This window comes from Pseudoalteromonas sp. APC 3694 (genome assembly GCF_030407565.1).
Taxonomy (GTDB): Bacteria; Pseudomonadota; Gammaproteobacteria; order Enterobacterales; family Alteromonadaceae; genus Pseudoalteromonas; species Pseudoalteromonas tetraodonis.
This window is the reverse complement of sequence record NZ_JASDDE010000032.1, coordinates 1-48,102: the sequence shown is the minus strand read 5'-3', so window position 1 is coordinate 48,102 and position 48,102 is coordinate 1. Positions and strand designations below refer to the sequence as shown.

47 protein-coding genes are annotated in these 48,102 nt (G+C 40.0%); 29 read left to right on the top strand and 18 right to left on the bottom strand.

The window, feature by feature from the left end:
* The first annotated feature begins 231 nt into the window (after positions 1-231).
* From QMA00_RS12060 to QMA00_RS12040, 5 genes are all read left to right on the top strand, one after another.
* Complete coding sequence (locus QMA00_RS12060) at positions 232-1,611, top strand: MATE family efflux transporter (protein WP_262977157.1); 1,380 nt, start codon at positions 232-234, stop codon at positions 1,609-1,611.
* Positions 1,608-3,602 carry an excinuclease ABC subunit UvrB gene (gene uvrB, locus QMA00_RS12055; RefSeq protein ID WP_290157412.1) on the top strand — a complete coding sequence of 665 codons (1,995 nt, stop codon included), beginning with the start codon at positions 1,608-1,610 and terminating at the stop codon, positions 3,600-3,602. The genes QMA00_RS12060 and uvrB overlap by 4 nt, the downstream gene beginning before the upstream one ends.
* Positions 3,603-4,532 (top strand): class I SAM-dependent methyltransferase, encoded by a 930-nt coding sequence (locus tag QMA00_RS12050; RefSeq protein ID WP_262977155.1) that lies wholly within the window; start codon positions 3,603-3,605, stop codon positions 4,530-4,532.
* A gap of 8 nt (positions 4,533-4,540) precedes the next feature.
* Positions 4,541-5,206 carry a tRNA (adenine(22)-N(1))-methyltransferase TrmK gene (locus QMA00_RS12045; RefSeq protein WP_138561868.1) on the top strand — a complete coding sequence of 222 codons (666 nt, stop codon included), beginning with the start codon at positions 4,541-4,543 and terminating at the stop codon, positions 5,204-5,206.
* A gap of 94 nt (positions 5,207-5,300) precedes the next feature.
* Positions 5,301-6,314: a hypothetical protein gene (locus QMA00_RS12040; RefSeq protein WP_076923047.1), complete on the top strand. Its 1,014-nt coding sequence runs from the start codon at positions 5,301-5,303 to the stop codon at positions 6,312-6,314.
* Positions 6,315-6,325: 11 nt separating this feature from the next.
* On the opposite strand, the gene QMA00_RS12035 is transcribed toward QMA00_RS12040, so the two are convergent.
* On the bottom strand, positions 6,326-6,568 hold the full coding sequence (locus tag QMA00_RS12035) for a hypothetical protein (RefSeq protein ID WP_013465274.1): 243 nt from the start codon (positions 6,566-6,568) through the stop codon (positions 6,326-6,328).
* Between the two features lie 164 nt (positions 6,569-6,732).
* Between QMA00_RS12035 and QMA00_RS12030 the strand changes: the two genes are divergently transcribed.
* Entirely contained in the window at positions 6,733-7,182 is a 450-nt protein-coding gene (locus tag QMA00_RS12030) for an isoprenylcysteine carboxylmethyltransferase family protein (protein ID WP_013465273.1), read from the top strand.
* Between the two features lie 60 nt (positions 7,183-7,242).
* Here the strand turns inward: QMA00_RS12030 and queC are convergent, their stop codons facing one another.
* The gene (gene queC, locus QMA00_RS12025) at positions 7,243-7,899 is read right to left on the bottom strand and encodes a 7-cyano-7-deazaguanine synthase QueC (RefSeq protein WP_076923048.1); all 657 of its coding nucleotides are present in this window, start codon (positions 7,897-7,899) and stop codon (positions 7,243-7,245) included.
* Positions 7,900-8,044: 145 nt separating this feature from the next.
* Here queC and queE point away from each other — a divergent pair, with 145 nt between their 5' ends.
* A complete protein-coding gene (gene queE, locus QMA00_RS12020; protein ID WP_076923049.1) occupies positions 8,045-8,710 on the top strand; it encodes a 7-carboxy-7-deazaguanine synthase QueE in 666 nt (221 codons plus the stop codon).
* A 129-nt stretch (positions 8,711-8,839) separates the two neighbouring features.
* On the opposite strand, the gene QMA00_RS12015 is transcribed toward queE, so the two are convergent.
* Complete coding sequence (locus QMA00_RS12015; RefSeq protein WP_076923050.1) at positions 8,840-9,112, bottom strand: hypothetical protein; 273 nt, start codon at positions 9,110-9,112, stop codon at positions 8,840-8,842.
* A gap of 162 nt (positions 9,113-9,274) precedes the next feature.
* Here QMA00_RS12015 and QMA00_RS12010 point away from each other — a divergent pair, with 162 nt between their 5' ends.
* A complete protein-coding gene (locus QMA00_RS12010; RefSeq protein ID WP_254843692.1) occupies positions 9,275-10,222 on the top strand; it encodes a transporter substrate-binding domain-containing protein in 948 nt (315 codons plus the stop codon).
* A gap of 29 nt (positions 10,223-10,251) precedes the next feature.
* Positions 10,252-10,671: a hypothetical protein gene (locus QMA00_RS12005; protein WP_290157405.1), complete on the top strand. Its 420-nt coding sequence runs from the start codon at positions 10,252-10,254 to the stop codon at positions 10,669-10,671.
* Between the two features lie 133 nt (positions 10,672-10,804).
* Here QMA00_RS12005 and QMA00_RS12000 read toward each other — a convergent pair whose 3' ends face one another.
* The 3 genes from QMA00_RS12000 to QMA00_RS11990 form a co-directional block, all read right to left on the bottom strand.
* Complete coding sequence (locus QMA00_RS12000; RefSeq protein WP_076923051.1) at positions 10,805-11,251, bottom strand: hypothetical protein; 447 nt, start codon at positions 11,249-11,251, stop codon at positions 10,805-10,807.
* 115 nt (positions 11,252-11,366) lie between these two features.
* On the bottom strand, positions 11,367-11,825 hold the full coding sequence (locus QMA00_RS11995; RefSeq protein WP_054201162.1) for a DMT family transporter: 459 nt from the start codon (positions 11,823-11,825) through the stop codon (positions 11,367-11,369).
* A gap of 7 nt (positions 11,826-11,832) precedes the next feature.
* Positions 11,833-12,267, bottom strand: a complete 435-nt coding sequence (locus QMA00_RS11990; RefSeq protein ID WP_076923052.1) for a DMT family transporter — start codon at positions 12,265-12,267, stop codon at positions 11,833-11,835.
* 96 nt (positions 12,268-12,363) lie between these two features.
* On the opposite strand from QMA00_RS11990, the gene QMA00_RS11985 reads away from it, so the two are divergent.
* Entirely contained in the window at positions 12,364-13,296 is a 933-nt protein-coding gene (locus QMA00_RS11985; RefSeq protein WP_076923053.1) for a LysR family transcriptional regulator, read from the top strand.
* 177 nt (positions 13,297-13,473) lie between these two features.
* Positions 13,474-13,908: an IS200/IS605 family transposase gene (tnpA, locus tag QMA00_RS11980; protein ID WP_024601958.1), complete on the top strand. Its 435-nt coding sequence runs from the start codon at positions 13,474-13,476 to the stop codon at positions 13,906-13,908.
* A gap of 107 nt (positions 13,909-14,015) precedes the next feature.
* On the opposite strand, the gene bcp is transcribed toward tnpA, so the two are convergent.
* Both bcp and QMA00_RS11970 read right to left on the bottom strand, forming a co-directional pair.
* Positions 14,016-14,495, bottom strand: a complete 480-nt coding sequence (gene bcp / locus QMA00_RS11975; protein WP_024601114.1) for a thioredoxin-dependent thiol peroxidase — start codon at positions 14,493-14,495, stop codon at positions 14,016-14,018.
* 10 nt (positions 14,496-14,505) lie between these two features.
* A complete protein-coding gene (locus QMA00_RS11970; RefSeq protein ID WP_013465263.1) occupies positions 14,506-15,039 on the bottom strand; it encodes an ACT domain-containing protein in 534 nt (177 codons plus the stop codon).
* Between the two features lie 355 nt (positions 15,040-15,394).
* Here QMA00_RS11970 and bamC point away from each other — a divergent pair, with 355 nt between their 5' ends.
* Complete coding sequence (bamC, locus tag QMA00_RS11965; RefSeq protein WP_076922499.1) at positions 15,395-16,453, top strand: outer membrane protein assembly factor BamC; 1,059 nt, start codon at positions 15,395-15,397, stop codon at positions 16,451-16,453.
* A 65-nt stretch (positions 16,454-16,518) separates the two neighbouring features.
* Complete coding sequence (locus QMA00_RS11960) at positions 16,519-17,907, top strand: YjiH family protein (RefSeq protein WP_076922500.1); 1,389 nt, start codon at positions 16,519-16,521, stop codon at positions 17,905-17,907.
* A 32-nt stretch (positions 17,908-17,939) separates the two neighbouring features.
* Here QMA00_RS11960 and QMA00_RS11955 read toward each other — a convergent pair whose 3' ends face one another.
* Positions 17,940-18,089 (bottom strand): DUF2897 family protein, encoded by a 150-nt coding sequence (locus tag QMA00_RS11955; protein WP_076916055.1) that lies wholly within the window; start codon positions 18,087-18,089, stop codon positions 17,940-17,942.
* Positions 18,090-18,174: 85 nt separating this feature from the next.
* Complete coding sequence (locus QMA00_RS11950; RefSeq protein ID WP_076922501.1) at positions 18,175-18,711, bottom strand: acyloxyacyl hydrolase; 537 nt, start codon at positions 18,709-18,711, stop codon at positions 18,175-18,177.
* A 246-nt stretch (positions 18,712-18,957) separates the two neighbouring features.
* Here QMA00_RS11950 and QMA00_RS11945 point away from each other — a divergent pair, with 246 nt between their 5' ends.
* Together QMA00_RS11945 and QMA00_RS11940 are read left to right on the top strand one after the other, a co-directional pair.
* Positions 18,958-19,551 (top strand): ABC transporter substrate-binding protein, encoded by a 594-nt coding sequence (locus QMA00_RS11945; RefSeq protein ID WP_076922502.1) that lies wholly within the window; start codon positions 18,958-18,960, stop codon positions 19,549-19,551.
* 210 nt (positions 19,552-19,761) lie between these two features.
* Positions 19,762-21,099: an ankyrin repeat domain-containing protein gene (locus QMA00_RS11940; RefSeq protein ID WP_036954283.1), complete on the top strand. Its 1,338-nt coding sequence runs from the start codon at positions 19,762-19,764 to the stop codon at positions 21,097-21,099.
* Positions 21,100-21,162: 63 nt separating this feature from the next.
* Here the strand turns inward: QMA00_RS11940 and QMA00_RS11935 are convergent, their stop codons facing one another.
* Genes QMA00_RS11935 through QMA00_RS11915 form a run of 5 tightly spaced genes read right to left on the bottom strand, consistent with a single transcriptional unit; the run spans position 21,163 to position 24,682 of the window.
* A complete protein-coding gene (locus tag QMA00_RS11935) occupies positions 21,163-21,615 on the bottom strand; it encodes a DUF2069 domain-containing protein (RefSeq protein WP_013465256.1) in 453 nt (150 codons plus the stop codon).
* Complete coding sequence (gene wrbA / locus QMA00_RS11930; protein ID WP_076922503.1) at positions 21,612-22,166, bottom strand: NAD(P)H:quinone oxidoreductase; 555 nt, start codon at positions 22,164-22,166, stop codon at positions 21,612-21,614. The genes QMA00_RS11935 and wrbA overlap by 4 nt, the downstream gene beginning before the upstream one ends.
* Positions 22,166-22,513, bottom strand: a complete 348-nt coding sequence (gene arsC, locus QMA00_RS11925) for an arsenate reductase (glutaredoxin) (RefSeq protein WP_058154879.1) — start codon at positions 22,511-22,513, stop codon at positions 22,166-22,168. The genes wrbA and arsC overlap by 1 nt, the downstream gene beginning before the upstream one ends.
* 54 nt (positions 22,514-22,567) lie before the next feature.
* Positions 22,568-24,025 (bottom strand): M48 family metalloprotease, encoded by a 1,458-nt coding sequence (locus QMA00_RS11920; RefSeq protein WP_076922504.1) that lies wholly within the window; start codon positions 24,023-24,025, stop codon positions 22,568-22,570.
* Between the two features lie 12 nt (positions 24,026-24,037).
* Entirely contained in the window at positions 24,038-24,682 is a 645-nt protein-coding gene (locus QMA00_RS11915) for a hypothetical protein (RefSeq protein WP_076922505.1), read from the bottom strand.
* A gap of 143 nt (positions 24,683-24,825) precedes the next feature.
* Here QMA00_RS11915 and QMA00_RS11910 point away from each other — a divergent pair, with 143 nt between their 5' ends.
* From QMA00_RS11910 to QMA00_RS11860, 11 genes are all read left to right on the top strand, one after another.
* Positions 24,826-25,044, top strand: a complete 219-nt coding sequence (locus tag QMA00_RS11910; RefSeq protein ID WP_033104406.1) for a hypothetical protein — start codon at positions 24,826-24,828, stop codon at positions 25,042-25,044.
* Entirely contained in the window at positions 25,037-26,113 is a 1,077-nt protein-coding gene (locus QMA00_RS11905) for an AI-2E family transporter (protein ID WP_016900418.1), read from the top strand. The genes QMA00_RS11910 and QMA00_RS11905 overlap by 8 nt, the downstream gene beginning before the upstream one ends.
* A 107-nt stretch (positions 26,114-26,220) precedes the next feature.
* The gene (locus QMA00_RS11900; RefSeq protein WP_076922506.1) at positions 26,221-28,476 is read left to right on the top strand and encodes an aminotransferase class V-fold PLP-dependent enzyme; all 2,256 of its coding nucleotides are present in this window, start codon (positions 26,221-26,223) and stop codon (positions 28,474-28,476) included.
* Between the two features lie 319 nt (positions 28,477-28,795).
* Positions 28,796-30,442, top strand: coding sequence for a glucose-6-phosphate isomerase (gene pgi, locus QMA00_RS11895; protein ID WP_076922507.1), 1,647 nt, complete (start codon positions 28,796-28,798; stop codon positions 30,440-30,442).
* A 235-nt stretch (positions 30,443-30,677) separates the two neighbouring features.
* A complete protein-coding gene (zwf, locus tag QMA00_RS11890) occupies positions 30,678-32,150 on the top strand; it encodes a glucose-6-phosphate dehydrogenase (protein ID WP_013465247.1) in 1,473 nt (490 codons plus the stop codon).
* Between the two features lie 3 nt (positions 32,151-32,153).
* Complete coding sequence (gene pgl, locus QMA00_RS11885; protein WP_076922508.1) at positions 32,154-32,864, top strand: 6-phosphogluconolactonase; 711 nt, start codon at positions 32,154-32,156, stop codon at positions 32,862-32,864.
* Between the two features lie 673 nt (positions 32,865-33,537).
* Entirely contained in the window at positions 33,538-34,242 is a 705-nt protein-coding gene (locus tag QMA00_RS11880) for a SapC family protein (RefSeq protein WP_013465241.1), read from the top strand.
* A 124-nt stretch (positions 34,243-34,366) separates the two neighbouring features.
* Complete coding sequence (locus QMA00_RS11875; protein WP_290157387.1) at positions 34,367-35,401, top strand: isoaspartyl peptidase/L-asparaginase; 1,035 nt, start codon at positions 34,367-34,369, stop codon at positions 35,399-35,401.
* A gap of 128 nt (positions 35,402-35,529) precedes the next feature.
* A complete protein-coding gene (gene hrpA / locus QMA00_RS11870) occupies positions 35,530-39,417 on the top strand; it encodes an ATP-dependent RNA helicase HrpA (RefSeq protein WP_290157385.1) in 3,888 nt (1,295 codons plus the stop codon).
* A gap of 226 nt (positions 39,418-39,643) precedes the next feature.
* Complete coding sequence (locus tag QMA00_RS11865; protein WP_013465238.1) at positions 39,644-40,024, top strand: response regulator; 381 nt, start codon at positions 39,644-39,646, stop codon at positions 40,022-40,024.
* A gap of 8 nt (positions 40,025-40,032) precedes the next feature.
* A complete protein-coding gene (locus QMA00_RS11860; protein WP_013465237.1) occupies positions 40,033-40,329 on the top strand; it encodes a PilZ domain-containing protein in 297 nt (98 codons plus the stop codon).
* 9 nt (positions 40,330-40,338) lie between these two features.
* Here QMA00_RS11860 and QMA00_RS11855 read toward each other — a convergent pair whose 3' ends face one another.
* Positions 40,339-41,529: a class I SAM-dependent methyltransferase gene (locus tag QMA00_RS11855; RefSeq protein ID WP_013465236.1), complete on the bottom strand. Its 1,191-nt coding sequence runs from the start codon at positions 41,527-41,529 to the stop codon at positions 40,339-40,341.
* Positions 41,530-41,668: 139 nt separating this feature from the next.
* On the opposite strand from QMA00_RS11855, the gene QMA00_RS11850 reads away from it, so the two are divergent.
* Positions 41,669-42,325 (top strand): HD domain-containing protein, encoded by a 657-nt coding sequence (locus QMA00_RS11850; RefSeq protein WP_138563088.1) that lies wholly within the window; start codon positions 41,669-41,671, stop codon positions 42,323-42,325.
* 4 nt (positions 42,326-42,329) lie between these two features.
* The gene (locus QMA00_RS11845) at positions 42,330-42,758 is read left to right on the top strand and encodes a VOC family protein (protein WP_290157381.1); all 429 of its coding nucleotides are present in this window, start codon (positions 42,330-42,332) and stop codon (positions 42,756-42,758) included.
* A 1-nt stretch (position 42,759) separates the two neighbouring features.
* On the opposite strand, the gene QMA00_RS11840 is transcribed toward QMA00_RS11845, so the two are convergent.
* The gene (locus QMA00_RS11840) at positions 42,760-43,755 is read right to left on the bottom strand and encodes a two-component system response regulator (RefSeq protein ID WP_076922514.1); all 996 of its coding nucleotides are present in this window, start codon (positions 43,753-43,755) and stop codon (positions 42,760-42,762) included.
* 17 nt (positions 43,756-43,772) lie between these two features.
* On the bottom strand, positions 43,773-47,084 hold the full coding sequence (locus QMA00_RS11835) for a PAS domain S-box protein (protein WP_290157377.1): 3,312 nt from the start codon (positions 47,082-47,084) through the stop codon (positions 43,773-43,775).
* A gap of 245 nt (positions 47,085-47,329) precedes the next feature.
* Between QMA00_RS11835 and QMA00_RS11830 the strand changes: the two genes are divergently transcribed.
* Positions 47,330-48,022: a SprT family zinc-dependent metalloprotease gene (locus tag QMA00_RS11830; protein WP_013465231.1), complete on the top strand. Its 693-nt coding sequence runs from the start codon at positions 47,330-47,332 to the stop codon at positions 48,020-48,022.
* Positions 48,023-48,102: the final 80 nt, after the last annotated feature.

Sequence of the window (48,102 nt, the reverse complement as noted above, 5' to 3'; positions counted from 1 at the left end):
TATACCTTATCTTCATGCTGTTTGTTTTTCATACCACAAAGATCAACACGCCCTACATAAATGTATTTAATTTGATTTTTAATGTGTTTGTGCAAAATTTATTTACAACAGCGTAAAAGTAATAGTTTGTAGATTAAAGGCTGATTTAGTTGTTTAGATTTAATAAAGCATGGCTTGAACAGCTCGGATGCTTTAAAATATGCCGTTCAGTAAAAGAGGCTTATTTATTTTATGCGCGCACATTCTCAATCACATACTCGCCCTGATTTACTCACCGCCCCAATCTTGCCTACACTAAAGAAAATGACCATTCCGATGATCTTTGGGATGATTACCCTAATGATGTTCAACATAGTTGATACTTTTTTCATTAGCTTATTGGGTACTGAGCCGCTTGCTGCAGTGAGCTTTACATTTCCCGTTACTTTCACCGTTATTAGTTTAGCGATTGGTTTAGGCATAGGTACCTCAGCGGTAATAGCAAAAGCATTAGGCAGTAACAATATTGAAGAAGCGCGTTTTGATGCCAGTATATCGTTGTTGATTGCGGTGGTATTAGTGTTGGTTTTATCTACGTGTGGCTATTTATTAATTGATCCTATTTTTACTTTACTCGGAGCTGGGGAGCAAGTATTACCGCTCATTCATGAATATATCAGTATTTGGTTTTTAGGCAGTGTATTTTTAATTACCCCGATGATTGGTAATTCTGTACTGCGTGCCAGTGGCGATACTAAAACACCGAGTATTATTATGGGTGGAGCGGGGCTTATCAATGCGGTACTCGATCCTGTACTTATTTTTGGTTTTGGCCCCATTCCTGCGTTTGGCATTAAAGGAGCCGCCATCGCCAGTGTTATAGCATGGGCAGTTGCTGTGGCAATTATTTTATACTTATTAATTGCTAAAAAGCGCTTATTGAGTTTAAAAGCAGGGTCGCAAACGGTTATTGGAGCTATTCGTAAAATATTAAAAATAGGCTTACCCGCAGCAGGTGCTAACATGCTAACACCGGTTGCTATGGCAGTAATGACGGCATTGGTTGCACATCATGGTCCAGAGGCTGTGGCTGCTTTTGGAGTAGGGAGTCGAATAGAATCAATAGCGAGTTTGGTGGTATTAGCATTATCGATGACTTTGCCACCTTTTATTAGTCAAAATTTTGGAGCCAGTCATTTTTCTCGCGTAAAGGATGCCTACCTAGGAACCTTAAAATTTGTGATGTTATGGCAGTTTGTTATTTATATTTTATTAATTATGTTCTCAGGCGTCATAAGTGAAATATTTGGTAAGGAGCAAGCCGTTGTTGATGTCATAAAACTGTTTATTTATACCATCCCATTAAGTTATGGCTTGCAAGGAGTGATCATTTTATCCAACTCCTCGTTTAACGCTTTACACAAACCCATGAACGCCTTAGTTTTGAGCGTTATTCGGTTATTTATTTTTTATGTTCCCTTTGCGTATATCGGGAATGAACTGGCAGGTTTAATCGGCTTGTTTATTGGCGCGGCCATTGGTAATTTATTCACAGCCCTTGTAGCCTATAAGTGGTTTATGAGAGAAATTGAAGCGTTAAGCAGTCAAGCATTACAGGAGTGTAGTCATTGAGCGATCATTTTCAGTTAGAATCAAAATTTAAACCCGCTGGGGATCAGCCTACCGCTATCGCTCAGTTGTGCGAAGGTTTAGAAGCAGGGCTTGCTCATCAAACCTTATTGGGCGCAACAGGGACGGGAAAAACCTTCACGATGGCTAACATCATTAGTGATTTAAATCGCCCCACTATTATTATGGCGCACAATAAAACCTTAGCGGCGCAATTATACGGCGAGATGAAAGAATTTTTCCCGCATAATGCGGTTGAGTACTTTGTATCTTACTACGATTACTACCAACCAGAAGCCTACGTGGTAGCCAGTGACACCTTTATTGAAAAAGATGCATCCATCAATGAACACATTGAGCAAATGCGGCTCAGCGCCACTAAAGCGCTATTAGAGCGTCGGGATACCATAATCGTTGCGTCGGTATCGGCGATTTATGGTCTGGGCGATCCTGATTCATACATGAAAATGATGCTGCTTTTAAAAGTGGGCGAAAAAGTCGACCAGCGCGATATGCTGCGCCGCCTTGCAGAGCTGCAATACACCCGTAACGATATTGATTTTAGTCGAGGTACATATCGTGTTCGCGGCGAAGTGGTGGATATATTTCCAGCTGAATCAGATACCTATGCAGTACGTGTAGAAATGTTTGATGATGAAGTTGAACGCTTGAGTATTTTTGATCCCCTCACTGGTGCTGTTGAAAAACACATAGTGCGCGCTACTATTTACCCTAAAACTCACTATGTAACGCCACGAGAAAAAATACTCGAAGCCATCGAAAAAATAAAAGTTGAGCTTAAAGAGCGCAGGGCACAATTACTCAGCGCTAATAAATTAGTTGAAGAGCAACGTATTGCGCAGCGTACCCAATACGACATAGAAATGATGACCGAACTTGGTTATTGCTCAGGCATTGAAAACTACAGCCGTTACTTATCGGGGCGCACACCTGGCGATCCACCGCCAACATTACTCGATTATTTACCCGACGATGCATTAATGATTATTGATGAATCGCACGTAACTGTCTCACAAATTGGCGCTATGTATAAAGGCGACAGAAGCCGTAAAGAAAACCTCGTTGAATATGGCTTTAGAATGCCCTCAGCCATGGATAACCGCCCACTGCGTTTTGAAGAATTTGAAGCCATTGCACCGCAAACCATTTATGTATCGGCCACCCCGGGCGACTTTGAATTAGAGCGCAGCAACGGCGAAGTTGCAGAGCAGGTTATTCGTCCAACCGGCTTACTTGACCCTGTTATTGAAGTGCGTCCGGTTGGCGACCAGGTTGATGACTTACTCTCAGAAATTTATAAAAGTGTTGAAAAAGGCGAGCGCGTGTTAGTAACAACACTGACCAAACGCATGGCTGAGGATTTAACTGATTATTTAAGCGAACATAATGTAAAAGTACGCTATTTACACTCTGACATAGACACCGTAGAGCGGGTCGAAATTATTCGTGATTTACGTGCCGGTGTGTTTGACGTGTTAGTAGGCATTAACTTACTACGTGAAGGTTTAGATATGCCAGAAGTGGCATTAGTAGCTATTTTAGATGCCGATAAAGAAGGCTTTTTACGCTCAGCTCGCTCACTTATTCAAACAATAGGCCGTGCTGCGCGACACCTTAATGGTCGCGCTATTTTATACGGTGACAGAGTGACTAAATCGATGGCCAAAGCCATTGATGAAACCCAGCGACGCCGCGATATACAGCATGCTTATAATGTTAAGCACGGTATTGAGCCCAGTGCCTTGGTTAAAAAGATACTTGATGTAATGGATGTAGGTGAAGATGCCTCACCGCAAGACAATCTACAGCTTATTCGTAAAGACTCTAAAAAAATCCTCAGTGCTAAAGAGATTGCAACGCAAATTAAGCAGTTAGAAACCAAAATGCATGCGTATGCCAGTGATTTAGAATTTGAAAAAGCCGCCTCAGTGCGCGACGAAATACATGAACTACAACAACAGTTGATTAATTAAATGACAATCGATTTTACTCCTCTTATTAATGCATTAGCAGACACGCCTTTTGCAGATAACGAATTATGCCGCGTATTTCATGGTCGCGGTCACAGCGTAGAAGCGCTAAGCCATATTAACTTAGACTTTTATCCACCGAGTTTGTTTTTGGTGTCATACAGTGAAATTGATGAGGTAACACTCGCTGCACTCACCGATACGTTATGGCAATGGGCACAACAACATCATCCAGAGTTAATTACTGCATTGGTGTATCAGCAGCGAGCTGGGCTGCAAAGCCATAACACCCTTGTTCACGGGCAATTGCCCGCGCGTCATAGCGTAGCCGAAAACGGGGTGCGTTTTTTGGTTGATTTAATGAGTAAGCAAAACACCGGTATTTTTCCTGATATGCGAAAAGGCCGTGAGTTTGTCATGCAAAATAGTAAACATGCCAAAGTACTTAATTTGTTTTCTTATACCTGTGGTTTTTCGGTTGCGGCTATGCACGGCGGCGCAGATCATGTGATGAACATGGATATGAGCAAAGGTGTGTTAAAAGTGGGTAAGCAAAACCACCAACTCAATAATGTCGATCGTGGGGTCAGTTTTTTACCGCACGATATTTTAAAGTCGTTTGGTAAGCTAAAAAAAGCCGCACCGTTTGATTTGATTATTGTTGATCCGCCCAGTTTTCAAAAAGGCAGTTTTATTTTAACCAAAGACTATCAAAAAGTGCTGCGCAGACTTCCTGAGCTTTTAAACGATACTACACAGTTATTGCTATGCGCTAATAGCCCAGAGCTTACAGAAAACGATTTTAAAGCACTTATTGAAGAGCATACTCAAGGTGCTATTGAGTTTGTTAAACGCCTAGAACCGACTGATCGCTTTATTGAAATTGATAGCGATAAAAGCTTAAAAGCATTGGTGTACAAAACAAAAACATAGTGAGTTAAATGAAACTGAGTAAACGTTTAAACGCCATCAATTCGTTAATTACACAGTCTTACGATATTGTTTGGGATTGTTGTTGCGATCATGGCTTTTTAGGTATGGCATTACTTGAGCGCGGCATAGCCAAACAAATAAACTTTGTTGATATTATTCCAGAGTTAATGGAAGCGCTTGAGCAGTCGCTACAACAATTTGAGCAAGGAAAGTCTTTGCCTTCATGGCAAGTGCGCTGCGAAGATGTTGCGCAAATTAAATTGCCAACAGCTGCAAAGCAAGTGGTGGTTATTGCTGGTGTGGGGGGCGATTTATGTTTAAAGCTTATTGAACAAATTATTGCCAACAACCCGCAAAGCTTGCACCAACTCAGTTTTATTATTTGCCCCATTCAGCATCTTTACAAAGTGCGCGAAGGTTTAAAAGCCTGTAATTTAAAGCTCGAAAACGAGCAAATTATTGTTGAAAACAAACGTTTTTACGAAGTATTACACGTTAGTGTAAATGCCAGCCAAACACTCACTCAAACCGGTGGTCAAATGTGGGATAAACACAATCCACAACATCATCTATATCAGCAACAATTGCTTGACCATTATACTCGAATGCTCAATAAAGATAGACTTTACTATCAAAAAGTTATAACAGAGTATCAACGCGTATTTGAATGCTAAATACTCCTGTCAGTGTGATCGATTTTTGTGATTAACCACGTAAAGTGCTTCATAGTTAATATCCTGCCATCAGGCAGATTTATTTGGTTTATATATGTCAGATAAAAATATAAAAATTGAGCCATTATTAGGCGATGGGCAAAAGTGGCAACACAGTTATGAGCAACCGATTTCGTATGCGCCGTTAGTACAACTGGCCAATAATAATTGGATTGTTCCCCAGCATTTTTTACGTTACAAGCATACGCTAGCCAGCGTTAATGAAGTGCTTAACGACATTAGTTTTTCCAACCACTTTAGTGTGTTAGCAGCTGAAAAAAACAGTGATGTTTATTTGCAAGTAGCAGTACTTAGCCCAGACAATTATCGCGCTGATAATAAAGCAAAAAAACTATTGTTTGGTCGTCGCTGGCCAGTAGAGCAAAATTTGCCAACCTCAGAGCTTATTCAAACAGCATTTTTAGCATTGAAAGTGGCACGCGAGCATGAAGTAAGAGAGCTTTTTCAGCTGCAGCATCAAGGCGCAACCAGCACGCCGTTTAATAATCATCATGATTTACCTGTTATGGCGCAAAACCCTGAGCTTGTTAAAAGCACATCGTTTAAAAATATTCCATTGAACGACCTGATAGAGCGCGTGGTGTTTGCGGATAATAAAATTGCGCTAATTAACTGCCAAGCCATAATCACCGGCGAGCAGGTGTATACGGTTAAACTTCATTGCGATAGTTGTCAGCTAAGCGAATTTAATAATAAAACCTTGTCATTTTTAGTACCTGATGCAACAACCAACAGCTTTTTACATAGCTTTATTGTCGCACTGGTTGCTGTGAGTAACGAGTATGTGAGTGAGCATTTTAAATACCAAGGCTTTGCGCGCTTTAGTAAAGATGTACACGCAGAGCAGGTCGGGGAGCTAAGCATTGCCATGCGTTCACCAAGTTCAGTTAGTTTATGTTCTATGGGTAAGCAAGAGGCGAATCAGTTAAACTTTGAAATAGACAGCGGCAGGGCACCCCAAGGGTGTGGACAAGCCATTGGCGGGTTTTTAGCTGCCCATGGTATAGAGCAGCCAGAAAATGCATATTTATACCCTAATTATTTATAACTAAGGGACGGCTATAGTTTGTTTATTTCTTGTTTTACGCTATAGCTTGAGTCGGTAACAATGGCTTCAAGTGTTTGTACTCGCTGTTTGAGTTCAGTCACTTGCGCGGTTACTTCTGCTAGTTGCTTATGAGCATCTTGATTGTTGTCTTGAACTTTATGTTTAAATTCAAGGTGCTTTTTATACATATCGTAAATAACCCCCGAACCTACAGAAATAAGTACAATGAGAACTATCATTGTTGTGCCAGACATAATTACTTCCTTTATTTTATTTTAAGTTTAAATTATAACCATAATTAAGCGCCGATAAAGGCAATAAATTGTAACTTTATTTGTATTTATAAAGTCATTGTTATTATTTGTGCCGCCACCATATAGTAACCATGTAGTTTTTTTAATCGATACAAGGAATAGGTATGTTAAATAATAAAATTCCACCGGTTGTCGTTGTGGTATTTTTCGCTGCTGTTATGGCACTGATTGCGCATTACACAGTAATAGACTTTACCGCCTTCATAACTTACCTAGCATTAGGATTAGTCGCTATAGGTTGTTTCTTTTGTATTGCTGGGGTCGTCAGTTTTCGTTTAGCCAAAACCACGGTACTACCAAATAAACCTGAGCAAGCAACAAGCTTAGTTACCTCAGGGGTATATAAACTCTCACGTAACCCTATGTATTTAGGCTTTGCTTTTATACTGGCGGGGTGGGGCGTGTGGCTAAGCTCTATTTGGGCTTTTTTAGGTATTGTGGGCTACGTTGGTTATTTAACGCTGTTTCAAATCATTCCCGAAGAGCGGGCGTTACATCAGTTATTTGGTGAGCAATTTGAGGATTACAAATCGCGGGTAAAACGCTGGCTTTAATGTTTTTTCATACTAAAAAAGGCTACCCTTGGTAGCCTTATAGTGTGCTTATTTTAAACTTTACTCGTATTCAAGTGGGTCGGTTACGTTGTTCAGCTCAAAGGCTTCTAAACGTTCTTGGCAAGCGCCACATTTGCCACAGGCCTTATCACGACCGTTATAACAGGTCCATGTTTGGCTGTAGTCTAAGCCCATTTTAATACCATCGGTTAAAATATCGATTTTAGTATTGTTTAAATACGGGCTAAAAATTTCTACTGCATCGTAATTTGCAATACGACATACATCATCCATCTTTTTAACAAACTCAGGACGACAGTCAGGGTAAATTGCATGATCGCCTGAATGCGCGCCGTAATATACTTTACTCGCTTTAAGGGACACTGCATAACCTACCGCTAAGGAAAGTAAAATCATATTGCGGTTAGGCACAATGGTGCTTTTCATGCTTTCTTCTTCGTAATGGCCTTCTGGCACATCAATATCGTCTGTTAACGACGAACCACCAATAAGCTGATTAATTGCTGATATATCAACAATTTTGTGCGGGATATTTAGCTTTTCACATACGTTGGCGGCAACTTTAAGTTCTTTAACATGACGCTGACCATAATCAAACGAGAGGGCATAAACATCATGGCCTTGCTGCAAGGCTTTATTTAATACAGTAAATGAGTCCATACCGCCGGAATAAATAACAACTACTTTTTGCGTCATACGTGGTTTGCTCTTTAGTTTTGATAGAGGTTTATATCAGGGCGCGATATACTACACGGCCAAGGCATAAATGACAATTTTTGCACCGTGCTTTGCGATTTTTAATAGTAACAATTTTGCCGTCAGGTTGTAAGTGAGATTTCTTTTGTACAAAATTAATGAAGTGTTTGAAACTATTCAAGGTGAAGCGAGCTTTACCGGTACGCCGTCTATATTTTTACGCCTGCAAGGTTGTCCTGTGGGATGTTCGTGGTGTGACACTAAACAAACTTGGGATGTTGATAATGTATATAAAGTATCACTAGATGACACGGTAGAAAAAAAAGCCGACTCGGATCATTGGGCTGAGGCCAATGCCGCGCAGGTCCTGGAGTTATTTAAATCCCGTGGCTATACCGCCAAGCATGTTGTGATCACCGGTGGTGAACCTTGCATGTACGATTTAAATCCAGTATGTAATTTATTGCATGATCATGGCTTTAGCACGCAAATAGAAACCAGTGGCACCTTTGAAATTCTCGCCCCTGCCCAAACGTGGGTTACGGTATCACCAAAAATTAATATGCGTGGTGGTTACAAAGTATTGAGCAGTGCTATGCAACGCGCCGATGAAATTAAACATCCGGTTGCTATGCAAAAACACGTAGAAGAACTGGAAGAGTTATTTGTCGCCACGGGTGTTAACCCAAAACTGGTATATTTACAGCCAATCAGCCAAAAAACGTCGGCAACTAAATTAGCCATTGATACTTGTATCGCCAAAAACTGGCGCTTATCAATTCAAGTACATAAGTATTTGGGTATTAGTTAAACAGAAAGAGCAGTTATAAGTGCTTAGCTGTAAGCGTTAAACTGCTTGGCGTTAAGTTATATTACGTAGGTTGGGTGAGTAAACCCCAACCTAACTCAACAAATTTAAACTCATAAAGCCAAGCAGGCTTTAAATATAATTTTCATCAATAAACTGGCACCACAGCTGTGTATTTAATTCTGGTACGTTTGGCTTATCTCTAATACCGAGTTTAAACATGATCACAGAGCGCCACTCTAAAGAGCCAATGTCTGGCCCATGTCCATAACCGTCACCGGTATTTATTTGCTGTTCAACATGATTAAACCATGCTTCAGAGCACGGAGAGTATTCTCTATCTTTTTGCGCAACACTACTGCACCCAGCAATAATGAGTAATAAAGGAGCCATTAATAGTTTCATATTTTACCTATGTGTTTATTTTGCTAATCGCTGCTGTGTTAAGTTTAAACGCTTATGTGAGCTATTAAACTAAGTGATTGGGAGAATGCGCTTGGTTAAATACCTACTACTGTTGTTTGTTTTTTCTTATGTTTGTATAAACTCGGCTTTGCGAGTGTAAAAGTGGGCGTAACTCATTGGGTTGATTACACCAATCCGGATGAAACAGGCGTTTATATTGAGCTACTCAAAGTTTATGCAAATGAACAGCTCGAGTTTGATTTTAGTACTTACAAACGAATTACCAATTTATTTGAACAAAAACAGTATGACTTCGTAATTGGTGTTGCTAAAGAAGATATCCCTTTAGCCTATTATCCCCATTGGTACTTAGATTATGATTATCCAATTAATGCCTATTTTTTAAATTCTACTAATAACTTTAATAAGTTATCTGATTCTAACAACAAAGTATTAAGCTGGCTCGACGGCTATAATTTCGATAAGTTTATTGAATACCCACACGATTATTACCCGGTGTCTACTATTGAAAACGCAGTGGCACTGCTACTCAATAAACGCATAGATGCTTTCGTTGATTTTGACTACAACATTCCCAAAGAGTATAAATCAAAGCTTAACTATGTAGAGGTTGTGCCAGCAAGGCCTATTTATTTAGCCTTTTCGAATAATGAAAAAGGGAAAGCCTTGGCGCGAAGATTTGACCAAACAATGCCAAAATTAAAATCATCGGGAAGGTTGCAGGCATTATATAAATTAGATTATGAAAATACGCGTTTTGCAGAGTTTGACGCAAATAAAACAAAAATTGTATTGAGTAGTAACGATGAGTCTTTGCTACGACTGAACTCAGTTACCGAAGGAAAATCACTCGACGCGCAGCTTTATAAGTTAATTTTGGCTGAAATGCGAGATTACAGAATTGAGTTTGTAAAAGCGCCAGATACCAATGCGGAGGTGCAATTTGGCATTAGTCATTGTTTCGCCAATAAAATTAACACGCCAGAACGAGCAAGCCGCTATTTAATATCAAAGCCGTTTTCTTTGTATCTTGCACCGCGACTTTATTCTCCAAATAACTTGGCTCAATTTAAACATATAAAAATTTAGACGAGTTGGTGTCACAAAGTGGATTAAGGTTGGGGTTATCAAAATTCAGAATATTCTCCGAAGACATTATGTCTCTACTTGAAGAGGTAGATAAAACTAAAATAAAACCAGCTCCCACTAATATATTCTCTAGATTACAACAATTAGCGAAGTTGCAAGAGTTTGATGCGTCTATTGAATACCCCAGCGATGTAGCCACGTATTGGCACGATATAACAGACGCTGATATTCACTCCTTTGATTTGAAATTAAAAACATCGTTTACTGTTGGGCATTTAATGTGTGAGCGCAGTGAAGAAAATATAAAATTTATGCAGGACTTTAATAATACACTCTCAAAATTAATTCAAAGCGATGAGTATAAAGCGCTTATCTACCACTTTGCGGCTGACTTAACTGCTGAACAGTTTAATAAAATTTATCAGCAAGCACTGTTAGATGAAGAGTGAGAACGCAAGCACAACGTGGTTTTTTAACCGCTAGGGTAGGCATATTTATCATTGAAATAATAAGCCGATGATAAAAATAAAGCCGCCTTTGTAAGGTAGATTTGTATAACGCTGAATACTTGGCTCTGAAAATTCAAACAATGGCACTAACAAGTGCACCTGCGTCAGTAATACCGGCGTCTTTCATGGCTTGGCTAATCATTTGTACCAGCGCGACTACTTGAGATTGTGTTGATGAAACAATATTTTCCTGTGCTTCAATTTGTGCTTGTATGACCTCGTCTTCCGGATCGAATTGAGCTTGTAATTGAGTGAGTTGTTCTTTTTGTTCTTCAAGCTGCTGTTTGAGCTCTTTAAGTTGCTCTATCATTTTTGCGATATATTCAGGCATTTCTGAATTTGTTGTTTTTTCTGCGTTTTGCTGAGTCTCTTTTCCTGAGAGCTTATTACGCTCTCTGTCTGATAATTGATAATCAGCGTTGTCCTGATTTTTTGTTGTATCTTTTGTTTGTTGTGCAATATTTGTTTTTTCGGCTGTAATTTTAACGTCAAAGGCTGAGTGTTTATTTAGCTGTATCACGATTTATTATCCATAATAGTATGTTTATTAATGTTGTTATCGGCCGCGATGCCAAAGTTTAAAGTGCTAAAGCAATAAAAAACGTTGCCTTTGAGCAACGTTTTTTAGGTTTATACTACGATTTTTTGTTTTCAACTTTACCGCTTGAATAAATAAAAAATAATGCAATGGCTAAACACACTAACGCCGCTAGTCGACTGGGTGACAATGCAATAGCCTCATTACCAAGCCAGCCAAAATTATCAATTAATACACTCATGGTTAGTTGACCAAAAATAACCGCGACGGTTGCCACCGCTGTACCTATTTTTTGCACCGCAAGCACCATAATAACAATGTATGGTACGCCACACATGGCACCAAGTAGCTGCCATTTTGGTACATCCATTAAGGTTACAGCATGATTTGGTTCAAAATAAAATATGAGCAGTGCGGTAACTAGTGCACCAACAGAAAAGGTTAAAAAAGCACTTTTAAAAACACCGACGTTACCGCCTAGTCGTCCGTTTAAGGCTGCTTGAATGCTTAATGTTGCGCCACCAATTACAGCTAGAAAAATCATAATAATAGTCATAGTGAGTTTATCCTTGTGCCATAAAAACCAGAGAGATAATAATAAACGCCAAAGCAATAATGCGTTTAACATCGATTTTGCGTTCAGTGGTGCCAAACAAACCGTAATGGTCAATAATTAAGCTTTTGGAAATTTGCCCTGCGAGTATGCCGATCATTGTCATGGCTATGCCGATGTTTGGCGTTGCAATTGTTAAAATAACCACGTAAACAGGGCCAAGCACGCCACCTAATAATAAAGAAGGGGGCTGGCTAAAAAATGAAGGACTATTACGAGGGCTAAAAAACAGCATTAGCAAAAATGTTAAGGCGGCACCAACCGCAAATATACTAAATGTGGCCCACAGTTCACCCACTTCACTACCCAAAGGCCCTAATAACCCTGCTTCTACGGACAAACCCATACCGCCCATAAAGGTCAGTAATATTAATAGAAATTGCATTTATATCCTCCAAATAGTAATTAATACCATTTTAACCCAGCTAATAAGCCAGAAAAACGCTACAATCCAGAAATGACTTTTGCAGGAATTGCACAAATGAATGACATAAATACAGTGAGCATTAAAACACTCGTTACGTTTATCGGTGTTTTTAATACCCATAGTTTTTCAGAGGTGGCTAGGCGGGAGGGGGTGTCTGCGTCAAATATTTCACGCACTATTCAACAATTAGAAGATGGACTAGGGCAGCAGCTTTTTTATCGAAATACCCGTGCTGTTGTGCCAACAGAAGCGGGTCGGTTGTTTTTAGATTATGCACAAACAATCACCGAGCAAATGAATGACGCGAGAAAAGAGCTGCAAGACAGAACGCTCGAACCAACCGGGTTAATTAGAATTAATGCGCCTGTATTTTTTGGCCAAAGGCACATTGCTCCTTGGTTGCCTGAGTTAAGTATTCGCTACCCAAACTTACAAATAGAGTTAACACTTACTGATGACTTTATTGACCCGCATCGAGATGCCACCGATGTTATATTTCGTATCGGTGCGTTAACCGACTCTTCGTTACATGCGCGCGTATTTGGTACTCAAGTGTATCATTTAGCAGCCTCACCAGCGTATTTGAAAAACAACCCTAAAATTACTAACCCATCTGCACTTAAAAATCATCAATGCTTAATTTACAAAGGTTCTTCAGGCGCGAATCGTTGGCTGTTTAAAGCTAAAAATGCATCATGGGCTCATTACTCTGTTGCACCATTACTTGCCTCAAATAACGCTGATACATTATTAACTTGTGCATTAAAAGGCATGGGTTTAGTGCTGTTTCCTGATTGGCTTATTGGTGAGCATTTAAAGGCGGGTACTTTAGTAAAGGTGTTACCTAATTATGATGCAGCAATTAAAACAGAGCCTCAGCAAATAGCGGCTATTTATCCACACACACGCTATGCCCCTTTAAATGTTAGGGCGCTTATTGATTACTTTGCTGATGTTTTCGGTGAACCGCTTTATTGGCAACAATAGCTTAATTGATTTGGTGCTTTAAAAACCAAAAAAGCGTTGCCCTTGAGCAACGCTTTTATTTTCAGCCCCTAAACCACCTACTTCAGTAGGTGGTTATCATCAAATAGGCTTTGCCTGTAAAAAGTACTCATGTTAATTCCTTAGTTGATTTTTAGCGAAGTCACAAAAGGAAAAAACATGAGTAGATACGAGAAAGCATCGCATGTGTATTGGCGATGTCAATATCATATAGTTTGGACACCTAAGTATAGATTTAGGCTCCTTAAAAATAAAATAGGTAGGGATGTCTACAGGTGCATTCAGGTTTATTGCGAACAGCTTGGGTGCAAAGTTGTTGAGCTGAATGTACAAATAGCTCACGTACACTTAGTAGTAAAAGTGCCGCCAAAACTGTCAATTTCAAAGTTAATGGGCGCATTGAAAGGTAAAATAGCGTTAAAAATGTTTAGTAAATATCCGTACTTAAGAAAGAACAAGCTATGGGGTAATCATTTTTGGCAGCGAGGATACTTTGTTGATACGGTAGGCATAAACGAAGAAATAATACGAAGATATGTCAGGCATCAGCAGAAGGAGGAGAGACAAGAGCAAGCTCAGTTAACTCTGGAGTAAACAACGCCCCCTTTTAGGGGGCTAATTCAAAGCCACCTTCTTTAGAAGGTGGATCTTTTACTTTTATCTTGTTTAGCCTTTAGCCTTTAGCCTTTAGCCTTTAGCCTTTATTCAGCTGCTAAATAATCTAATACCACTTGGTGGTGATCTTTGGTTTTGAATTTATCAAACAAGTGTTTAATTTTACCGTCTTGGCCTACTAAGAAAGTGAGGCGGTGGATACCGTCGTACTCTTTGCCCATAAATTTTTTGTAGCCCCACACCCCAAATGCCTCAGCAATGGCATGATCTTCATCTGAAAGTAGATCAAAGTTTAATTCTTTTTTTGTTTCAAAGTTTTTAAGGCGCTTAATTGGGTCTGGGCTTATGCCAACAACATGGGTGTTAAATTTAGCAAGTTCTGCTTGTTGGTCACGCAGGTTTTCGGCTTGTACGGTACAGCCAGGCGTTGACGCCTTAGGGTAAAAGTACACCAGTACTTGTTTTTCTTTTAATAACTCGCTGAGCACGACGGTTTCATCATTTTGGTTTTGTAAGCTAAAAGCCGGTGCTGTGTCGCCACTTTGTAATGGGGTAATTTTGTTCATGCTAAACTCCTTAGCGAATACGTCGAAAGATGTAATCTACGTTTAAAACGTGCGAAAGGTTTTCAAAACTAATTTTAAATTGGTCAATATCAACGTCAACGGGAATATTAAATTCAAGTTCACAACGCATTTTTAGCTCAGTTTCTTCTTCGTAGGTGTCTGACTTTAATGAGCAAATATTAATATTATTATCGGCAAAAAAACGCGTTACTTTACTTAATGTGCCAGGGGTGTCTATGCCGGTATATTCTAAGGTATAGCCTGCACAAAACTCGCTTTGATTATGGCTTGAAGTACGCTTCATCATAGTGAGCAGTCCAAGCTCCATACCTTTGGTCGGTAATGTATGCTCTATGCGGCTAATGGCTGACATATCACCGCTAAGTAGCATAATAAAGGTGAATTCGTTGCCTAAAATTGCAATACGGCTATCTATAATATTACAGTGGCAATCGCTTACGAGTTGCGTAAGTTCACTGACGATGCCCGATCTATCCTCGCCAATTGCGGTTAAAACAATTTGATGATTTGAAAATGCAGTCATGGGTTTTAAAGTACCTAAGTTACTTGGATGAAAACAACCGACTTGGCAACAAAAAAATAAACACGTAGCGTTGCACGGCGGCAAAGTTTAACACAAAACCCGCGTTAAACTATAGCAGCGGTTAATTTTAGGCGGTTAATAGTGCAGTGTTTCTTGTTTTTACAAGCTTGTGAAAGTACCATAGCAAAAATGTGTCTATTTGTAGCCTAGTCCGTTTGTTATCTCATAGGCTGAATGCAGTTAGGCAAGCAAATTATAAATGTAAAGTTAATATTGATTTTACACTGAACCAAATCGGCATTACCCACTCATATATTTGTTAAAACAATTAAGGGTATGCTAAGGAGAATTATCTGTGCAGTATTGGATCCCAAAAGCACTAGCAGTAAGTGTATTGGTAAGTTTGTCAGGGTGTAGTGTATTTACAAGTGATGCTCATAATGAGCGTAATTACCGCGCCCATGAGCCGGTTAAAGCGCCTGCATCGTTATCTCAACCCGCTCAAGATCCTGTTTATAAAATGGATGTGGGTCAATATGATAATAATCCGGAGGCAACAAACTATCGTCCGCCGGCGCAAGTTTTAACCATTGCTAAAGGCAGTTGGGTTGAGGAAGCAGATAAACAAGCGCGTATTTATTTTGATAAAAATGACGGCATTGAAGATTTAGATGTGTTCATTTGGGATTCGATTCAAGCCGTGCTTGCTGATAATAACATTAACGCAACACAGCAAGATAAAACACAAGGAACACTCGTAACCGATTGGTACGCTATTGTAAAGCCTGAAGAAAGCTGGTTATGGGGCAATGATGAAAGCGTTGATTTAGAGCGTTTTAAATTTACCATTGAAGAAAAAGAACACCAACGCACAGCGTCTTTAACCGCTGAGCTTATTGATTTTAAAGGTGATAAGCCGCTAACTGATTTATTAAAACAACAGCTTGAAGTGCGTGCACTTAACCAAGTGGTGAGTGAGTTTGATTACCGCTACCGTCAGCTTGAAGTTGATATGCGTAAGCGCCAAGGGATCATCTCGTTAGAACTCGGGTTTGATAACAAAGGCAATGCCGCACTTGTTACTGATCAGGCTTACGATACGGTATTCGATCGCTTTTCTGGATTCTTAGAGCGTTTATCTTTTGCTATTGTTGAAATAAACCAAGAGACAGGTTTAATTACAGCAGATTACACGAAAGTAGAAACCAGTGTATGGGATTCAATTTGGGGCGATGAACCAACAGAGCTTCCAATTGATGAAGGTCAATACCAAATTTTGGTTAGCAAAACCAAACAAGGTGGCACCAGTCTAACGTGGATGGATGACAAAGGCGAAACGCTTGAACCAGGTACAATGAATGGGTTACAGCAAGCATTAGAAGCGGCGCTAATTAAGCGCGGTATTAAAATTTAATAATTATAAATACTTCCCACAAAAAGAGCTGTTTGCTCTTTTTGTGGTTTTTACAGGTTGAAAATATGTCTCCGTTAGATTCATCACGCCCAGCACCAGTCCAAAAAAGTTATGATTTGAAAGTGTGGTTGGTTTTTTTAATTCCTTCATTAATCGGTGTGTTTTTGTTTATGACGCCAGTACCGTCTGGCGAAATAATGACGATTCCTATTGCGGTAATGGCAAAAGCAATTCAAGCTTTATTTAGTGAGATAGCGCTTGGGTTAATAGCGACAATTATTTGTATTACTGGCGTAATGTCGTTGGTACTTAGTGTGTTTAAACCGAAAAGCTTAACCAAATTTCGCTTGTTAAATCATTTATTTAATGTGAGTTGGATTTGGTTAGTAACACGGTTGTTTGGTATGGCGTTTGTGCTTTTAACTTATTTTCAAGTTGGGCCGCATGCTATTACCTCAGAAAATACCGGCTTGCTGGTATTGAAAGATTTATTACCGGTGTTGTTTTCGGTGTTTATTTTAGCGGGCTTATTACTGCCGTTATTACTTAATTTTGGCTTACTTGAACTGGTGGGTACCTTACTTACTAAAGTAATGCGTCCATTGTTTGGCGTACCAGGGCGCAGTGCAGTTAACTGTGTTGCTTCGTGGTTAGGTGATGGCAGTGTCGGTATTTTGATGACTGCACGCCAGTATGAAGATAAATACTACACTCAACGTGAAGCTGCGATTATTGGTACCACTTTCTCTGCTGTATCAATTACCTTTTGTTTGGTTGTTATTGGCCAAGTAAAGCTTGAATATTTATTTGCACCTTTTTACCTAACCGTGTGTTTAGCGGGTGTAGTGGCTGCGATAATTGTTCCGCGTTTACCGCCACTGCGTTTTAAAAAGGACGTGCTTATTGATGGTGAAGAGCCCGATGGAAACGCTGAATTGGTTCCTGAAGGCAAAACATTATTTAAGCATTCACTTGATGTTGCATTAACTAAAGCAGAAAAAGCACCAGGCTTAAAAGGCACAATCGAAGAGGGCTTACACAACGCATTTGATATGGTGTTTGCAGTATTACCTGTGGTAATGGCTGTGGGTACATTTGCTTTAATTATTGCTGAGTACACGCCAATATTTCAATATTTAGGTATGCCGTTTATTCCATTTTTAGAATTGCTACAAATACCTGAAGCTGAAATGGCGGCACAAACGATTATGGTTGGATTTGCAGATATGTTTATTCCGTCTATTTTAGCCGCAGGCTCAATTGAAAGCGATGTAACACGCTTTATTATTGCGGCAATGAGTGTAACGCAACTTATTTATATGTCTGAAGTGGGCGCACTTTTATTGGGTAGTAAAATACCGGTTAATATTTTTGAGCTATTTGTTATTTTTATTCTCAGAACCTTAGTCACCTTGCCTGTTATTGCCTTAATGGCACACTGGTTAGTTGGCTAGAACAATCATTTAAACGAAAAAACCCTGATTATTCAGGGTTTTTTTGTTTCTTTGCTTTGCGCAGATGAGCGTGGTGCTGAGGGTTTAAACTCGCTTTTTGCACTTAAACGCAGCAGTACTAAATTGCCGATAACAATAGCCAGTACAATCACGATAACGAGTACGATTTGCCAAATTTGCATTGCGATGCTCTTATTTTTTATTAAGCAATAATTATGACCACTTTAAATAAAAGCTGCAATCCTCTCTAGGGCTGTAAATAAGCAATTAAAACCGTTGTGCCACCGATAATGTTAAAAAGTTAATACCTGGGTTAGGCGCTTTGAATCCGGCGTTTGAATAGTGAATAATTCGCAGCGCTACATTAGTTTCACCAAAATCTGCCACTAGGCCTATCCTATCTTCAAACTGATAGTGAGTACTTAGGTTTTTACCAGCAAAATAGCGCTCATCAAGTAATGAAAAACCAATGCCAGCCTCTACATAAAAGGGGGTGTTGTATACACTAAATACTGGAAATTGCACCACCGGTGACACAGCCAAGACCACGTTGGATTGTGATTGTTGATCATGGCGGTATTGCCACACATTAACGCTGGTTTCTAAATAAAAACGAGCATCGCCGACAAAGTTTTGCATTCCTTGAGGGTGATATTGATACGCAAGCTTTGCCCCTGTTACATTGCCTTCTCCTTTTAATAAATCGACGGCATAACCATGGTTAGAGGATGCATAAGCGGCTTTGGTAGCCAATATAAACAGGGTAAAAACAAGAACTAAAAGTCTGTTGTATGAGGTTTTCATAACGGCCAACTAGGGTTTAAGTCAAAATAGTAAAGGGATAATAAGGGCGGTGAATTAGTGTTTTCAATGAGGACAAAAAGCCGCTTGTATATGGCTTGTTAACTGATTTATTTAACCAATTGAATTTATTTAATTAATTCAATTGGTGCCAATTAGGCATTAATAAGTTGCTTATTTATGCCTTTTTTATTGCCTCTTATTTGCGTAAATTACGCTTAAATTAATTATTTAAACTATGCATTTTTTATGAAACTTATAAAGCTTTTAGTGGTTATTGCTGTTTTTTTCAGTAGCACTTTGTATGCACAAACGCAGCCATCACCTAAGCAGTTATTGCAAACTGTAGCAGAATCATTATTTAACGATATTGGACAGGTAAATGCGAAAGGCGATGCCAGCAAAGAAGCTATGTCGTTAATTGTTCAGCAGCGTTTAATGCCACATATTGATGTTAAGTTTGTGTCGTTTAAATTATTAGGTAAGCATATTAAAGGTATTAACCGTGACCAAGGTGTTGCGTTTATTAATGCTGTAGAGCATTACTTAACAGGGACTTATGCCGGTGCGCTCATGAAGTACACAGGGCAGGATGTAATATTTGAGCAAGACGCTGCTGCAAGCGACTCTAAATTTGCTACGGTTAAAACGCAAATTATTGAACCGAATAAGCCAACCATTGATTTGCACTTTAAATTGCGTTTAGGTAACAACAACCAGTGGAAAGTATACGATATTGTTGCAGAGGGAATTTCGTTACTCAGTGCTAAGCAAAAAGAGATCATTCAACGTATTTCTGATGTGGGATTAGACCAAGTCATAGCAGAACTTCAGCAAAGTTAGTACTTTTGCAATTAACAGCTCCAACCTTAAAAGCAGCTAATAACGTATGTTGTTAGCTGCTTTTGTATTTTGGCCTATATTGCATGAGTTTACGCTAGCTTGGCTACCTAGCTGTGGTAGAATATTGGCTTCTTTGATTAAGCGTGGTGTCAGCTAAATACTGTTATAACTGACTACTCACCCGAGCTACACTGGAGTTGTGTTGTTTTAATGGAAAATGTACTAATTTGGCCAAAGGAATACCCGTTACTGGTCAAAGGGCTGGTTGAACAAAACGGTGCCTTCATTTTAGATGCTTTAGAAGCTTGGCCCGCCTGTCGCTCTACTGAAGAAGATAATGGTGTATGCACCACTGTTTTACCCCCAATTTATTATTTAACCTGGTTAACCCCCTTAGAGCCATTTGAAGAGTGTTATTTTCAGCATATTTCTGAATATGATGAAAACGCACAAGAGTATATTGCTGCACTGAAAGAGCATTATTTTGCCAATGATTACAGCATAGAAAATATTGTGCTAATGCTGTGTCAGCGACTTGAAAAGTATGCAAGTGTGTCGGCACAAAATAACATTGAAACGCCACTTTCTTTAATTAGCTTATTTTTTAGTAAACGCTTTTTTACTCTGATAGAGCATGCGCTAGAGCAAGGTGCAAAGCTCTCAGCTGCAGATACCTTATCTATTTGGAAAGAGGTCGATTTTAGAGAGCGTTTAAGTGCGCATATTCCCCAGTCGATTGCTGATATTGATCACTTAGCAGAGCTGACCAGCGAAAAAGTGGCTGCTGGCAAAGATTACTTTACTTTGTTAACTCAGGTGTCTCCTGATGTTGACTCTATTGTGCTTTTAGAAAATGCCTTACTTGCGCATTTAAACAAGAAAAAAGCTAAGCAAACCATGGCAATGCGCTTTATTGAGCAAGGCGCCACGGGCACCTTAACCGATGAAGATAATAAAACAGCATTTATGTGGGCGGCAGAAAAAGGCTACGTAAATGTAGTAGAAACACTCCTGCAGTACCAAGATAAAAAAGCGGTAGACGGCCAAGGTAATACGGCGCTGCATTACGCGGTGATAAGTAAAAACGAATCGTTAATGATTTTACTGCTCAAAGCAGGATATGACTTTAGAGCGCGAAATAACGAGGGGTTAAGTTGTTACCGATTAGCGGTTAGTATAAAAGCCAGCAACTTAGTTAAGTGCCTTGAGCGTGACTTTGGTATTAAAGAGTTATCGCCAGAGGGGCAGCTAGAGCGAATTAAAAAGGTGCATGTGCTACATGCGGTTGTGGCTTTATTATTACCGCTACAGTTATTTTTCTTTTTTGATGAAAATATCACTATAAAAAGTGAGCTTACTCTTTTTATGACCATGACGGCGGTGGTGTGTTTTTTCTTTGCAACGAACTTAAAGCGTTGCTCATTGTATCCGCATGTAAAACACCCATGGGGATTGTTTTTAATAAGAATGATGTCGGTTTTTAGTCTTGTTGCACAACTAGGTTTAGCCTGTATTGTGGGGCTGGCAGCTTTAAGCGAGTTAGTTTAAAACTTAATGTTTTGCTACAAAAAAACGCGCTAATTAGCGCGTTTTTGCATTGTTGGGTATTTATTACGGATTGTTTTTATCGTGCTCGTGTGCAGCTTTTTCTTCAGCGAGCTCATCTTTAAGCTTGCGAATTTTAAGCCCAAGTTCTTGCCCTCTATGGCGCGCATAATAAGTACAGCCAATAAACATAGATGAGGCAAATAATAACTCAAGTAATACCCATATAAGCTCATCTTGTGCGACCCACAGCAATGTAAAGCCATGAATAAAGTAAAACATAACAATAAAATTAGCCCACGCATAGGTGTAGGTTTTATCTTGTAATATGCCTTTTAATGGCAGTAATAGTGGCAATACATACACTAAGAAAAGAAAGGTGTTACTGTGGCCGTCTCTAGGGGCTAATACAAACATCCATAACGGCATTAAAATAAGCAGACCAATATAACCAAATAAGGCTAGGCGCTGAAATTTAATGGTAATCGGTTTTTTAGCAGGCTCGCTTGCTTGAATCATTTAAGTTTACTCGCAACTTGAGTCAGGCGTTTTCCTACGCTTTGACATATTTTAATTTCATCCTTACTCAGGGTAGAGCTGTTACTGCTGCCAGCAACGTGGGAAGCGCCGTAAGGTGTGCCTCCAGTTTCGGTACCAAGAAGTTCTGGTACATCGTAAGGCACCCCCATTAACATCATCCCGTGATGCAATAACGGCAGTGACAAGTTTAGTAGGGTTGCTTCATTGCCCCCATGCATACTACTCGATGATGAGAACACACAAGCAGGTTTATCGATAAGTTGACCTTTAAGCCAAAGATCGCTGGTGGTTTCCCAGAATGTTTTTGCTTGTGCGGCCATCATGCCAAAGCGGGTTGGCGTACCAAATGCAAGCCCATCACAGGTAACTAAATCGTCTTTACTGATCACAATGTCATGCGGGTTTTTAGCTACAAACGTACGCAGCAAGGCGGTTGCACCTTGTTGTTCTATCGATTCTGCTATTTCATGCGCCATGGCTTCTACCGAGCCATGGCTTGAGTGGTACAGCACCACGATGGTTGTGCTCATTATAGAACGCTTAATACGTTTTCAGGCGGGCGACCTAGGGCGGCTTTATTGTTATTTACTACAATAGGGCGCTCAATTAGTTTTGGGTGATTGACCATGGCATCAATAAGCACTGACTCGCTGTTTTCATCTTTTAAATTAAGCGTTTTGTACTGCTCTTCTTTGGTGCGCATCAAATCTCGTGCCGAATTAAACCCAAGTTGAGAAACTAAGGTACTAATTTGCTCATGAGAAAGGGGTGTTTTTAAGTATTCAACAACACTCGGTTCAATGTTTTTACTTTGTAATAGGTTAAGGGTTTCGCGTGATTTTGAACAACGCGGATTATGATAAATAGTGACTGACATAAAAATACATCCAAAGTATAAATTGTGGCTATTTTAGGTGAACTCACTAAAGACTTAAAGCCTCGCAAGCTCTTTTTGCAATAACCGATACTGTGTGAGTAACGCTTTTAAGCGCTGTTGCTTAACATTTTCACTTGGCTCTACAAAATTAAGCGCTTTTTGTATTTCGTCGGCTGCTTTTAAATACGCACCATACTGAGATAATACATCGGCATTGGCTTCATGGTAGGCCGCCAATTTTTCTTGTTTTTTGTAGGCGTCAGTTAAAAGCTGTTTGCCTAAACTGTGATCGGGTTTTTCCAGTAAAAACGACTTTAATATATTTTCAGATAACTCATATTGCTCAGCCTCTAGTGCCGCGTTGGCGTAATTTAAGGTTATCACTTGGTTATTTGGCCGATAATTATTTAACTCGCTTAAGTAACTAACAGCTTCTGCGGCTTTTTTTTGTGCAATGAGTAAATCTGTTTTTGTATCAATATAAAATAAGTTTTTAGGATCGCTAGCTAATAGCTCGTCCAAGATAGGCTGCGCTTCCTCCGTTTTCTTTTGATCGATTAAGCTGATAGCTAATCCATATTGTAACGCTACGTTCTTATAAGTATTTTCGCGCATTAACTTTCTAAATAGGGCCTCTGCATTTTCTGGCTTGTTATCGTAACGTGCCAGTACACGGCTTTTAGCTAAATTAAAATCCAGACTAGAGCCTACTTGGCGTTTTGGATATTGCTCGGCGCGCAAGCGTACATCCGACACGCGGCTTTCTGGCAGCGGGTGAGTCAGTAGAAATGCCGGGGGTTTATATTTATAGCGAATTTGCGCTGCAAGCTTAGTTAAAAATTCACTTGATGCTCTGGCATCAAACCCCGCATTGTTAAGGGTTTGCATGCCCATTCTATCGGCTTCTTGTTCCGCAGAGCGGCTATGGGTGAGTTGGCTAAATGCCGACTGGGTTTGGCTGGCTGAAATAATCGCCATACCTGCATCTGGGGCTACAACGGCTGCTAAAATACCGGCTATCATACCGGCAATGGTTAGACCGCTATTGTCTTGTTGTTGCTGAATACGCCTTGCTAAGTGGCGTTGTGTGACGTGTGCAATTTCATGGCCAAGAACCGATGCAAATTGACTCTCGTTATCGGCTTGGGCTATTAATCCGGTGTGTACACCAACATGGCCGCCATAAAATGCAAATGCATTGATTTCGGGATTATTTAACCAAAAGAATGAAAACCCAAAACGTACATCATTGGCGTTAGCAACTAACTTTCTACCTAAAGTTGTTAGGTATTCATCAAGCACCGGATCGTTAATCAAAGGCGATGAGCCTCTGATCTGCATCATCATCACTTCACCAATCGCTTTTTCTTTTTCAATTGGCAATGCTTGTAAGGCTGAAGTGCCTAAGTCGGGCAGTTGAAGGTTGGTTTGTGCCTTTAACGGCTCACTCATTAGCAGGCTAAATGTAAGCACTGCACTGCATAAAGTGATAAAGGCTGATTTTAGCTGCATTATATTCCTTGTTTATTTTTTATCAGAGGCACTAGTTGGATCATCGGTGTATAAACGGCTGTCCTTTTCACATAGTTGGTAAAACGCCTTTATTGTGACCCCATCAACCTTAACAATGTTCAATTGAGTTTGTAAAAAAGCAATAATTTTATGAACCACTTTGTGAGAATGTAATATAAGCGCTTTATCTGCCTCATCGCCTTGGTCTAAGTAAAAGCCAATGAATTTATGTAACTGATTAATGCGAATAACGGTTTTCATAGTCAATGGATCCCATAACCTAAACTCCATCGATTCATCATGTCGTGCGTACCTATCGATGGCGGTATCATTAGAAAAAGGGAAGGCTTGTAATTCAAAACCACGCTCGGTAAACACTTGATGCAGTGAAATTCGTGGTTTGTTATTGCTTTCTTTTTCATAAAGCTCGTTGGGGTCTATTCCCAGCGCTTCTAAATTCCAATTGCGTTTGTCGATAATACGCTTAATGGCATTATCAAATCCGTGATCTAAAATACTTTCACATTCACTTACCGACGAAGCCACTAAATGATAAAAATGCGGCAGCTCCCCCCAATTAATTTGCTTCTTAAACCAATTAATTTCTTTGAGAGTTGGATTGCTAGGCAATTGCGCTTTATTATGCGAATTAGGCATTAACGTATCCTGATAGCTAACGATGTTATAAGGATAAACCATTGCAGAGGTTGTTTTAAGAAAAAGTTAAATTTAACTGCGGTTAATCTCAATTGGCCCTGTTATAGGACTTATTATTAATGTGAATAGGTAGCGAAACGAGTATGCTAGAGCTAAATTTACGCACTTATAAATGCCCACAGCAATTTATTCAGTTTAAATTAGGGCTGCGTGATGCAATATCGTTAAAACAAGCAATTACCTTTAATATCTCACAAGAACAAAACACTGATGATATTGAACGATATTTGCAAAAAAAAGCGTATTATTACAAGTTAAATAAACAACAGGGGTTGTTATTAGTGGAGCCGTTACGTGTTTGAATATGTAAAAGCATGGTATGAAAAAAAGTTTTCTGATCCTGATTCAGTCACTTTACTTTTTTTATTGTTGGCACTGGTTGCCATGTTGTATTTTTTTGGCCCATTGATTGTGCCTGTGTTAGTGGCACTGATCATAGCTTATTTATTAGATTGGCCTGTGGTTCACTTAGAACGGTTTGGCCTTAAGCGTTTTACTGCCACCAGCATAGTAATGCTGATATTTATTGGCATTATGCTCACTTTAATATTGGTTATAGGCCCTGTGCTTTGGCAGCAAAGCAGTAACTTAGTCCAAGAAACACCGCATATGGTCGAACAAGGTAAATCGTTTTTACTCGATCTGCCTGATAAATACCCCAGCCTTATTAGCGCAGAGCAAGTACAGTCAATTGTAGTAACCGTTGAAACCAAAGTACTCGACTTTGGCCAAGTGGTATTATCTGCGTCGCTTAATTCATTAAAAGACGCTGTAGCATGGTTAATTTACCTTATTTTGGTACCGCTACTGGTGTTTTTTATGCTCAAAGATAAAGTAGAGCTCAGTGCCAGCATTGCTAAAATGATCCCACGCCAACGCCGCTTAATTTTACAAGTGTGGCATGAAATGAATCAGCAAATCATGAATTATATTCGTGGCAAAGTATTTGAAATTTTAATTGTTGGTTCTGTGTCGTTTATTGCTTTTACCATACTGGACTTACGGTACGCCGCGCTTTTAGGCGTTCTCGTAGGCTTTTCGGTGCTTATTCCATTTGTGGGCGCAGCGTTAGTAACTATACCAGTGGCCGCAGTAGCGCTGTTTCAGTTTGGTTTAGAAACTCAATTTTGGACCGTTTTAATTATATACGGCATTATTCAAGCGCTCGATGGCAACGTATTGGTGCCTTTATTGTTCTCTGAAGCGGTTGATTTAAATCCGGTATTTATTATTGTTGCGGTGCTATTTTTTGGTGGGCTATGGGGTTTTTGGGGAGTGTTTTTTGCCATTCCATTAGCATCATTAGTCAAAGCACTTATTAATGCCTGGTCATCCAAACACGAAGAACTCGCGCAAGAGCTCGGTAACTAAAAGGTATAGTAAACGCACTTTAATTACGAAAGATTATTACTCATTCCTGTCAAAACTATGTACTATTGGGAATAAGATATATTTTTTAGTAATAAGGTGCGTTTTTAATGTCAGAGTTTTTATTGCCAGATGAACCCAAAGCTCAAGTTTATCTCGATGCAAATGCGACCACACCTGTATTGCCATGTATTGCAGAGGTGGTGTGCCATGCTATGCAAATTTGTTTTGGTAATCCCTCAAGTCCTCATATAACCGGCATTCAAGCTAAACACTTATTAGAACAAACCAGGCAAAAAGCCCGTACCGTCATTGGCGCGCAACAGGGCGATATTTTATTCACCTCCGGTGCCACTGAGGGGATTCAAACCGCCATCGTATCGACACTCATTAATGCAAAACACCATACAAAGCCAAACTCCGTTTTATTGTATGGGGCAACCGAACATAAAGCGGTGCCTAATACCCTAAAGCATTGGAATACAGTGCTGGAAATTAACGCTGATATTATTGCTATTCCGGTTAATCGTGATGGTATTTTAGACTTAGACTTTATTGCTCAGCATATTGATAACGCTTTGATGATTTGCACGATGGCCGTTAATAATGAAACCGGTGTTTACCAAGATCTAAGCGCCATAGAAAAGGTGATTCGTAGTCGTAATAGCCAAGTCACTTGGATGGTTGATTGCGTACAAGCGCTTGGCAAACAACAGCTCAACCTAAGTGAAACCACGATTGATTGTGCGCCTTTTTCAGGGCATAAACTTTATGCACCTAAAGGCATAGGTTTATTGTATATTCGTCAAGGCAGCCCATACACGCCCTTTATAGCCGGTGGCGGACAAGAAAGTGGCATGCGCTCTGGTACAGAAAACCTGCCTGGTATAGCTGGGCTCAATAAGCTGTTTAGTTTGCTGCTAGATAAACAAGACGAGACTTTTAAATCAATAGATGTACTTAACTTGTATCGAGATAAACTGCATAGCGCCTTAGTTGATACTTTTGGAAGTATTACCTTTAATCATGACTTTGCCTGCTCTGTGCCCACAACGCTTAATTTTGCGGTTAACGATTTAACCAGTAAAGAAGTTATTGATTTATTTGACGCTGCAGGTATTAGGGTAAGCGGTGGTTCTGCATGCAGCACGGGAGCTACGCAGAGCTTTGTACTTGATGCGATGGGAGCCTCACAGTGGCAAAGTGAAAACGCTATTCGTTTGTCATTTGGCCCTGCTGCTACGATGGCGCAAATAGATGATGCATGTGAACAAATTAGAGCGCTTAAAACGGTATTACAAGCTAACTGTTTAGTGATTTCTGATAGCAGTTTTCCTTTGCAAGAACTATGTGCTTTAGGGCTTACCCAATTTAGACACCAAGGTGCATGTAGTTGGTTGTATGTAACAGATGATCAACATGCATTTATTATCGATCCGATTATTGAACTGATCCCTCGCTTTGAAAAAATAGTAACTACGCAAAATTTAACTATTACCGCTATTTTAAATACGCATGAGCATCAAGAACGTCACTGCGCACTTGATTTAATGCGCAGCGCACTTAAAGAAAACCTAGTCGCTGGAGAGGTTGATAAATTAGGCTGGCCAACGAATAGCGACACATTGCAATTAACCACTCACGTACTCGAAAAGCTAGCCACACCAGGGCATAGCCAAGATAGCGTGAGTTATTTATTAAAAGCGAATAATGGAAATGTTCAGTACTGTTTTTGTGGTGATTTAATTTTACCTGCAGGGCTTGGAAATACCGCGCTTGATGGCGGAGATGCAATGCAAATGGCACATTCCTTGACGATGTTAGCAGCAGAGCTTAATCCGCAAAGTGTGGTGTGTTCAGGGCATGATTACCAACAGTGCTTTGCAATGAACTGGGCTGTTCAACAGCAGCAAACGCCATTATTACAAGCCTTATTTAAAGGTGATATTAATGACGCTGAATTTGCCGCACAAAAACAGCAAGCAGATTTACAACAGCACACACAAGCCAATACGCTCTGTGGTTATGTTAATGCCAAGCCTGCTGTAGAAACTTCGCAATTAAGTTTTAACCAAGCAAAAGAAATACTGGTAAAGGGCAATGCGTATTTAATTGATACCCGAGAACCTTATGAACACGGCGCTAATAATTTAAGCGTATTGCTAAACGTACCCATAGCTAAAACCTTAAATATTCCTTTAAGTCGAATGGCTCATGCACTTACGCAAGGCCAATTGGACAAAAACAACCAGTATATTTTGGTGTGTCGCAGTGGTAACCGTTCAAAAATTGCGGCAGCAAATCTGACTGAACTTGGTTACAGCAGTGTTTATAACTTATCAGGTGGTTTAGCGTTAACCGGTTAATTGTTATTAAGATGGCAGGCCGACATTTGTCGGCCTTTTTTTTGCTCGCTTTAATTTGGATCAGTTAGAAATTAATAAAATCTTCATTAAAGAGAAGGGCTGATCAGTTGTTAAATTCAATTTTTAATTTTATGATACCGGTGTCATAAAATTAAAAATTGCGCTATTATCTGCATCAAAGCTTATAAAAATAACGCAAATTAGACTTTTTAAGCTATAATATCTGGCTTTGCTTTTTACAAAATTCGGTTATTTTGTGTCGTAAAAAATTAAATAAAGCGCTTTAAATCAATAGATTAATAAATTAGGGGATGTTTACATGGCGAGCCGTTCTGAGTTAGTAAGTTGGCAAGCACTAGAAAATAGTGCACAAAAGATGGCACAAACACATCTGAAAACTTTATTTGCACAAGACGATTCTCGTTTTTCTCAATTTTCTACTCACATTCCTGGTGTATTGTTTGATTATTCAAAACAACGTATTGATGAGAAAGTTTTCGCTCAATTAATCTCATTAGCTAAAGAGTGTGATATTGAAGCGTGGCGTGAAAAAATGTTTGCCGGTGAGAAAATAAATATCACCGAAGACCGTGCCGTATTGCATACCGCACTTAGAAATCGCGCCCATACACCGCTTATTGTTGACGGTGAAAATATTACTGAGGCGGTCGATAGCGAACTTGCTAAAATGAAAACCTTTGTTGAAAAAGTACGCAGCGGGCAGTGGTTAGGTTACACCGGTAAAGCGGTGAAAGATGTAGTGAGTATTGGAGTAGGGGGGTCAAATCTAGGCCCTCAAACGGCAACTGAAGCACTTAAAGCAGTGGTTGATAAACCGTTAAACGTTCATTATGTTTCTAATGCTGATGGTGTACAAATTGCGTCAGTATTGAATAAAGTTGACCCTGAAACAACGTTATTTGTTATTTCGTCAAAAACCTTTACTACCTCAGAAACCATGACCAACTCAAAAACAGCGGTTGATTGGTTTTTAAACAGCGCCAAAGATAAAAGCGCCATAGCAAAGCATTTTGTGGCAGTAAGCACCAATTTAGAAAAAACCGCGGCATTTGGTATTAGTGACGAAAACGTATTTACCATGTGGGATTGGGTTGGCGGTCGCTTTTCACTTTGGAGTGCGATTGGTTTACCTATTGCACTTTATGCCGGCTTTGAAGCATTTGAAGCTATTTTAGAAGGGGCGTTTGAAGTTGACGAGCACTTTAAGTCGGCGCCGCTTGAGCAGAATATTCCTTTAATTATGGCTCTGTTGAGTGTATGGAATACCAGCTTTTTAGGATTTGATTCGCAAGCTATTTTACCTTACGACCAAGCATTGCATATGTTGCCTGCGTATTTACAACAGGGTGAAATGGAAAGTAACGGTAAGCACGTCACTTTTGATGGGCAAACCGTACCTTATACTACCGTGCCTATTATTTGGGGCATGACGGGAATAAATGGCCAGCATGCGTTTTATCAATGTTTGCACCAAGGTAATGTAATTGTCCCTGCGGACTTTATTGGCTCTGTAAAACCACAGGTTAACGTTGATAAGCATCACACTATTTTATTATCGAACTTTTTTGCACAAACCGAAGCATTAATGAACGGGGTAGATGCGCAGCAGATAACCGCTGATTTAACAGCCAAAGGCAAAACGCCTGCGCAAATTGAAATGCTACTAAAGCATAAAATTCATCAAGGAAACCGCCCAACAACGTCTATATTATTAGACACGGTTGATGCAAAAGCGGTGGGTCGTTTAATTGCACTGTATGAACATAAGATTTTTTGCCACGGTATTCTTTTACAAATATGTTCGTTTGATCAGTGGGGCGTTGAGCTTGGTAAGGGTTTAGCCTCTAAAATTGAAGCTGAATTAACCGACGATAACGTGGTTAATGAGCACGACAGCTCAACACAGGGCTTAATGGCGTACTACAAACAACACCGTACGCAGTAACACATTCACTTATTACACAATAAGTAACCAAATACCTTTGAACGGGTAGCGCTGGAGTCCTAGGGCCTGTATTTTTGTGAGAGGAATTACAGTGTCCCTAGACCCATTTTTTATGGCGCATATAACGAACAACATTAGTAGGCTTTGTGCTAAGGCCTGCATTATCCAGATAATAAACCGCTATAACTGATTACCAATACGGTAGTGGCAGGTAGCATAAACGTAGAGAGTAACTATGCTTAATCCTTTTGATATTATAATTTTTGGGGGCGGTGGTGATCTTGCGTTACGCAAATTACTTCCTGCAATGTATCGAGCATATCAAGAAGGTAACTTACCGCAAGGCTCACGTATTTTGCCTACCGTGCGCGAACAAAGTAAATGTGATGAATACATTGATACCGCACACAAAGCATTACAAGAATTTTTGAGCGAGGGCGAGTATAACGCTAAGGATTGGAAATCGTTCTCAGCGTTTTTAGTGCCTGTAGTGAGTAATGTTACCGAAGCGGATGATAACTGGGATGTACTGAAAAAGATTCTTGATGAAGACGACAGCGATAAATCTCGTGTGTTTTACTTATCTCTTCCGCCAGCTGTGTATGGCACTTGTTGTGAAATTCTATCTACTAAAAAATTAATAACAGCCAATTCACGTGTTGTTGTAGAAAAACCAATTGGCTATTGTGGCGAGTCTGCAGAAGTTATTAATGCGAAAATTGCACAGTACTTCGACGAAGATCAAATCTTCCGTATTGACCACTACCTAGGTAAAGAAACCGTTCAAAACTTAATGGCATTGCGTTTTTCAAATTCATTATTTGAAAACATGTGGGATGCTAAATCGATTGATAACATCCAAATTAGCTTATCAGAAACGGTAGGGCTTGAGAGCCGCGCCGGTTTTTATGATAAAGCCGGTGCCTTGCGTGACATGGTGCAAAACCACTTGTTACAGCTACTTTGCTTAGTCGCAATGGAGTCACCGCATAAACTTAAAGCCAATAGTATTCGCAATGAAAAGTTAAAAGTATTAGAAGCATTACGCCCATTAGAGGGCAGCGATGTTGATGACAATATTATTCGTGGGCAATACGTACCGGGTGATTTAAACGGTAAAATAGTCCCAGGTTACTTAGAAGAGCTAAACGAAGGGGCAAGTAAAACTGAAACCTTCGTGGCTATTCGTGCGCACATTGATAATTGGCGTTGGGCAGGTGTGCCTTTTTACCTGCGTACCGGTAAACGTATGGCAAAGCGCTGCGCTGAAATTGTGGTTGAATATAAAAAAGTATCTCATAACGTGTATGAGGACAGCGTAGGTAATATCGAGCCAAACCGTTTGGTGATCCGTTTACAACCACAAGAAAGCATTCAATTAACGCTGATGTCGAAGCGTTTAGATAATTTAGACATGCAACTTGAACCTGTAACGATGAACATTGAGCTGTCGCAAGCATATAGTAATGGCTTTCACTCAGATGCTTACAAACGTTTAATGCTTGATGCTGCAGCGAATAATCCATCATTATTTATTCACCGCGACGAAGTACGCCAAGCATGGAAATGGATTGATCCAATAATTGAACGTTGGCAAGAGAAAGGTAAACCAGCACTGTATAGAGCCGGTAGTTGGGGCCCTGAAGATGCAGATGAATTATTAGCAGAGAATAATCATGTTTGGTTTAACACTGGCGATAAGGCATAAGTGATGGCAACAATAGTAGAAAAGTTTTTTGACGATAAAGCTGCGCTGACTGATGAATTATCTCAGTCGTTAGAGCATGCTTTACGTGATGGTATTGAACGTGATGGCCGTGCAGTATTAATGGTTTCAGGCGGTTCTTCACCTGAGCCGGCTTATAAACATTTATCGACCCTTGATTTAAACTGGGCAAACATTGATGTTGCTATGGTTGATGAGCGCTGGGTTGAGGCAAGTCATGAAAAGAGTAATGAAGCATTCATCAAGCGTACTTTGTTACAAAACCATGGTGCAGCGGCTAATTTTATTAGCATGAAAAATACAGCAGCCACTGCAGAGCAAGGGGTTGATGCCTGTGAAGCGCAGTTTCAAGCATTAAAACGTCCTTTTGATGTGACTATTTTAGGCATGGGCCCAGATGGCCACACCGCGTCATTATTCCCACATGCACAAGGCCTGAAAAACGGCCTAGATTCAAGCCAACTTGTGTGCGCTATCAACGCGATACAAAGTGACGTAACAGGCAGTATTACTGAGCGCATGAGCTTAACGTTAAATGCGATTGCACAATCTAAAGTGGTTAAATTGTTAATTAGTGGCGATGAAAAGCTGGCTGTTTATAAAAAAGCTTTAGCGGGGGGCGATGTGAATGACATGCCGTTACGTGCGGTATTAAATCACCCTGAGATCAACATTGAAGTGTATTGGGCGCCCTAATTTTAATATAAATTAGATGTGCGCTAAACCTCTTTGTATTGATGGTTTAATGAAAGGTCAGTCGCTTTTGCTACTGACCTTTTTTATTGCTGATCTGTTTTACTCTTTGCTGAATTAAACAAAGCCGCGCAGAGATAAAGATGAAATGCTGAGTATTGCCCCCACAATTAGCAGTATAAAATAGGCTTTTACACCGATTGTAAATCCTGAATAAATTTTACTTATAGAAAAAAATCAAATGGTTAAATTTATTAAACACTAACTCACAAGCATGTTTTACGGTTTGAAAATTCCTACTCACCACGTTGTTTTAAACAAAATCAATTTAAAAATGCTTCAAGTACATGCTGGAAATTGATCGACAATTAAATTAGCCGGTTTACATGAAACTAATGAAAGCAAACTTTTATGAAGAATAGACTCTTAGTAGTTTTTGTTTTCTATTTTAGGCAGTATTTCATTTTGAAAAAATGCGTGCAACAACCTCAAGTAAGGTTGTGGCATATCATAAGTAACGTTTTTATATATTTGTCTAAATAATCAACGATAATTTTTTGTTAATTAATATCCTACAAACTGCCACAAAATTTTCACTTCCTTTTTGTTGCCAAAACCTTTAGCCTTAGGGCACTAACAGTAAAAAATCAAATTTATAAAATAACGGAGCAGTAACATGGCGGAGCAACAAGTACAGCCTTTACACAACGAAAAACATGCCAACACTAAAATTAAAAATGGCATCAATATCGAATTTATGAAAACACAACACTTAGTGCCAGTTGTAGCACACGAGTTTGCGCGTATCGCCAATGAGTTTCCAATGTCTTTTGTTAAAAATAACGAAACAGGTACTTTTCAAGCGGTTGCTATGTTTGGCCTAGAGCCTGGCGAAAACTTATTTGTTGATGGTGACAAATGGACAGCAGCATTTGCACCTATGGCAACAACGCGTTACCCATTAGGTTTAGTAAAGCACCCTGAGCAAGATCAATTTGGTATTGTAATTGACGAAGCGAGCTCATTAGTTGGTGAAGAAGAGGGTAATGCATTATTCGAAAACGGTGAAGAAACTGATTACCTTAAGCGTCGTAAAGAAGCGTTAGTATCGTTCATTGAGTTTTCACAAGTCACTGATGCGTTCACTAAATTCCTTGCTGATAAAGAATTACTAGTAGCACAAACGCTAACGGTTGATATTAAAGGCGAGAAAAAAGACATCAACGGTATTTACCTTATCGATGAGAAAAAACTAAATGAGCTAAGCGATGCAGACTTTCTAGAGCTTCGTAAACGCGGTTATTTAGCACCTATCTATTCTTTCTTAACGTCTACTCACCAAGTAGCACGTTTAGCACGTTTAAAAGCGCAACAAGCGTAATTTTTAAACAGAATTTAAAAAGCGCCTCAGGGCGCTTTTTTTATGCCATTAAACTCAGTTCACTTGAAAAACCCCACGTAACCATTCACATTAGTTTTAATCTTAACTAACAAAAGAACGCACAATGAAAAAATCACTATTACTAGGACTGCTTTGCGGTAGTTTAATGAGTGTGAGCTCATCTGCATTGAGTGCGAGCACGCCGTTTGCCATTGCGATTCATGGCGGGGCAGGCACAATCGAAAAAAGTAAATTTACACCTGCTCAAGAGCAAGCTTACCGCGATAAATTAGCTCAAGCTGTTGAGGCTGGGTATAAGGTACTTGAACAAGGCGGAGAAAGCCTTGATGCAGTCACCGCAGCAATTGAAGTGTTAGAGCAATCGCCTTATTTTAACGCCGGACGCGGCGCGGTATACACCTATGATGGTAGCCATGAGTTAGATGCCTCTATTATGGATGGTCGTAACCGCCAAGCTGGAGCAGTTTCGGGCATTAAGCACATAGAAAGTCCAATTAAACTTGCCCGTTTAGTGATGGAAAAATCGGTGCATGTGATGCTAAGTGGCCAAGGTGCAGAAGAGTTTGCTAAAGAGCAAGGCGTTAGCTTAGTAGAGAATAATATATTTGATACAAAGCATCGCTATGAAGCTTTATTAAAAGCAAAGGAAAAACTAGAGGCGAGCAAAAACACCAATAAAGATTATCAAGCAGCGCACAAGGCGTTACCCGCTAATTATAAAATGGGGACTGTGGGTGCGGTGGCACTGGATAAACAAGGTAATTTAGCCTCGGGTACGTCAACTGGCGGAATGACCGCAAAACGTTTTGGCCGTATTGGTGATGCACCAGTTATTGGCGCGGGTACCTTTGCAGAAAACGCCTCGTGTGCGGTATCGGCAACCGGCCATGGCGAATATTTTATTCGTTATAATGTGGCAAGCGATATTTGCGCACGAGTAAAATATCAAGGTAAAACCATTGCTCAAGCTGGAGATGAAGTAATAAATGGGGTGCTTAAACCGATTGGCGGCACAGGCGGTGTTATTATTGTTGATACAAAAGGCAATATTAGCCTGCCGTTTAACACCACAGGCATGTACCGTGCGAGTAAATCGAATACGCAAGCGACTTATGTAGGTATTTTTAGCGACGAATAAGCGTTTTTCTTTAGTGGCTGGAGGTTTATATAATAATCTGCTGATTGTTATGTCCTTTACAGGATTAACCCCAGCCATTTAATTTGCTACAATCGGGGCTCTTTGACTAATTTTTATAAGGTATGCAGGTGGTAAACCTAGGTCAGTTGTTTGGCGAGCTAAAAACGTGCTTAAAAAAAGATCAATTCAGTTTTAAAAAGCGCCTTCATGGCGTAAAAAAAATTACCGACGAGGCAAAACTTACCAGTGCGCTTGAAAAAATTACGGCTGATATCAGTCGCAGTCAATCGCTTCGCGAGCAGCGTTTAGCTGGGCTACCCAACGTTACTTATCCTGAGCAATTACCGGTCAGTCAAAAAAAAGACACCATTAAAGAGGCCATTGCTAATAATCAAGTGGTGATTATTGCTGGTGAAACCGGCTCAGGTAAAACCACACAAATTCCTAAAATGTGTTTAGAGTTAGGACGTGGGGTTGATGGGTATATAGGCCATACTCAACCTAGACGTTTAGCTGCACGTAGCGTTGCCAATCGTATTGCAGAAGAAATGCAATGCGAGCTTGGTCAGCAAGTGGGTTTTAAAATTCGCTTTAGCGATCAGGTTTCTAATAACAGTTATATAAAACTGATGACCGACGGTATTTTATTAGCTGAAATACAACAAGACCGTTTTTTGAATCAATACGACACCATTATTATTGATGAGGCGCATGAGCGCAGTTTAAACATTGATTTTATTTTAGGTTACCTTAAAAATTTACTTCCTAAACGTCCTGACTTAAAAGTTATTATTACCTCAGCGACCATTGATCCAGAACGTTTTTCTAAGCACTTTGATGATGCGCCAATTATTGAAGTATCAGGCCGGACATTCCCTGTGGATGTACGCTATAACCCCATCAGTGATATCCAAAAAGAAGACATGGAAGCCGAAGGCGACCAGTTACAGGGGATTTTTGATGCGGTTGATGAACTTTGCGCTGAAGGCCCCGGTGATATTCTGATCTTTTTAAACGGTGAGCGAGAAATACGCGATACCGCAGATGCGCTAAGTAAGCGCAATTTAAAACACACCGATATATTACCTTTGTATTCAAGGCTATCGAACGCTGAGCAAAATCGTATTTTTGCGCCGCATTCGCGCCGCCACATTATTCTCTCAACCAACGTGGCTGAAACATCGCTAACGGTGCCAGGTATTCGTTATGTTATTGACCCGGGTACGGCGCGTATTAGTCGTTACAGTTACCGTACAAAGGTTCAACGTTTACCCATAGAGCCTATTTCGCAAGCCAGTGCTAATCAGAGAATGGGGCGTTGTGGACGTGTTGAAGCGGGTATTTGTATTCGCTTGTATTCAGAGGACGATTTTTTATCACGTCCTGAATTTACCGATCCTGAAATATTGCGTACTAACTTAGCATCAGTTATTTTGCAAATGTTAGCCCTTGGGCTGGGTGATATGGCGCAATTTCCTTTTGTGCAAGCTCCAGATAGCCGAAATATTAATGATGGTTTAACATTGCTTGAAGAGTTAGAAGCGGTAAAAGCGGCTAAGCGTCATCAAAAAACCAGTTTAACGCAATCTGGTCGAGAGCTGAGTCGTTTGCCGGTTGATCCGCGTTTAGCAAAAATGGTGCTGACTGCGCATAAGCTGGGTGCATTGCGTGAGGTGATTATTATTGTTGCTGCGCTCTCAATTCAAGACCCACGAGAACGACCACAGGAAAAACGCCAGGCAGCGAATGAAAAACACGGTCGCTTTGACGATCCAGACTCTGACTTTATCGCCTTTTTAAACTTGTGGAATTACCTCGAAGAGCAGCAAAGTGAGCTGACCAATAGCCAGTTTAGAAAGCTATGTCAAAAAGACTTTTTAGCGTATATGCGTATTCGTGAATGGCAAGACATCGTGTATCAAATCAGCACTGTGTGCAATGAAATGAAAATGAAAGCCACCACTAATGTTGCAGACAGCGAGCTTATTCACAAAGCACTGTTAAGTGGCATGCTCAGTCATATCGGTTTTAAAGACGAAAAGCAGCTGTATAAAGGCGCACGTAATAGCCAATTTCATATTTTTCCAGGATCAGGCTTGTTTAAAAAGAGCCCCAAGTGGATGATGTCGGCTGAATTGGTAGAAACCAGTAAACTCTATGCCCGTATTAATGCCAAAATAGATGTGAACTGGGTAGAACCGTTTGCTCAGCATTTAGTAAAACGCAGCTACACAGAGCCTCATTGGGAGAAAAAGCCCGGTGCAGTGATTGCCTTTGAGCAACAAACTTTGTATGGCTTATTAATTGTTAATAAACGCCGCTGTGTGTACAGCAATATTGACCCTAAAGTAAGCCGAGAGTTATTTATTCGCACAGCGCTGGTTGAACAAGAGCTGGGACTCAATGAAGCATTTTTAGCGTATAACCGCGAATTAATTGAAGATATTCAAGTGCTCGAGAACAAGTCTCGTAGGCGCGATATTTTAGTTGATGAGCAAACCTTGTTTGAGTTTTACGAGAAGAAAATACCCAGCGATATTAACAATCGTGCTGCGTTTATTAAGTGGTATAAAACACAAAAACAGCAAGACAAACGCTATCTGCACATGACGCGTGAAGAGCTCATGCAGCATGGTGCAAGTAGCATTACCGAATTTGACTATCCAGATACATGGCAACAAGATAACTTAATGTTGCCGCTTACTTATCATTTTGATCCAGGCCAAGCAGTTGATGGTGTTGCCGTGCAGATACCGGTTGCGCTATTAAACCAAGTTCAAGAAAGTGGTTTTGATTGGCATATACCGGCATTTCGTCATGAGCTAATTTGTGGGTTAATTAAGTCATTACCTAAGTCATTGCGTCGTAACTTTGTTCCTGCGCCCAATTATGCTGATGCGGTGTTAGCGGCTATAGAGCCATTACAAGGCTCGTTAATCGACTCGCTAAGCAATCGATTACTACGTATGACCGGCGTCCGTGTAGACCCTGAGGCGTGGGATTTAACTGCGCTTGCTCCGCATTTAAGGCTACAATTTGAAGTGCGCGATGAACACGACAAGCTACTGGCACGTGGACTCGATTTAGCTAAACTTAAAGCGCAGCTACAAGGCAAGGTCACCGATACCTTATCTAAAGTCGCTGACAAAGGCATAGAAAAAACCGATTTAACGCAGTGGGATTTTGGAGAGTTACCAACATCCTATGTGAAAAAGCAAGGTCAATACGAAATTAAAGCGTACCCTGCGCTGGTGGATAAAAAATCAACGGCGGCAGTGGAGTTATTCGATAACGAAATTAAAGCGCAATTAGCGCACCAGCAAGGTTTACGTCGTTTAGTACTGTTAAACGTGCCATCACCTATTAAATACCTGCAGCAAAATCTACCAAACAAAGCTAAATTAGGGTTGTACTTTAATCCTTTTGGTAAAATTGCCGATTTAATAGATGACTGCATTGCATCGGGTGTTGATAGCCTATTAGTTAAATATGGTGATATTCGTACAAGTGATGCATTTGAAACGGTTAAAGAGCATATTCGCGGCGAATTAGGCGACACCGTAGTAGCAATTGCAACCCAAGTAGAGCAAGTACTGAGTATTGCTCATGCGCTGCATAAAAAAATGAAAGGGCGAGTAGATTTAACCATGATCACTGCCCATGGCGATATTAAATCTCAGTTAGAATCGCTTATTTTTAAAGGTTTTGTGAGCCAGCATGGGGCGGATAAGCTCGGCGACTTAATTCGTTACTTAAAAGCGATTCAAAAACGACTAGAAAAGCTACCCGTTGACCCAAATCGTGATAGATTATGTGTGCTAGAGCTTGAAAAAGTGGCGCAAGAATATAAAAAACTGACGAATAAAACCCTTAAAGGAATGCCATTGCCTGATGATGTTGAGGCTATTTTTTGGATGCAGCAAGAATTACGCGTATCCTTATTTGCGCAAACCTTAGGTACACCTTATCCAATTTCAGCAAAACGTGTGTTAAATGCGATAAAAGAAATTGAATAATCCCTTTATTCGCTATTAAGCTAGGGTCTGTTGACCTTTTTGGATTAAAATTCGTTCAAACTAAGGGCGGTTTAATCGCGGCGCGAGGTTTGTAACCTAGTGGGCTAAGTAAAAACCACACCACATAGGCTCTGCCTTGCCTAAATACCAAACAGGCTACTGCAAATTCAACCTTGAACGGTCAACAGACCCTAAGGGACTAACTTGAGAAGGAAATGACATTGCTATGTCCTCATTACTAAAACACCAAGCGCGACAATTGTTAGTGGTTGATGATGAGTATTTCAATTTTGAAATACTCAAAGCAGGGTTAGCATCAACATTTGATTTAAGCTATGCTGATTCTGGTAAAAGTTGTTTAGCATCTGCCATTGCTAATCCGCCTGATATTATTTTGCTTGATGTATGTATGCCGGGGCTTGATGGTTATGATACCTGTCGCATACTTAAACATACGCCAGAGACAAAACACATTCCGGTGGTGATGATATCAGGACTTGAGTCAGAGCTTGAGCAACAAGCAGGCTTTGACTCAGGGTGTGATGCTTACGTTGTAAAACCTTTTTCTATCGCCGTACTACGAGAAAAAATTAATAATATTGTGTAAAGGGAATTATGTTTACTGAAGATAAGCGAAACTACAGACGTATGCAGGTTAACACACCCGCTAAGTTAACCTCGATTGAGCCCGTCGCAGGACTAAGTTACACAGGCACCTGCCTTGACTTAAGTGCAACAGGGCTCTCCTTGCAGCTCGATGATTTATTAGAGCTTAACTCAATTTTATCGGTTGATATTGCATCAACCCATCCAAGCATTGCACCGTTAAAAGCCACTGCAAAGGTGATACGTGCCAGCACAGAAGAGGATGGCACGATAACCGCAGGGCTAGAAATTATTGAGTTTAACTAAAATTAGTGTTTAGTAAACCTTACAAATAAGGCCTTTAAGATAAAAGCCTTCAGGGTAGCTGCCCGCAATAGGGTGGTCAGCTGCTTGATTTAAGCGCTCCATGATCAGTAAATCTTTACCTGCATCAAGTGCTGCATCTGCAACCACTTTTTGAAACAAATTTTGTTCCATTAAACCAGAGCATGAGAAAGTAAGCAGTGTGCCGCCTGGTTTTAATATTTGCATCGCAATCATATTAATATCTTTGTAACCCCGACACGCCCCAGTTAACTGCGCTTTATTATCAGCAAATTTAGGCGGATCCATCACAATCGTATCAAACATCACGCCGTCTTCACGGTATTGGCGCAATAACTTAAATACATCTTGTTTTACAAAGTCGACTTTATTTAAATCAAGGTTGTTATGTTCAACATTGCGCTTTGCTGTATCCAGAGCTGGTTGTGAAACATCGACATTGGTTACATGCTTACAGCCACCACGCAGGGCATAAAGAGAAAACGTCCCCGTATAACTAAAGCAATTTAATACGGTTTTATCTTTTGAAAAACGCTCCAGCGCAGCACGGCTATCACGTTGATCTAAATAAAAGCCGGTTTTATGGCCTTCAAGAATATCAACTTCAATTTTTAAACCATTTTCTTCAATGATCACTGGCGCTGTGGGTTCATTACCCCAAAGCACTCCTTTAATTGGCTCCAAGCCTTCTTTAGTGCGCACATCTACATCTGAGCGCTCATAAATATTAGAGCCTGGGAAAATAGCCATTAATGCACCAACAATTTCACCTTTGTGGCGCTCAGCACCGGCACTGAGTAACTGACAAACCAAGGTGTTATCAAATTTATCTATGGTAACACCCGGTAAATAATCGGATTCAGCGGCGCAAAGCCTAAAACCGGTCAGTCCACCTTCTTCAATCGCATGACTGCGAGCTTCTAAAGCACGACGTAGGCGACGCTCGAAAAAATGTTGATCTATGACTTCTTTTTCATCAAAGCTCCAAACACGCGCGCGAATTTGTGAATGAGGGCTGTAAGCCGCGGTGGCTAAAAACTTACCTTCACTGTCGTGTATGGTTACCGTGTCACCTAATCCAGGTTTACCTTTAATTTTTTTGATGGCTTTAGAAAATAACCAAGGGTGTTTTCTTTTTAATGATTTATCGCGACCAGCTTGCAGGTAAACGGCAGATGACATAGGGCTTCTCTGTAGTAATAAATAAGCGCTGTATTTTAGTCAAGCCACGCGCAACATACAATGAATGTTTTGCAAGGGCCTTATAAATCGCGTTAAAGTAGGGGATATTACCTCGTTTAAATAGATTTTTGGAAGCTCGGTGAACAATTTAGCCCTTAGCCCTTCATTAAAGCAACTTGATCAGCAATGCAGAGAATTTATAACAGCGCTTATCCATGCTGATGTAGCCCATGATATCACTCATATTGAACGCGTTGTCCGTGTCGCAGTTAAATTATGCACTGCTGAAAAAGCCAATATGAATGTTGTTTTACCTGCTGCGTGGTTACATGATTGTGTGGCCGTAGCAAAAAACCATCCCGATAGGGCAAAAGCTTCAACGATGGCTGCCGATAAAGCGATTAGTTTTTTAGCGTCTATTGGCTATGATGACGCGCTATTTGATGATATTCACCACGCCATAGCCGCGCATAGTTTTAGCGCCAATATTGCTATTAAAACCGTTGAAGCACAGATTGTACAAGATGCTGACAGAATGGATGCCTTAGGGGCTATTGGTGTTAGTCGTTGTATGAAAGTGGGGGGCTCAATAAGCCGACTTTTGTACAATCCTAATGATCCATTTTGTTTAGAGCGTGAACCTGATGATAAACAGTACACCTTAGATCATTTTTTTATAAAGTTGCTGCATATTGCAAAAAGTATGAATACACCTTCAGCTAAAGCTGAAGCACTTAGAAGAACAGATTATATGTATGACTTTTTAGAGCAGTTAAAATCTGAAATTGGAGGGTAAGACAGTGAGGTCAAAATTGAGCGGTATTGATCATTGTCATTTAAATGTTCAAAGCCTCACCCAAGCCGTTGATTGGTATGAAAATGTGCTTGGTTTTACCGTATTAGAGGAATTAGCATTTTGGAATGAAGAAGGCAAAGGCCCTTTAACGCTTGAAGATGAAAACGCATCGACACGTTTAGCTTTATTTGAGGCGCCAGGGCGAAGTAAAGGAATCGCTTTTGCTGCAACCGGTGAGCAATTTATAGCGTGGTTAGCACATTTTGAGCAGCTTGAAATTAAAACGATACTGGCTGATCATGGCGTGACTTTTTCTATGTATTTTAAAGATAACAGTGGCAATAGCCATGAGATCACTTCCCATGACTATCGCATTATAAAACAGCATTTTCCGGCTGTAGCGTTAGGCTCTCACAATGCCAAAAGAGGCTAAATTAATTGCGCTCTTGATGAGCCTTTTTTATCGCTAAAATAGTGTCTATTTTGCTAATAAAAAGATCAACCAGCTGAGGGTCAAAGTGTTTTCCTGCTTGTTGTTGCATATGCTCTAGTGTTTGCTCAATGCTCCACGGCTCTTTATAAGGACGTTTTGATGTAAGTGCATCAAATACATCAGCAATCGCTACAATCCGCCCCTCAATGGAGATTTCCTCGCCTTTCAATCCATTAGGATAACCTGTGCCATCCCATTTTTCATGATGTTCAATAGCCAATACATGGGCAAGTTGCAGTAAGGGGGAAGGTGAGTTGGCCAATATTTTAGCCCCTATAGCGGCATGCTCTTTCATGTGTGCAAATTCGTCGGGGGTTAATTTGCCAGGTTTTAACAGTATCGAATCAGGAATACCTATTTTTCCGACATCGTGCATTGGCGCAGCTTGGCGTAATAATTCTGCGTGTTGTACGTTCATTCCCAACGCTAAAGCAAGTACTTTGCTGTATTGGCTCATTCGTGCAATATGCTCACCCGTATCGGTATCTTTATACTCTGCCGCGCGACCCAATCGCTCAACTAAATCTACATGTGCTTGTTTTAGTTGCTCGGCTTGTACTAAAGAAAGATGAGTTTTTACCCTTGCCTTTACAATCGCAGGGCTAATAGGTTTGGTTATATAGTCAACCGCACCTAGCGAAAACCCTTCCGATTCATCTTGTTCTTGCGTGAGTGCGGTGACAAAAATGACCGGAATGTGTGCGGTTTTAGGATTAGCTTTTAAAATTTTGCACACTTCAAAGCCATTCATATCTGGCATCATTACATCAAGTAAAATGAGTTTTGGCGGATCGTTTTCTATTAATTGCAGTGCCACAACCCCCGATTTAGCAAACGATAAACGGTAGTTACTCGCTAAGAGCTCGCGCATTACTTTTAAATTTGCAGGTTCATCATCGACGATTAATATTCGCGCCTGACTTATCGATTGATCCATCGGTATCCTCAGAAGAGCTAGTTATTGAGTGTTGTTAATAATGCGTTGAGCTGTGTTTGTGCATTATCAAATTCAAAGTCATTAAACTGCTCATAAATATTTAAAATAGCAACTTTGTGTTGTTCGGGTGTTATTCTTACAATATAACTTAATAACGTATCATCCAACTCTGCTCGTTTAGCTTGGCTGAGTAAAAGCGTTAATTGGTGAATAAATTCAGCATCTGACACGGTTTCTTTTTGTAATTCATTCTCTTTAAAAGCAATGTGTAAGTGTGATAATTCATCTGCTAGCTGCTGCCACTCTTGCTGACATTTTAATATGTACTGAGTATAACTTGCTATATCACGTTGTTTTTCAGCTTGCGTAATTAAGTAAGATAAATTATTGAGCGCTAAATTACCGGCAAGACCTTTTAAATTATGCAAAATATGAGCATGATGTTTATCGTTTAGCTTAATGGCCGCCAAGGTTTGCATACTATTTTGATGCTGAGCTAAAAAGAGTACAACCTCTTTGAGATGTTTCTCTTTGCTGCCCCACATTTTTTCACCTTTATTAAAATCTATACGAAGTTTTGAATCTATTGGATCGTTAGTTACTAACTGGCTGATAGTAAGCCCAAGCACCCGCGCTATTTCTTGGTTGAGTTGGTTTATGTCAACGGGTTTCGTTGTAAAACCATTCATACCCGCTTGTTTGGCTGTTAGCTTATCTTGCTGCAGCACACTGGCTGTTAAGGCAATTATTGGCGTGTGCTTTAGTTGTTTTTGCTGCTCTAAAGAGCGAATTGATGCTGTGGCACTGATCCCATCACATTTAGGCATATGAATATCCATTAAGATAATATCAAAGCGATGCTGATTAAACATGTCAATGGCCTCAAAACCATTATTTGCTTTACTTACCTGATGGCCTGCTTGGGAAAGCATAATAGTGAGTAGTTCGATATTTTGTTCAATATCATCCACCACTAAGATTTTTAATGGGGGTAAGCTAAATGCATTTTTACTAATGGCTTGCACCTGACTTTTTTCGCCTGGCTCAAGCCCAACAGTAAAGGAAAAGCAGCTACCTTGACCAAGGGTACTTTGTGCGTATATTTTGCCACCCATTAATTCAACCAGCTGCTTACTAATTGTTGTGCCAAGCCCTGTGCCACCAAATCGGCGTGTTGTGGTGGCATCTGCTTGCTCGAAGGGTTTAAAAATAGCCTCAAGGCGACCTTTTTCGATACCTATACCGCTGTCTTGTACTTCAAATAAAATGGGTTGATTGGGTTTATGAGTAACCGAAACAGTAACATGGCCTTGCTCAGTAAACTTTATCGCATTGCCGATTAAATTGGTTAGCACTTGGCGTAAACGCGTATCATCACCAAAATAAAATGGATTTACATTGTCAGCTATTTTTAAAATGAGCTGTAAGTCTTTGCGTTTTGCATCAAGCCAAAATGTCGACACAATATTATCAAGCAATTCTTGCAAGTTAAAATGTACTTTTTGAATTTCGAGTTTACCTTTCTCTAGCTTTGCTGAGTCAAGGATATCGTTGAGTAAATGCAATAAAGAACGCGCAGCGTTATTAACGGTAATAATTTGTTTTTGTTGTTCTTTATTAAGCGGACTATCCATTAAAATATCACTAAAGCCAATAATTGCATTCATGGGGGTACGTATCTCATGGCTCATATTTGCCATAAAAGACTGTTTAGCTTGCGCGGCTGCTTCAGCCTCGTATTTGGCTTGCTTTAAGCTTTGCTCATATTCACGGCGCTTAGTTATATCAACTAAAACGCCATCAATCCAGCGTGTATCATTTTTAGAGTTAGTGATAATGCTTGCTTGATCGAGTACCCAAATAATATTGCCGTTGCGATGGCGAATGCGGTACTCAATTGAGTATTGACTGGTCGATGCAACTGCTTGATCAATGGCTAAAGAAATCGCTGCTTCATCTTCTTTAACAATAAGCTCGGCAAAGGTAATACGCTGCTCAGTAAATTCTTCAGCGCGATAACCCGTTAGTTCATAGACGCTAGGGCTGATAAACAACATACTCCAGTGTTCATCTAACAAGCAGCGAAATACCACACCGGGCATATTGTTCATCAAGGTACGGTATTGTCGCTCTTTTTCAATTAAGCTTTGTTGTAACGCTCTTTGTTCAGTTAAATCGGTAATAAAGCCCACAAACAATGTTTCAGTTTGTAATTGCTTTACTTCACCAATCCCCAAGCGAATTGGAAATTGATAACCATTTTTATGTTTTGCCCACACATCGCGATTAACACCAATAACACGTTTTACCTCATGGTTTGTTGTATTTTTTAAAAAAGCATCGTGTTGATTCGCAATATCATCAGCCATTAATATTTTTACATTCTGGCCAATGACCTCATTATCTTGCCAGCCAAAAATTGTTTCTGCGGCTTTATTAAAGCTCAAAATAGTGCCTTTAATATTGATAGTAACGATGCCGTCAATGGCAGTTGATAAAATAGCATCAAGGCGAGACTCTTCAGCTGATTTTTTCCCCAACAGCATTCTGTAACGGATCATGCCATTGATGATCACAACCACCGCTGTTAATAAAAGTGTGGCGAACGACACACTAATAGCAATAAAGGTTAGATGTGATTGATTTGTTTGCTCGTTAATTATCGGGCTTGTTGTAATAAATCGCGTAGCGGCCATGCCCATAAAATGCATACCAGCCACGGCAAGGCCAAGAATAAGGGCACAAATAATACGATTATGCACAGGCGTTAATTTTTTAAAGTGTGCTGGTAAATGAAAACGTGCATAAAGACTTATAAAAGACAGCAGCACTGCAACAACAATTGAAGCGCCAAACCATATTGGATCATAACGAAGTAAAGGACTTAATTGCATCGCGGCCATACCGCTGTAATGCATGGTACCAACACCCGCGCCAAATAAAAGAGAGCTTAGAATTAAATTGATAATACGAGGGTGAGAGCTATATGTTTTCAAACAAGAAAAAGCAATGGTACATGCCAGTAAAGCCGGTATAAACGATACAAAAGTGAGTGTGGGGTCGTATTCAATTGTAGTGCACAAAGAAAATGCGAGCATTGCAATAAAGTGCATGCTCCAGATCCCTCCGGCAAGGACTAAGGCTGCGGTTATATTGGCTAACTTTCGATAAGATTTAAAATGTGTATTATTTGCTAAATCGAGAACGTGCAAAGAAAAATAAGCTGCAAAAATTGCGGTGAGTATAGATAGTGTCACTAAACTTGGGTCGTATACACCATTAATAATTAGGCTTGGATCTGGTTCGTTTATAAAAAAATTAGCTAACATCAATCATTCACATAATATCTCTTAAAATCAGTCTAATATAAAATACAATAATAATCACAAGGTATTGAGTTATAAATAACAAAAGTAACGTAAGTGTTTTAAGCTCTAAACCATACTATTTATTGAGTAGCACTAAATGCATTGTTATTAAAATGGCATTTAGTGGGGATTATTTATAGATTAGCCGTTATGGTACAAGGTAAAATAAAACCCAGTGGTTAATTATAAATAGGCAGCATTCATTGTTGGATTACACTTTAAAGCGTAGTAAGCGAAGAAAAACAGTGGCTATCAAAGTCGCACAACGTGAGCTTACGGTATATGCGCCCCATTTTGTAACGAAAACACAAATTAATGAATGGCTGTTAAGTAAACAGGACTGGATTGATGCTCAGTTACATAAGCAACAAATTCAAGCCGATACACGACAGTTTCCACTCAAAACCCAGAGTATTAAATTATTTAATGAAGCTGTTAATGTGCAATTTGAAAACGCAGCACGCACTCAATGGCAGCAGCACAATGAAAGCCAAACGCTGTTACTGAGTATTTCTTCACGTGTAAAGCATCAAACGCAAATGTATCAAAGTTTGCTAGAGCAGTTTTTGCATGAGAAATTAGAAAGTTATATTGAAATGCGAGTTAACGATTATTGTCAGCTGATGGGTGAAAAGCTACCGAGTAATATTCGTATTCAATTGTATAAACGTCGCTGGGGTAGTTGTAATCGCAGGCGTGAACTAACCTTCAACTTACACTTGGCAAGTGCACCGACATGGGTCATTGACTACGTGATTGTTCATGAATTAGCACATTTAAAATATTTAAATCACAGCGCTCAATTTTGGCAACGTGTGGGATTATTTTATTCAGATTATAAACAAGCAAGCAACTGGTTAAACAATCATGGTATGAGTTTACAGTGGGTATTTGAATAAAAAGAAATAATAATGTAGAGAAGAGAAGTGGTGGAGGGAGCTGGATTCGAACCAGCGAAGGCTGAGCCGTCAGATTTACA

Coding starts and splice junctions, on each gene's coding strand:
- zwf (WP_013465247.1), top strand. CDS start 30,678: ATGCTTAATCCTTTTGATATTATAATTTTTGGGGGCGGTGGTGATCTT.
- QMA00_RS12040 (WP_076923047.1), top strand. CDS start 5,301: ATGTCAGATAAAAATATAAAAATTGAGCCATTATTAGGCGATGGGCAA.
- bcp (WP_024601114.1), bottom strand. CDS start 14,495: ATGAACAAAATTACCCCATTACAAAGTGGCGACACAGCACCGGCTTTT.
- QMA00_RS11855 (WP_013465236.1), bottom strand. CDS start 41,529: ATGTCATCTGCCGTTTACCTGCAAGCTGGTCGCGATAAATCATTAAAA.
- QMA00_RS12050 (WP_262977155.1), top strand. CDS start 3,603: ATGACAATCGATTTTACTCCTCTTATTAATGCATTAGCAGACACGCCT.
- QMA00_RS11950 (WP_076922501.1), bottom strand. CDS start 18,711: ATGAAAACCTCATACAACAGACTTTTAGTTCTTGTTTTTACCCTGTTT.
- QMA00_RS11935 (WP_013465256.1), bottom strand. CDS start 21,615: ATGATTCAAGCAAGCGAGCCTGCTAAAAAACCGATTACCATTAAATTT.
- QMA00_RS11840 (WP_076922514.1), bottom strand. CDS start 43,755: ATGGATCAATCGATAAGTCAGGCGCGAATATTAATCGTCGATGATGAA.
- QMA00_RS11955 (WP_076916055.1), bottom strand. CDS start 18,089: ATGCAAATTTGGCAAATCGTACTCGTTATCGTGATTGTACTGGCTATT.
- wrbA (WP_076922503.1), bottom strand. CDS start 22,166: ATGAGCACAACCATCGTGGTGCTGTACCACTCAAGCCATGGCTCGGTA.
- QMA00_RS11860 (WP_013465237.1), top strand. CDS start 40,033: ATGTTTACTGAAGATAAGCGAAACTACAGACGTATGCAGGTTAACACA.
- queC (WP_076923048.1), bottom strand. CDS start 7,899: ATGACGCAAAAAGTAGTTGTTATTTATTCCGGCGGTATGGACTCATTT.
- QMA00_RS11910 (WP_033104406.1), top strand. CDS start 24,826: ATGCTAGAGCTAAATTTACGCACTTATAAATGCCCACAGCAATTTATT.
- QMA00_RS11970 (WP_013465263.1), bottom strand. CDS start 15,039: ATGACTGCATTTTCAAATCATCAAATTGTTTTAACCGCAATTGGCGAG.
- QMA00_RS11945 (WP_076922502.1), top strand. CDS start 18,958: ATGAAACTTATAAAGCTTTTAGTGGTTATTGCTGTTTTTTTCAGTAGC.
- QMA00_RS11880 (WP_013465241.1), top strand. CDS start 33,538: ATGGCGGAGCAACAAGTACAGCCTTTACACAACGAAAAACATGCCAAC.
- tnpA (WP_024601958.1), top strand. CDS start 13,474: ATGAGTAGATACGAGAAAGCATCGCATGTGTATTGGCGATGTCAATAT.
- pgi (WP_076922507.1), top strand. CDS start 28,796: ATGGCGAGCCGTTCTGAGTTAGTAAGTTGGCAAGCACTAGAAAATAGT.
- QMA00_RS11875 (WP_290157387.1), top strand. CDS start 34,367: ATGAAAAAATCACTATTACTAGGACTGCTTTGCGGTAGTTTAATGAGT.
- QMA00_RS12060 (WP_262977157.1), top strand. CDS start 232: ATGCGCGCACATTCTCAATCACATACTCGCCCTGATTTACTCACCGCC.
- QMA00_RS11865 (WP_013465238.1), top strand. CDS start 39,644: ATGTCCTCATTACTAAAACACCAAGCGCGACAATTGTTAGTGGTTGAT.
- QMA00_RS11915 (WP_076922505.1), bottom strand. CDS start 24,682: ATGCCTAATTCGCATAATAAAGCGCAATTGCCTAGCAATCCAACTCTC.
- QMA00_RS12015 (WP_076923050.1), bottom strand. CDS start 9,112: ATGAAACTATTAATGGCTCCTTTATTACTCATTATTGCTGGGTGCAGT.
- QMA00_RS12035 (WP_013465274.1), bottom strand. CDS start 6,568: ATGTCTGGCACAACAATGATAGTTCTCATTGTACTTATTTCTGTAGGT.
- QMA00_RS11985 (WP_076923053.1), top strand. CDS start 12,364: ATGAATGACATAAATACAGTGAGCATTAAAACACTCGTTACGTTTATC.
- QMA00_RS12030 (WP_013465273.1), top strand. CDS start 6,733: ATGTTAAATAATAAAATTCCACCGGTTGTCGTTGTGGTATTTTTCGCT.
- pgl (WP_076922508.1), top strand. CDS start 32,154: ATGGCAACAATAGTAGAAAAGTTTTTTGACGATAAAGCTGCGCTGACT.
- arsC (WP_058154879.1), bottom strand. CDS start 22,513: ATGTCAGTCACTATTTATCATAATCCGCGTTGTTCAAAATCACGCGAA.
- QMA00_RS11990 (WP_076923052.1), bottom strand. CDS start 12,267: ATGCAATTTCTATTAATATTACTGACCTTTATGGGCGGTATGGGTTTG.
- QMA00_RS11900 (WP_076922506.1), top strand. CDS start 26,221: ATGTCAGAGTTTTTATTGCCAGATGAACCCAAAGCTCAAGTTTATCTC.
- QMA00_RS11920 (WP_076922504.1), bottom strand. CDS start 24,025: ATGCAGCTAAAATCAGCCTTTATCACTTTATGCAGTGCAGTGCTTACA.
- QMA00_RS11960 (WP_076922500.1), top strand. CDS start 16,519: ATGTCTCCGTTAGATTCATCACGCCCAGCACCAGTCCAAAAAAGTTAT.
- QMA00_RS11940 (WP_036954283.1), top strand. CDS start 19,762: ATGGAAAATGTACTAATTTGGCCAAAGGAATACCCGTTACTGGTCAAA.
- QMA00_RS12045 (WP_138561868.1), top strand. CDS start 4,541: ATGAAACTGAGTAAACGTTTAAACGCCATCAATTCGTTAATTACACAG.
- QMA00_RS11995 (WP_054201162.1), bottom strand. CDS start 11,825: ATGACTATTATTATGATTTTTCTAGCTGTAATTGGTGGCGCAACATTA.
- QMA00_RS11835 (WP_290157377.1), bottom strand. CDS start 47,084: ATGTTAGCTAATTTTTTTATAAACGAACCAGATCCAAGCCTAATTATT.